Raw genomic sequence first — 57671 nt, 5'->3', positions numbered from 1 at the left:
GATGCCGCCGGCGAGGTTCCCGTGGTGGTGTTGACCGGCAGCGATGATCTGACCCTGGCCGCAAAAGCGGTGGAGGAGGGAGCGGAGGCGTATCTGGTCAAAGGGAAGATCGACGCAAACCGCCTCGCCCGCGCGCTGCGATACGCCATCCAGCGCACCGCGGCGGAACAGGCGGAGTGGCAATCTCCGATGTATCAGCTGGCCAAACAACAGTTCCTCAAGGCCGCACAGATTGTCGGGCTGGACGATAACCTGCGCGAACGGTTGCTATTTCCGCAGCGAACGATGACGGTCACGTTTCCTTTCCGCCGCGACGATTACCAGGAAGTGGAAACGGTGTTTGGCTATCGTGTGCAACACTTGCTGACCATGGGGCCGACCAAAGGGGGCCTGCGGTATCACGAAGACGTCAGCTTGGGCGAGGTTTCCGCGCTGGCGATGTGGATGACCTGGAAGTGCGCTTTGATGAGGCTGCCGTTTGGCGGTGCCAAGGGCGGTGTCCGCATCGATCCGACGATCTTGACGGGGCATGAATTGCAACGACTGACGCGCCGCTTCACCACCGAAATCCTGGACATGATCGGTCCGGACAAAGACATTCCGGCCCCCGACATGGGAACGAGCGAACGCGAGATGGCGTGGATGATGGACACGTACAGTCAGCAAGTCGGCTACACCGTGCCCACCGTCGTCACCGGCAAACCGGTCGTCTTGGGTGGTTCCCAAGGCCGCAGCGAAGCGACCGGGCGCGGGCTCGTGTATCTGATTGTTGCCGCAGCCGATCACCTGGAAATGAATCTCAAAGGCAGCTCGGTCGTCGTACAGGGCTTCGGCAACGTGGGCAGCAACGCCGCGAGATTCCTGGAAGAGTTGGGCGCGCGTGTGATCGCCGTCAGCGATGTCACCGGTGGAATCTACAACCCCAACGGTCTTTCCGTATCGTCGCTGCTGGCCTACACCCGCGAGAACCGTGTGTTGGCCGGTTACCCGGATGGTGAAGCGATCAGTAACCAAGAAATGCTGGAATTGCCCTGTGACATCCTGGCACCGGCGGCGATGCAGAATCAGATCACGCAAGCCAACGCGGATCGCGTCAAGTGCAAGATTCTCGCCGAAGGTGCCAATGGGCCGACAACGTTGGAAGCTGACGAAATCTTGCATGACCGGAATGTCTTTGTGCTCCCGGACATCGTCGGAAACGCGGGCGGCGTCACCGTGTCGTACTTCGAGTGGGTTCAGGGGACGCAGAACTACACGTGGACGCTGGATGAGATCAACAGCCGGTTGCACACAATCCTGGTCGACGCGTTTCGCCGCGCACTCGATCGGTCGGCACGGCAGAACATTGACCTGAGGACGGCCGCATTGATCGAAGGGATCCAGCGTGTCGAGCAAGCCAAATTGGCCCGCGGTTTGTTCCCCTAACGTACCTTCTGGGCTTCAGTTTCGGGTAAGAAGATTTTCGGGGTAAGAAAATTGGGGGAGACATAGGCCTGCCTGAAAATGATTCGCTGCCCCGTATCATTCTGCCTCCCCATCACACGCAATCCTCGCACGGGGCCGCTCGCTGACGCTTCCCGCTGGCATTTTCTCTCATCGTTTTGCCTACCTCCACGGCATCGTCTACTCCCCAGTTGCACGACGCCTGTCCCTGCGGATCTGTCCGGATCTGTCGCAAAGATTCAGCGGGCTCGGCAAACGCGAAGAGGATCGAATATGATGATTCGGCCTGCCACTTAACCTCCCCGCGTTGCCGCCGACTCCACGTCCGGTCGATCGATCCTTCACTACATTCCCTTTAGAATTCGCCCCTTGGAGCCACACCGCCGATGAAAGCCTGGATCTTAACACTCATCACTTTACTGGCCGTCTCACCGACGATGGCCGAACCATTGGTCTATGAAGGCACCGAGGGGATTGGCAAGGGCAAGCACATCGTGTTCATCGCCAATGATCATGAATACCGCAGCGAGCAGACGTGTCCGTTGTTGGCAAAGATCTTGGCCAAACATCACGGATTCCGCTGTACCGTTCTGTTCGGCGTTGATCAGCAGGGCACGATCAAGCCGGGGGCACGCGCCGTGCCCGGCATGGAAGCACTCGCCGACGCCGACATGCTGTTCTTTTTCACGCGGTTCATGAATCTGCCCGACGAACAAGCGGACCGGTTGGTCGACTACTTCGAAAGCGGCGGCCCGGTCGTCGGCGTGCGAACCTCGACGCACTGCTTCAACGGGCAACAAGGAAAATGGGCGAAGCTGAATTTCAATTACTCCGGCGATGACTACCACGGAGGCCTGGGAGAGCAAGTCTTCGGAAACACGTGGGAAAAGGAACGCGGCCAAAGCCATTACGGTTCGAATCATCAAATGGGCAGCCGGATCACAGCGGTTGCCGGTGCCGAGAACCATCCGATCCTGACGGGCGTCGATCAGATTCACGCCTATTCGGGTGCCTACAAGTCGCACCCGCCGGCCGATGCGGTCGAACTGCTGCAGGTCCAGGTGCTCAACACGTTCGGCCCCAGCGAGGACATCAATACCGAGAAGCCCCTGGTCAACGCCGGTTGGACGCGTGACTCGTACACCGCGCCCTCCGGAGAGAAAAAGGACGCGCGGGTTGTCTACACTTCTTTTGGCGCCTCGGAAGACCTACTCAGCGAAGACGGACGTCGATTTCTCGTCAACGCATGTCTGTGGGCGTGCGGATTGGAGGACACGATCAAGCCGAACTTGGACGTCAGCATCGTGGGCGAGTATGCACCGAGCCCCTACACCAACGGCGCGTTTTATTATGAAGGTGTCAAACCACTGGACCTGGCCGGATGGGATTCGCGCGTGATGCCCGACAGTGCGCCGTTGGCTGCAGTAGGCGAGGCGAAGAATGCACGCAAGCAATTGCGAATTTTGGACAATCGTCCGGAGTTGAAGGCGCAGCTTGCCGAACAATACCCCGACCTTTACGGCCCCGACGCCAAGCTTCCGCCGGCACCGCCGAGAAAGAAGAACAGGTAAGTCATGAAACGCTTCAAGACGGTGGATGAGTTCATCGATGGCTGTGAAAGCTGGCACGAGGAATTGAAACGGCTGCGTGAGATCCTGCTGTCGACGGAACTGGAAGAAACCGTCAAGTGGGGCGCGCCTTGTTACACCTACCAGGGTAAGAACCTGGTGGGGATCGGGGCGTTCAAATCCTATTTCGGGCTGTGGTTCTTCCAAGGCGGCTTGCTGTCGGACCCCGAAGGCGTGTTGATCAACGCCCAGGATGGCAAAACCAAAGCCATGCGTCAGTGGCGATTCAATTCGAAGAAGGAGATCAAGAGCCGCACGATCAAGGCGTATGTCAAGGAAGGGATCCGATTACAGATCGAGGGACACGAGATCAAGCCGGAACGCGGCAAGCCGTTGACCGTTCCGCCGGAATTGAAGCAGGCATTGGCCCGAAACAAAACGGCTAGCATCGCCTTCGAGGGACTCAGCCAAGGCAAACAACGCGAGTACGCCGACTACATCACCGATGCCAAACGCGATGCGACGAAAGCGTCACGTATCGAGAAGATTGTTCCGATGATCGCGAACGGCCAAGGGCTGAACGACAAGTATCGCTGAATTCATGTACGACGTCCTTTCCAGGTCGTCGCGGGGGAGTCCTAAGTACGACGGTCCGGAAGTGCTGTCGTGCATGCGAAAAGCGATCGTCTTAAGCTGGACGGCGCCACTTTGTGCAAGAAGCATGGTGAATCGCGGTTCAACCGTAGCTACCTTTGCCAGAAGGTGGGGCCCGTCGTCTCCCACGCTCCGGCGAGCGTCGCTACGTCAAAGTGACGCCATTCAACTAGCCCCCAACACCCAGACTCCTTCCGCCCCAGAACGGATGTCGTACTTCGATCATTGCGACGGCATCAGGGCTCCCAGCAAGTCCTCTCGCCATTGCATTTTGTCCAAATCATAGACACCAAATCCGGCTGCGAATTCCCAGTAGGCCCAACTCATTTGGTGCTTTTCGGCCTGTTCGACAACGGCTCGTGTCCAGCGAACGCGGCTTTCCTGCGGCGCAGCTCCGTAGGCCCCGAACTCGCCCAGGAAGAGGGGCCGCGAATTCGACTTCCCCCACTCGCCGGCTTTCTGGAATTCTTCTTCCAGTGCGGCACGTTCCTGGTCGCTTCCCCACATTCGTCCACGAATCGACCGTACCTCCGGCCCGGCCCAAGAGGCGCCCTGATGCGTGAATTCGTGCGGGTTGTACATGTGCACGGTGACGATCAAGTTGGGATCGTCGGGCAGGTCCAGCTGCGGTAGCTCTGCGATGCGGTTCCACCGAATCGGCCCTACGATCACCGGGCGTGTCGGATTGCTCTGGCGAACAGCAGCCAGACCTTCCCGCAGGATGGCGTTCCAGTGGTCGTTCAGTTGGTCGTGTGGTTCGTTGTGCAATTCGAAGTACAGCCAATCGCCCCGCGACCGATATCGTTCGGCAATTTGCTTCCAGATCGCGGCGAACCGTTCAGCATGCGATTCCGGATCATCATCCAGCCCGTCGTAGTGATGGATATTCAGGACCACATTCAGCTTTTCCTGCTCGGCCCGATCGAGCCAGCGGTCAATCCTCGCGAAAAACGCCGGCTCGATGGTATAGGGGGCTTCGGTCGCGGCGTAGTCGGACCACTTGACCGGCATTCGGATGCTATCGAACCCGGCCTGACGGATCAGCTTCAAATGGGACTCTGCAATATCGACGCCCCAGTTTTGATCACGCGGCACCTCCAGAAAATTGCCAAGGTTGACACCGCGTCCCAAGCGACGGTTGGCGTCAAAAACAACGCTTCGTTCAGTGCTCCCTCCCGGATCGGCGGCAGCCAGGGGGGCTCCGACGAACGTGGCGAACAGGACAGTGAATCGGATCCATGTGCACAGCGTAGTGATCTTCATCTCGACCTCGAAGTTGATCGCAAGAATTTCGCCTGGGCGGCCGGCGTGCCGGCAAGCCTGCGGGCCGTTCTCAGTATAGCCATCGTCCCCACGGTATGATTTACAATCGTGGTCGAGTGCCAATCGCGGATCAAAACGAAGTCGAACGCTGACATCAAAAAGCCAACCTATGAAACGCTGCTCCCCCTGCCTTGCATTGACCGTGATTTCATGCCTGTGGTTCAGCCATGCCGCGACTCGTGCGAAGGCCGATGCACCGCGGCCTAATATCCTGTACTTCTATGTCGACGACATGGGCTGGGGGTCGATCGGACCCAACGGACAATCCGAGCGCCGTGCGAAGAACCTGCCGTCGGTTCGCACGCCGAACCTGGACCGGCTGGCGGCCCAGGGATTGAATTTCACCCGCGGCTATGGATGCCACGTCTGCTCGCCCGCACGGTCGTCACAGCAATCCGGATTCCACCAAGGCCACACGTTTGCCGATCGCAACGACCCCGACAACGCCAAAAAGGCGATGCGGGCCGACGAGATCTTGATGGGTGACGCACTGTCGGCGGCCGGCTATGTGACGGGGTATTGGGGCAAATGGGGATACGGAGGCTCCAAGGACCAGGCGAATCCGGTCATCGACAACGTTCAAACCCTGCCGACGTCGCACGGTTACAAACATGTCCTGGCCGAACTGCACCACGTTCGCGCCCACACGTTCTTTCAGCCGACGTTGTGGAGTGCGCCTGCTGCTGCGGGGGCACTCGGCGGCATCCAGTTGGTCCCCAACACGATGGCTGCTTATCAGCAACGTTCGGAGTATCCCGCGACTCCGGCGCTACAGAATCATGCCGACTACCCCAAGACGGCCTATTGCGACGACCACTATGCCTTTGCCGCATTGGACTTTGTCCGTGACCAGGGGAAAAACTACATCCAAACCGGACAGCCGTTTTTTGGTTTGCTCGCCGTGCAAATCCCCCACGCCCCGTTCGGCGAAATCGAGCGGCTGCCCGAGTGGGACAAAGCCTACGCCGACGATCCGCACTACGCCGGCCTCGCCGACCAGACCCGACAATGGGCAGCGATGGTCACGCGCATCGACGCCCACTTCGGCAACATTCTGGCCGCTTTGGAAGACCCCAACAACGACGGCGACCGTTCCGATTCCATCGCCGACAACACGCTGGTGATCTTCCAGAGCGACAATGGAGGCCCGAAGGGGAAAAACCTGGTCGAGCTGGATGCCAACGGGGGTTTGCGCGGCACGAAGGGCAGTATCCAGGAAGGCGGCATTCGCGTCCCGCTGCTGATGCGCTGGCCGGCGATGATTCACGACGGTTCGGAGCTGAAAGCGGGCACCGATGTCGATCACGTTGTCGACGTGACCGATCTGCTGCCGACCTTTTGTGAACTCGCCGGAGTCGCACCGCCGTTGGGTGTCGACGGCGTCTCGCTGGCACCGACGCTGACCGGTCGCGGTCAACAGCGACGGCGAGAGTTCATCATCCACGAAGCCGGCAACGGCCAATCGATCATCCGCGGCGATTGGAAACTGGTGCGAACGAAAAAAGGCGTCCAGCTCTACGATCTCCACGCCGATCTCGCCGAAGCTGACGAGATCGCCGCGGAGCATCCCGAGCTGGCCGAAGAACTTCAGACGCTGCTGTTGGGCGAACGGGTCGACGAGCCGAAAGGTTTTGCCCACACCTATCACCGTTGGACGGGAGCCGATGGCGCGTCAGTGTCTGATGCGGACAACTGGTCGGATTACCGCTACACCAACGCCGGAATCACTTACCTGACCGATGAGGGCGCACCACAACTGTCATGGATCGCTCATCTGCACAACGACGGTGATCGCTCCAGCACGGCTCACGCCGACGCTGACGTCGAGTTTTTGGGGCTGGAGATCGCAGGGGGAAAAGCGAAGCCTGCGACTCAATCCCTCCAGCTCGGCAAAAACGCGCATCTGATCGGGCGAAACGAAGTCCGGCTTGCGGCCGGCGGTGTGTTGAAACTCAATCAGGCAACCGTGTCGACGCTTCGCTGGGTCGACGTCCAACCCGGCGGCAAGCTGACCGGATCCGGAACGATCGACGGGACACTCTACAACGACGGCACGGTCGATGTGTCCGGAACGGAGCATCCACACTTGAGCATTCGCGCCGACTACCACCAATCGAATCACGGCGCACTCCATGTCGCTGACCTGACGCATGACGCGACGCCGGTTCAGATCCATGGGACCGCAACGTTGGCGGGCGAGTTGGTGGTGACAACCGGCGATGGATTCAAACCGCTTCCAGGACAAACGTACGTGCTAATGGCGGCGAATCGAATTGTCGGAGCGTTCGCAAACCCGGACGACGAAGTCACCTCGCCCGACGGAACACGCTTCACGATCGAGTACGCCAGCGACCACGTCTCGCTGCGCTGTCATTGATCGATTTCCGCAAACGAACACTGGAGTTGACCGACCATGTCCGATGGTTCGATTGAAGACGCGCTACAAATCACCTTGGCCGATTACCGATTGACCCGCGGTGAAAAGCGTGCGCTGGCAAAGGTGATTGAAAAAATTGGCGATGACGACCAGCAATTGGCGTATGCCCGTAACGTCGCATTCAAACTGGTCCGCGAACAACTGGGTGGTCCCAACGATGCGGAGCTGATTGACTGGTTGGAAAACGTTCTGAAAGTGCTGGTGCCGCGGGAGGATCCGGGGAATCGCGAATTTCGCTCCGAAGCATTCTTCAGCCCGAATGACGCCTGTGTCGGCAAGATCAACCGGTTGTTCACGTCATCCCGAAAGTCGGTCGATGTCTGTGTCTTCACGATCACCGATGACCGGATCAAAGACGCGATTCTTGCGGCGCACCGGCGCGGCGTCACGATTCGGATTATTTCCGACAATGACAAATCCAACGACCTGGGATCCGACATCGACCAGTTGGCACGTCTGGGGGTCCCGGTGCGTGTCGACCGATCCGAGTATCACATGCACCACAAGTTTGCGATCTTCGACAGGTCGCAGTTGCTGACCGGCAGCTACAACTGGACCCGCAGTGCGGCCCGGTACAACGAAGAAAACTTTATCGTCACCGGGGACGGGGTTTTGGTGAAATCGTTCCGCGGGGCGTTTGACAAGCTGTGGAAGGATTTGGAGGAGTAGGAGGCAGAATGATACGGGGCAGAATGATGGAGGCAGGGAGATGGGGGCGAGAAGCGGGGCAAAACGATGGGGGCAAAACAATCTAAGAAAACAGGATTCAGACCAATACTGTTTGCCTTCTCATCATTCAGCCTTCCATCATTCTGCCCCGTATCATTCTGCCTTCCATCGTCTTACCCCCCATCGTTTTGCCCCCATCGTTTTGCCCCCATCGTTTTGCCCCCATCGTTTTGCCCCCAGCTTTCCCATCACACCCCGCGTTCACTCCCCTTCATACCCGCGCCACATCCAGACCAACGTATCGGCGAGCGTATGCTCGAATACGCGTCGATCACAGTGTCGTGAGTCACGGCTGAAGACGAAACGATAGTCATAGCCTTTAGCCTTCAGTGCCGCAGCGGTGCGTCGGTTGGCCATCACCCAGTTGTGATAGGTGTCTTCGGGATCGTTGGCACGGTTATCGTTTTCGGCGACGTGGGTAAAGATCCGCAGCGGTTTCTTCTCGCTATTCTCGATCAATTTCATGCCGGAGTGGTATTCCCAAGCGCCCAGCGGATACGCGGCTTCTTCGGCCGCGTCATGGTCTTGCTGGTCGACGAAGGTGCCGGAGTAGGTGATCAGGCGGCGAAACAGGTCGGGGCGAAACCAGCCCATGGTCAGCGCCGCGGCACCACCGCTGCTGCATCCCATCACGGCCTTGCCCCACGGGTTGTCGGTGAAGGCGATGTTCGGATAAGCCGCTTTGATCTCGGGATTCGCCAGCACCGCCGGCAGGACTTCGTCGTTGATAAACCGAGCCAAGCGGTCGGACATTGTGTCGTACTCCAGACCCCGCTGGCTGCCGTAACTGTCGTTGCCACCATTTTGCACGGCGATCGCGATGAAGGCGGGGAGCCGGCGTTCGGGGTCTTCGGAAATCGTCAGGTTGTCCAGGGCATTGCGGACCAGGTCCAGTCGACTGGGGCCGTCATGCGTAACCAGGATCGGTGCCGGCGTGCCGTCTAGATAGGCCGCCGGAACATAAACCCAAATCTTCCGCTCGGTCCGAACCGGTTTCTTCGGATCCAGCGTCTTGTCGTCGCCGCGAAAAATCTTGCTGTCGGCCAGACGAATCGAAAACTCGAACAGCTTGCCCTTGGGATTCCCGCGATCGGTCAAGTCGGGATCGAGGGTGTAGTCGGGACCGATCGTGTAGTCACCGTTGCCCTCGCTGCCCGGCGCTTCGCGATATTCGTCGGCGTTGCCGGCGCCGGGGAAGACGGTTAACGCCAGCAGGAGCCCAAGGAGGGTTGGTAGGGAAGTGGGGCGAATGCTTTTTGTGTCGTTCATGGAGCCGGTTGCTGTTTTTACGAAGTTGGAAAAGGGAAAGGGAAGGCAGAATGATACGGCGAAGAATGATGGGAGTGGGGAGGGGGGAAAGACAATGGGGGCAAGACGATGGGGGCAAAATGATGGAAAATCGCGTCGGGAGCGAGGCACTCGGGCCGACCGTCCGATCAGTGCATCATCATTCTGCCCTGTATCATTCTGCCTTTCCACACAGACCATTGTTTTGCCCCCATCGATTTGCCACCTTCCGCCCCAACTAGCTTGCCGACAGCGGATGTTCGGTGGGGGCAACGATTTCTTGAAAACCGTCCAGCACCACCGGTAGGCTCTGGTGAAAGCACACGACGTTCAGTGAGGCGAGGTTGCCGAAGATGTTTTCGCGATCGCCGAAGAAGTTGTCGTTGCTAAACAATCGGGGGATGTGCCACCAGAGTCGATAGCCCATGTCCATGATCAGCCGAATCAGGGCTTCGGACTGTTCGGTGCGGTCGTTTTCGACGTACAGCACGGGTTTGAACCGATCAATGCTCTCGCGTGCCCCGCGCAAGACTGCGGCCTCCATCCCTTCGACGTCAACCTTGATGAAATTCAATCGAGGATAGCAAAAGACATCATCAAATCGTTTCACGTCCACCGTGGTGCCTTGGCTGTACTGGTCGCTCAGCGAAAAACCTCCGAAGTTGCCTTCCTGTTCGTATCGGATGTTGGGGATCACGGTCGTGGTTATTTGGTCACCGAGTCCGGCGTGCACGGCATCAACATGCGTCAACCCGTTGAGTGCCAGATTCGCACAGAGGTTCTGGAAAACGACCGGTTGCGGCTCAAACGCAACGACGCGCCCCTGTGGCTGAACCTGCTGTGCCAATCCCACGGTGTGTGCGCCGATGTTCGCCCCGATTTCGGCCACAACATCCCCCGGACGGACGATCTGGCGAAACAGCTGCATTTCCCCCCGAGAGAACTCGCCGTATTTGATGAACGACCGGCCGATATACATGTCATTGGCATTGACCAGGAACCAGCCGTCACGGCCTTTGACAAGTCGATTCCAGTGGTCCAACTCTGTCACTCGTTCCATTTTTACCTTCCTCGGGCGGCGGCCATCGAACCGGAGATTGATCTTTTTCGTAATTCCGTCTGTAATACCGGTTCAGGGCGACCGGCCAGGATTCCGGCCGACTTGACCCGTCCAGTTTTCATTGCGGATTTCATTGCGGATTTCATTGCGGAGACCATGAACGCACCCCAAATAGACGAACAGATTGCCAAGTATTCTGAAACATGCAGTCGGCTGACGAATGAAGTGGCCCGATTGCTGGTCGGGCAGGAAACGATGGTTTCGCGTCTATTGATCGGGTTGTTGACCGGAGGGCACGTGTTGCTCGAAGGCGTCCCGGGACTGGCAAAAACGCTGACCGTCAGCAGTTTGGCCCGCGCGATCCGCACCGATTTCTCTCGCATTCAGTTTACCCCGGACATGCTGCCGGCGGATGTGATCGGCACCGAAGTCTTCAACCCCAAAGAAGCGACCTACAGCGTTAAACGCGGGCCGATTTTTTCCAACCTGATTTTGGCCGACGAAATCAACCGCGCCCCGGCCAAGGTGCAGGCGGCGTTGTTGGAGGCGATGCAGGAACGGCAGGTCACGATCGGCACCGAAACCTTCCGTTTTGAACAGCCGTTTTTGGTGATGGCGACGCAAAACCCGATCGAGCAGGAAGGGACGTACCCGTTGCCGGAGGCCCAGGTCGACCGATTCATGTTGAAGGCCCGGATCGATTACCCGTCGCGAGAAGACGAACGAAAGATCGTCGACCGCATGGCCGGCGGAAAAGCGATTCCGGAGATTTCGGCCGTGACGTCGCCGGAGGAGATCCTGGAAGCCCGTGCGGTGGTCGAGAAGATTTGGTGCGACGACAAAGTCCGCGATTACACGATCGACGTTGTCCGGGCGACGCGTGACGCCGCCAGCGCCGCGATCGCGTCACTGGAAAACATGATCGAAATGGGGGCCAGCCCACGGGCGTCGATCTACCTGCTTCAAGCAGGCAAGGCGCACGCCTTTTTAGAAGGCCGCAGCTACGTGACCCCGCACGACATCAAATCGTTGGCTCCCGACGTGTTGCGACACCGCGTCGTGCTGACCTACGAAGCGGAAGCCGAAGGCAAGTCGGTCGACGACGTGATTCGACACATTCTGGACAACGTCCCCGTTCCATAAAACTGGAAACCGACGCCGCCAGCCATGTTGCCTCGCGAAGTCATACGCAGAGTCCGAGAGATCCAAGTCAGAACCGGTCGCCAAGTGGCCGACGTTCTGGCCGGGCAATACGTCTCGGTGTTCAAAGGCCGCGGCATCGAGTTCGACGAAGTTCGCCCCTACATCCCCGGCGATGACGTGCGAACGATCGACTGGAACGTAACCGCACGAATCGGCCAGCCGTTTGTCAAACGCTACGTCGAAGACCGGCAATTGACATTGATGGTCATGGCCGACGTCTCCGCATCCCAGGACTTCGGGTCGGGCCAGCGCAGCAAACGCGACGCGACCGCAGAACTGAGTGCCTTGCTGGCGTTTTCGGCGACATTGAACGATGACAAAATCGGACTGACGCTCTTTCACGGGGGAATCGAACAATACATCCCGGCGCGCAAAGGCCAGCGACATTCGCTGCGCGTCATTCGCGAGGTTCTGGCCCACGGCAATGTGGAAACACGCCCGACGCGAAAGCGACGTCGCTGGTTGCCGATCGGGCGTCGCCGCAGCTGGTGGCGAACCGGACGTCAGGCGACCGACATCGCCGGGGCGATGCAGTTTCTGATGTCGGTGACCACACGCAAAGCGATCTGCTTTGTCATCAGCGATTTTCTGGGCGACGGATTTCTGGAGGCGATGCAAAGCGCCAATCGCAAACACGACGTGATCGCGGTCTTGGTCAGTGATCCCAAGGAACTGGAATTCCCCGGCGTCGGACTGGTCAATCTGGAAGACGCAGAAACCGGCCGCGTGGTCCAGTGCGATGCGGGGTCGGTGGCGTTTCGCGATCATGTCGCCGCGACGGCCGCAGGGCGTGTCGAAGACCTCCGTCGCAGCTTCGGCCGCGCCGGAATCGACTTCATTCACATCGATGCCCAGGGCGATGTCGTCGATCCGCTAGTAAAGTTTTTCCAGATGCGTCAACGGAGGATGCGATGATGGATGTAACCCGAGACTTCGGTGGTGAGCCCCGCGATTCGACCTCCCATCGCCTCGCTCGTCCTTCCTGCCAGACCCACGTGTCTGCACCGCGTCTGCATGTCGGATTTGGTTTGTGCGAATGGTTTCGGCCAGCGGCCGTCGACCCCCATCGCCTTGGGCATCGCCCAAGGTCCGCAATCGTAAACGAGAGGCATTGGCAAGCGGCCATCAACATCTGCCTGCTGCTCGCCATCTTCGCTTTCACCGCCCACACCGCCACCGCCCAGCCGATCGTCCAGCACCGGCAATCCGGCCCGGTTTCGATCGACGTCACACTGGAACCCGAACGCCCGGTCATCGGCGACACGGTGACGCTGTCGATCGAAGTGACGGCGGAAAAGGATGTCGAAGTGTTGATGCCCGATTTCGGTGACGCTTTGGATCGATTCTCCATCGTCGACTTCGCACCGCGAGAGAGGATCGACGATGCCGGACGCACGATCGCCAACCAAACCTATCGGCTGGATCCGCCTTCGTCGGGCCGACACGTGATCCCGCCGATTCTGATCGAGTATGTCGATCGCCGTCCCGGCCGGCGGCAGGCGCCCGAAGGTTTGGACGCCTACGAGGTGTTGACCGATCGGATTCCATTTGAGGTCGCTTCGGTCCTGCCCGAGGGAGCCGCGGTCGATCTGAAACCGCCGATGCAACGCCTGGAACCGATCGAGCCGCCGGCGCCGCCGCGGTGGCCGTGGATCGCCGCGATCGCGGTGGTCGCGATCGTGTCGTTGCCGTTTGTGGCCCGAGCCATCGCGGCGGCGCGACGACGCAAGCGACGCCGATCGGCCTACGACGTCGCCACCGCACGTCTGGCAAAACTGTTGCAGGCGCCACGCAGCTCGGGACCGCAAATCGATGAGTTCTATGTCGGATTGTCGTACATCCTGCGCAAGTACATCGAAGATCGATTCGAAATGCGGGCGCCCGAGCTGACGACCGAAGAGTTTCTGTCATCGATCGGACAGTCACCGGATTTTTCCACGGACCACCAGAGTTTGTTGCGCGAGTTTCTCCGCCAAGCCGACTTGGTGAAATTCGCCCGCGCCCAACCGTCGCGAGATGAAATCGCACGAGCGATCGACCATGTGGAGCGATTCCTGGAAGAGACACGTGAGAACGCGCCGATGGTGGTCGATAAGGCGACGGATTCGGATTCAGCTGTCGAAGTCTCCGTCGAATCGGAATCGGACCGCCAGATCGGGGAGGCTGCCCATGGGTGAGATCGAATTCCGCGATCCCGCGTTCCTGTTGCTCGCGATCCTGGCCCCGCTGGTCTATTGGCTGGCCCGTCGCACTCCCTCGCGGATCCGCTATTCCTCAATCGCGATCGTCCAGGGGGCACCGCGATCGTGGCGTGCCCGGCTGGCGACGGCCCCGGCATGGTTGATGGCCCTAGCAGTGTTGTCGATTTCCGTTGCCTTGGCAGCCCCGCGGACACCCGACGCGGAATCCAAGGTCAGCCGCGAAGGCATCGCGATTATGATGGTGTTGGACCGATCGGGGTCGATGCAAGCGCGTGACTTGGTCCAAGACGACTACAGCGTCGACCGCTTGAGTGTGGTCAAAGATGTGTTCCGCAGCTTTGTCCTGGGTGAAGGTGACACCGCGGGTGAAGGTCGCCCCGATGATACGATCGGATTGGTTGCGTTTGCGGGGTTTGCCGACAGTCTGTGTCCGTTGACGTTGGATCACGGAAACCTGACGACCATGGTGAACGACTTGGAAATCGTTTCGCCCCGCGCAGAAGACGGCACGGCGATCGGAGACGGCCTGGCGTTGGCCGTCGAGCGTTTGCGGCGCAGTGATGCCAAGTCCAAGGTCGCGATTCTGTTGACCGACGGTGTTCACAACAGAGGCGTCATCGATCCCAAACAGGCGGCGGAAGTCGCCGCGGCCAGTGACGTGAAAGTCTATTGCATCGGCGCCGGAACCCAGGGCCGAGCCCCCATTCCCGTTGCCGATCCGTTCACCGGTCGCACGGAGTTGCGGCTTTTTGATGTCGAACTGGACGAAGACACGTTAAAAATGATTGCCGAAACGACGGGCGGTCGCTATTTCCGAGCCACCGACCGTGAATCGCTGAGTCAGGTTTACGCAGACATCGACGCTTTGGAACGCACCAAAGTGACCGAGTATCGCTACCTGCAATACGACGAACACTATCGCCCGTTTCTGCTCGCGGGGCTACTGTTGGTCGGCCTGGCGGCAACCTCCAAAGCCAGCTTGTTCAGGACACTCCCCTAATCACCATGTCGGATTTTCGATTCGCAACACCAGATTGGTCGACGGCCCTGTGGGGTGTGTTGGCGACCGTCGGCGCGCTGCTCTGGTTGGAGCAGCGGCGTGGTGATGCGCTGTCGCGTTTCCTGTCGGCGACCATGCAGCCGCGTCTGGTGTCTCGATCGTCATGGATCCGGCGAACGATCGTGACGCTGCTGCTGGGGCTCGCCGCGGTGTGTTTTGTCATCGCGCTGATGCGACCGCAATTCGGATTGACGTACGTGAAAGCACCCCGTGTCGGCGCACAGATCATGTTTTGTTTGGATGTCAGCAAGTCGATGCTGGCCGAAGACGTCGCGCCGAATCGGCTGGAGCGGGCCAAGGCCGACATCACCGACTTGCTGACGTTTCTCGATGGCGATCAAGTCGGGTTGATCGGATTCGCAGGCCGGGCCAGTGTCTTGTGTCCGCTGACACCCGATTACGGATTCTTCAAACTGGTGCTCGACGGCGCCGGCCCCGACAGCGTGGGCCGCGGCGGCACGCGATTGGAAGAACCGCTGCGCAAAGCACTGGACGGATTTCGATCCGAAAGCGACGTCTCGCGCGTCGTCGTTCTGATCACCGACGGCGAAGACCACGATTCGCACCCGTTGGATGTTGCCCAGGACGCGGTCGAACGCGGGATCAAAGTCGTCGCGGTCGGCTTGGGGGATGAAGCGGGCAGCGAAATTCGCATCACCGATCCCCGAACAGGCGTGCAACAACCGCTGCTCGATGCCGATAACCGCCCCGTCATCAGCCGCCTGGACGGCGAAACACTGCGCGGACTCGCCTTGGCCACCGAAGGTGTTTATATCCCCGCGGGAACGGGCAGTTTGGATCTGAAATCGATCTATGACGTGCACATCAAGCCGTTGGTCCGCGGTGAGCTGTCCACCGAAGGGCGGGCGATCCGGCACGACGCGTTTCAGTGGCTGATCCTTGCCGGGCTGATTTTCTTGATCGCCGCGATCGTCTTGGGGAACCGTCGCAACGCAGACGTGGATTCGATGTGGCAGCAACCGCCGATGGGCGCGAGCACCAAGGCGGCGTTGGTGTTGATGATCACAATGTTGGTCACGCCGCAACCTGCGCCGGCCGAACAACCCGACAGCGTTCAACCCACAAAGCCCCCCGCGGAAACATCACCGACAACTGCGGCTGACAGCGCAAGCGAACCCGGCAGCCGGGAAGTCGACCAACCGATCGACGCCCGCGAGTCGTACAATCGCGGACTGGCCCGATTGGGCGGAGACCTGGACGAAGCGGAACAGTTGCTCAATCAAGCCCGACGCGAAGCCGGAGGTGACGGGGAGGTTCGATTTCGCGCGACCTACAACCTGGGCTGGGTCGAAATCAATCGAGCCGACGCCAGCATCCGTGAGGAACCCGAACGAGCGCTGGAGCATCTTCAACGCGCCGCCGGCTGGTTCCGCGATGCCGTTCGGTTACGCAGCGACGCCGACCAGGCCCGCCATAACCTGGAAGTCGTCTTGCTGCGAATCACACAGCTGCGCGATCAATTGAACCAAAAGGATGACCAAGACCTGGCGACGCAGTTGGACACATTGATCAAGGGGCAACGGCAATCGATCACAGCGCTGCGCGGGCTGGTCGAACAGATCGCTCGCAGCGACGATCCGAACATCGCCGATCAGTATCGGTCCCAGTTCCAGCGGCTGGCCGTTGATCAGCGTGTCGCAGTATCCGATCTGCAGGACATCGTCGATCTGGCCGCCGGAGAGCTGGAGTCGTTGGAGGTGAAAGCGGAGGCGGATCGATCGCCGGAGGAAAACATTCGCATCGCACAACTTTCTGGTGTGTTGAATTACCTGAACCAGAGCAGCCAACGGATCGGACAATCACGCAGCCAGCTCCGCCGTCGCCAGGCAGCTCGCGGGTTTCGTCGTGCTGCGATGGGATTGAACCAGTTGAAACGTGCCCGCGATCAGTTGCGAGATCCGCTGGAAATCTTGGACAGCCTTTCGCGAGACGTCGCCGAGACGGTACAGCAGACGGCGCTGAAAGCACTGGACAGCCAAATCATTGGCGGGCAGGACGTCGGCCGGCAAGACGACCTGCCGCCGATCCCCCACTGGATCGATCAAGAATTCCTGGCCGACAGTCAATCCGACCTGACCGCCCGAGGCGAAGAACTGACCAATCGCTTGGCGGCGGGTTTAGCCGGCGCGACGAAAAACGATGCTGAAGAAGGTGGTCAAACCGAAATGGCGCCCGAGCAACAGGCGTTCGTCGAGAAACTGACCCGCGCGATGCCCCATCTGCATGCGGCCACCGCAGCCATGAAGTCGGCCGGCGAAAAGATTGCTTTGCCCGACTACCGGAGAGCCAACGAAGAACAGGTCAACGCGCTGAAGGAGTTGCAGCTTGCCAGAGAGCAATTCGCAGACCTGCGTACGCTGATCGAATTGGCGTACGCCGGCCAACAAGAGGTCGCTACCGCGCTGGCAGAGGTCAGCGGCAATGAGAATTCGGAAACGCAATCGGAGCCGTCCAGCGAAGACGATCCACCGCCGACGGTCGATCCGGCGTCCGCCGATGTCCGGCAACAAATCGTCGACATCGTCACCACAAACCAAACCCAAAACTTGCAGCGTCTGAAGCGATTGATCGAAGAGATCGACGTTGCGATCCGGCATGCGGAATCTTCCCCATCGGAAGTCGCGCAAGCGGAAAACGCGGACACAGACAGCGCCGAACCGTCGGCGGAATTGCAGCGATTGACCTTTGCCAAGCAATTGGCCGTGCGGGCGGGAGATCAGATGCAGGCCGTCATCGACGCGCTGCCCGATGTGGCAGTCGATATCGATACCGAAAACATCAACGACGTTGCTGATCCGGAGTCGCCGGCGGACACCGAGGAAGCCCCCGTAACGGCGTCCGAGTCTGCCGAGACAGACGTGTCAGCGACCACCACCGACGACACAACCACGCCGCCGTTCGCACGCTCCCAATTCAACGCCGATGCCGCCGTCGAAACGCTCCAGGAACTCCGGCGGTTGTTCTTTTCGATCGTCGAACATTTGCAAGAAACCGCCCAGCGGCAGGCGGACATCAATGATGAAACCGAGCAGACGGCCGCCTTGCAATTGGAATCCGACGAAGAGGCCCAGCGGCAACAGACCGCTGCGGCCGGAATCGCATCGCGGCAAGACGAACTCTCCGAAGTTGCGTCGCAGATCGCCGACGCATTGAAACAGCAGAGCGAATCCGCATCGGATGACGATCAACAAGCGGCCGCCAGCGACCCGCAGCAACAACAGATGATGCAACAAAATGCAGAGCGGGCGAAAAAGGCGGTAAGCCTGGTCACGGAGTCCGCCGAACAAATGACCAAAGCATCCGAACAACTCGGCGCCGAAATGCCTCAGATCGCAGCCGCACGAGAACCACAAGACGTGGCGTTGGAAAAGCTGATCGAGGCATTGCGCGAGTTGCAACCACCCCAGGATGATCCATCGGATCAACAACAAGACCAGCAGCAACAACAACAGCAGCAGCAACAGCAGTCCGGCGAGAACCAACCGCAGGAACAAGAAAAGCAGCAGGACACCCAAATGGATCCCTCGCGCATCTTGCAAGCCGTGCGAGATCGCGAAGCACAACGACGTCGGGACAAAGAGGAACGTCAGCATGCCCGTCAGGTACCGGTGGAAAAGGATTGGTGATGGCAATGAGATCGCATCGATACAACCGTGACGCCGCCGCAACCGTAGCTACGCTCGCCAGAGCGTGGCATGCGCCGGGGATCCACCTTCTGGCGAAGGTAGCTACGGCGATGCTGCTGGCCGCACCGGCCGTCGCCCAAGAGGTGACCGTGCAGGTCGCGACCGAGAATCCACCGCACTACGTCGGCGTCGACGCGATCGTTCAATTGACCGTCAATGGATTGGAAGCCGATCCGGAACCACAGTGCGTCGCCGAGGCATCCTCGTCGGACGTGCGTGTTCGACTGGGCGGTGTCAGCCCGCGGATCGTTCAACGGATGTTTCAATCCGGCGGTCAGATTCGCCGCGTCCAGCAAGTGACCCACACGATCCAGTTCCACGTCACCGCGAACCAACCCGGCGAGTACGAGATCGGTCCCTTCGTGATCACCCAGGGCGGCATCGAAGAACGCGTCGACCCGATCAAGATGACGTTCGCGGAGGTCCCCACGACCGACGACATGCGGATCAAATTGCAGCTGCCCGAATCGGCATATCCCGACCAGCGGGTGCCCGTTCAAATCCAGTGGTGGTTCGCCGGCAATATCGACAATGTCAATCAGCTGAACATCGATGGAACGATTCTGGACGCATTTCAATTCGCCCCCGACCCACCGCCGCCACGGGGCGGATCGCGGTTGCCGATCCAGACCGACGCGGGCACACTGTCATTGGCCGCCACGGCAACGCGTGAAACGGACGACGGAAAAGAGTTCACGGTGGTGACGGCACAGCGGACGTTGATTCCCAACCGACCGGGAACATACGAGATCCCGCCGATGACCGCCACGATCGAATTGGTCACACAGTGGGGCAATCGTCAGGGATCACAACTCGGTGGCTTCGGCTTCGGGGGATCGTTGCTGGAAGAAGCCTTTGGTGGTCGCCGTCGTCCGGCCAAGGTGGAACTGTTCCGTGCTGCGGGCGAGCCGTTGACGTTTGAGGTCAAACCGTTCCCCCGTGAGGGGCGTCCGGAGAGTTTTTCCGGCGCCGTCGGTAGCGGGTTTTCATTGGATGCCAGTGCCGATCGCACCGTCGTGCGTGTGGGGGACCCGATTCGATTGACGCTGCATCTGCGTGGCGACGGGAATATCCAAGGGGCCACGCTGCCGCCGCTGTCGGCCGACGGCGGCTTGGATCCACAGCATTTTCGTTTGCCCGAAGGCGACGTGACCGGTGCCATCGAAGACGATCAGGACGGTAAAAAGTTCTTCGTTTCGGTTCGCGTGCTCGATGAAGGCATCAGCGAAATTCCTGCGATCGCCTACTCCTGGTTCGACGCCGAACAGGAACAGTATCGGACGACGCGTTCCAAGCCGATCGCGCTACGCGTGATGCCGGCCCAAGTCGTCGGAGCGGACGCGGTCGTCAGCAGCCAACCCGGGGATTCCCCCGACGCTTCCTCACGCTCGGCCTACGCCCCGTCGGACCAACCCTCGATGCCCGGCGGCGCCGGCAGTTTGACGCTCAGCGGCGCCGATTTGGCGATCCAGCGAGACCCGCAACGTTTATTGACCGGATCCACCAGCCTGTTGGCCAAGCCGTCCTTTCAAATCGTCAACTACGCCCTGGGATCGGTGTGCCTGATCGTCGCATTGTTGGATCGAAGGCGGCGTCAGGTCGACCCCGCGGTCCGCCAAGCGTTTGCCGTCGTGCGGAATCAACGCGGCCGCATCGCCGCGGCCGGCAAACTGCCCGAGAAGGACGCGGCCAAACAGATCGCCGATGCGCTTCGTGTGGTTCAGCTGGAATTCCCCAACGCTGATCGATCGGCCATCCAACGTCTGCTCGCCGAGTGTGATGCGATTGCTTACCGGCCCGAGGGCAATCCCGATGCGACGATCTCAACGGACCTGGTCGATCGCGCCCTGGCGGCAGTCGACGCGATCAAGTCAAAGGCAGGTGCGGCATGATGCGATGGTCGGCCATGAGGGTTCTGTGGATGTTGCTGGCGTTCGGCCCGGCGTCGATCGTGGTCGCCGACGATGCGGTCACGACCGATCCCACCGCGTATCTGCAGCAAGCAATCCGCACCTACCAGTCCGCGATGGACGAAACAAATCGAGATCGACGGATTGAATTGTTCGCTCGGGCGGAAACCTTGTTCACCCAAGCGATCTCAAGTCAACGCCGGCGAGCCCCCGATCAATCGATCAGTCCGGATCTGTATTTGAATCAGGGTAATGCCGCGTTGGGCGCCGAGCGTCTGGGCGTAGCGGTTTTGGCCTATCGGCGTGCGTTGACCGTTGATCCCAACCACCGACGGGCACGCCAAAATTTGGACTTTGCCAGGACGTTGCTGCCCGACTGGGTGCCAACGCCGGAAGATGATGCGATTTCGTTCGGCTCGATCGTCGACTGGACGGAATCAATCAAGCCCGATCACTGGTTGGGAATCGCCGCCATCGTTTTTTTGCTGACGATGACGCTTGCGGCGTTTTACTTGCGGACCGAGAAACCGGTGGTCCGCAATCTTGTCGTCGTCTTTGCGCTGGTTTGGATCGGGATCGTCGCAAAATCATGGACGGACCAACGTGACACCGAACAACGTGACGCTGTCGTGATGCGGGCCGAGGTGACCGCACGCTCGGCAGATTCGATCAACGCTCCACCCAAATTCCGGCAACCGGTTCCTGCCGGTCTGGAGGTTTCGATCACCGATGATCGTGACGATTGGGTGCGAGTCAGGCTGTCCGACGGGCGCGAAGCTTGGCTCCCCGCCTCGGCGATTGAACCGGTCAGCACGTCCGACAGGGACTGATTCCCCTCACCCCAAACTTGCGATTGCGTCGTTCAGCGTGACGCTGGGCCGCATGGCGGCGGCGGCCTTTTCACTGTCCGGTTCGTAGTAGCCTCCCAAGTCGACCGGTTTGCCTTGGGCGGCTGCCAACTCCTCGACCACTTTGGACTCGCCGTCCCGCAACGCCTTGGCCACGGGAGCGAAGGCCGCGGCCAATTCGGCGTCTTTCGTTTGTCCGGCCAGAACTTCGGCCCAGTAGAGCGCCATGTAGAAGTGGCTGCCCCGGGTGTCGAGTTCCCCGACGCCGCGTTTGGGTGATTTGTCGTTGGCCAGGAACTGATCGGTCGCCGCATCGAGTGTTTCGGCCAACACGGCGACTTTCTCGTTGCCGGACTTATGGGCCAGGTCTTCCAGAGAAACCGCCAACGCGAGGAATTCTCCGAGGGAATCCCATCGCAAGTGGCCTTCGGAAACGAATTGCTGGACGTGCTTCGGGGCCGATCCACCGGCGCCGGTTTCAAACAGGCCTCCGCCGGCCAGCAGCGGAACGATCGACAGCATCTTGGCGCTGGTGCCCAGTTCCAGGATCGGGAATAAATCGGTCAGGTAGTCCCGCAGCACGTTGCCGGTCACGGCGATCGTGTCCTGACCCTCGCGGGCGCGCTGGCAAGCGTGTCGTGTGGCGTCGACGGTGTTCATGATTTGGACATCCAATCCGTCGGTGTCGTGGTCTGCCAGATACTGGTTCACCTTTTTGATCAGGTTGGCATCGTGACCGCGCTGGTCGTCCAGCCAAAAGATCGCGGGCGCGCCGGTCAGCCGTGCCCGTTGGACGCCCAGTCGGACCCAGTCACGGATCGCAACGTCCTTGGTTTGACACATCCGCCAGATGTCGCCGGCCTGGACGGCGTGCTGGAAGATCACGGTTCCGGAGTCGTCCGTCACCTCGACGGTTCCGTCGGAGGGGATTTCGAAGGTCTTGTCGTGCGATCCGTATTCTTCGGCTTTTTTGGCCATCAACCCGACGTTGCTGACCGAGCCCATCTTGGTCACATCAAAAGCGCCGTGCTCTTTGCAGAAATCGATCACCGCTTGATAGACGCCGGCATAGCAGCGATCGGGGATCAGCGCTTTGGTCGGGTGCAGTTTTCCATCCGGCCCCCACATCATTCCCGAGCTGCGAATGGCGGCGGGCATCGACGCGTCGATGATCACATCGCTGGGCACGTGCAGGTTGGTGATACCGCGGTCGGAGTCGACCATGGCCAGCGAGGGGCCGTTCTGGTAGGTCGCTTGCAAGTCCTGGCGAATCGCGTCGGCTTCGGATTCGGGCAGATCGGCAAGCTTCGCCTCCAGGCCTCCGACGCCGTTGTTCGGGTTGACGCCCAGCTTGGCGAACGTGTCGGCGTGCTTGTTAAAGACGTCGGCAAAGTAAACGTTGACGGCGTGTCCGAACAGGATCGGATCGGAAACCTTCATCATCGTCGCTTTCAGGTGCAACGAGAGCAAGATTCCGGATTGACGCGCGTCGGCGATTTGAGCTTCGTAGAACGCCCGCAATTTCTGGACGCTCATCACCGCCGCATCGATGACTTCGCCGTCATCGACGTCGACCGGCGGACGAAGTGCCGTGCGTGATCCGTCGGCGGCGACCAATTCGATCTTCAGCGACCCCGCCTTTTCGATCACCGCGGATTTTTCGCTGCCGTAGAAGTCGCCCTCGGTCATGTGGGCCACGTGCGACGGCGAATCGGCGGTCCACTCGCCCATCGAGTGGGGATGGGCTTTGGCGTAATTCTTCACGGCGGCGGCGACACGCCGATCCGAGTTACCTTCGCGGAGCACGGGGTTGACGGCGCTGCCGAGGACTTTGGCGTAGCGGGCACGGGCTTCTTTTTCGGCGTCCGTTTTCGGATCGCTGGGAAAATCGGGGATGTCGTAGCCGGCGGCCTGCAGTTCGGCGATCGCTGCGGTCAATTGCGGGATCGAGGCACTGATGTTGGGCAGTTTGATGATGTTCGCTTCGGGCGTTTTGGCCAGTTCACCCAGCAACGTCAGTGCGTCTTCGCGTTTTTGGGTGTCGCTCAGCGATTCGGGAAAGTTTGCCAGGATTCGGCCGGCCAGCGAGATGTCTTTGGTGGGGACCGAAACGCCCGCCTTGCCGGCAAACGCTCGAACGATCGGCAGCCAGGACAAGGTCGCAAGCGCGGGAGCTTCGTCGGTGTACGTGTAAACGATGCTCGGTGCAGAATCACTCATGGTCGTATTGATTGGCAGTGGTAGGCGGATCGGCGGGCAAAAATTGCGGCGGATGCGACCAAAAAACTAACAAGCGCAGACGAAATTGTCACCGGTGCATCAATTCGCCGCGTCGGCGGGGGGGCGGCAGAAAGTGAGCCGACGGCGCTAGCCGCGGGCCTTGAATTGCCCTTCGAGACTTGTAAGGCCCGAGGCTAGCGCCTACGGCTCAGTTTATGATTGAAAGCCCGAGGCTAGCGCCTACGGCTCAGCTTATGATTGAAAGTACGTGTGGCGGGAGCCACACCGGCATTGCGTTCCCAGGCGGAGCCTGGGAACGAGGCAGGGAACGAACGGCGAAGCACTAGCGCGAGGCGAAAGCGAGCGGCTCTGCTGCGTCGGTCTCAGCCCAGATCGATCAGACTTTCACCGGTCATTTCGGCGGGCTTTTCCAGTCCCATCAGGGCCAGCACGGTCGGGGCGATGTCGGCCAGACGACCTCCGCTGCGCAGCGTCTTGCCGTCCAAGTCCGGCTCGACCACGATCAGCGGGACGTCGTAGGTGGTGTGCGCGGTGTGCGGGCCACCGGTTTCGGGATTGATCATCTGTTCGCAGTTGCCGTGATCGGCGGTGATCACCAACGATCCCCCGGCGGCCAAGGTCGCGTCGACGATCTTGCCGACACAGGCGTCCACGGTTTCGACGGCTTTGACCGCCGCCTGCAACACACCGGTGTGGCCGACCATGTCGCCGTTGGCAAAGTTGACGATGATCATTTCGCTGCGACCGGACTGGATTTCCTTGAGCACGTACTCGGTCACTTCCGCAGCCGACATCTCGGGTTTTTGGTCATAGGTCGAAACGTCGCGCGGCGATTGAGCCATTTCCTGATTCTGGCCGGGGAACGGATCGTCGCGGTAATCGTTGAAGAAGAACGTGACGTGCGGGTACTTTTCGGTTTCCGCACAGCGGAACTGATGCAGCCCCAGGTCGCTAACGTATTGGCCCAGGATGTTCGGCATCTTGGCGGGCTTTTCGAAGATGACTTTGACCGGCAATCCGGTCTCATAGCCGGTCATCGTGGCGTAGTACAGGTTGTCGATTTTCGCCCCCCGATCGAAGCCGCCGCCGGGAATGTCTGCCCAAGTCGGGTCGTCGTAAACGAACGCTTTGGTGATTTCACGCGTGCGGTCGCCGCGGTAATTGATGAACACCACCGCGTCCCCCTCGCCGATCGTCGTCGCGGCGCCGCCCGGGGGCACGATCGACGTCGCTTCGATGAATTCGTCGCCGCTGCGGCTCGGTTCGGTCGGATTGTCATAGTACGACTGAATCGCCTCGGCAGCCGAAGCCGCCGTCCGCTCGGCCCCCTTGGTCAAGGCGTCATAGGCGGTTTGAACCCGTTCCCAGCGGAGGTCGCGGTCCATCGCGTAGAAGCGCCCGACGACCGTTCCGATCCGGCCCACCCCGGACTGATCCAGTTTGTCTTGGACTTGTTGCACATAGCCCAAGCCTCCCGTCGGCGAGGTGTCGCGCCCGTCGGTGATCGCGTGAACGACCAACCGGTCCGCCGGTAATCCGCTGTCCTTGTACATGTCGACGACGGCCAACGCGTGCTCCAAGTCGCTGTGAACGCGGCCATCGGACATCAATCCCAAAATGTGCAGTTTGCCGCCGGTCTGGCGAACGTGCTCCAGCGTCCCCAACAAGACCTCGTTCTTAAAGAATGCTCCTTCGCGGATCGAACGCGTGATTCGCATCACTTCTTGATCCACGATCCGACCGGCGCCGATGTTCTGGTGACCGACCTCGCTGTTGCCCATCACGCCGGCGGGCAACCCGACGTCTTCGCCCGAGGTTTTGATCAGCACGTTGGGGTACTGCTGCATCAGGGCATCGGAGACCGGGATCTTGGCTTGGACAACTGCGTTGGCCTTGTCCCACTCCGGAAAAGGGTTCTCGCCCCAGCCATCACGGACAATCAAAACGACAGGTTTGCGGCGAACTTCGGTCATGATTCTGGGAGCGATTGGATTCTGGAGGCGACGGGGCGTGTGAATAAAAGGCGGCCGCCGTGCGGCGGACGCGGGCAAAATGTCCTTCGGTTTGAAGACAGAATGTTAGCCCAGACCAGGCGTCCTCCAAAGTGGGCCACTTCCCGGTGGGCGTGGCTTTGGTTGGCGTCTAGGATTCCGTCTCGTCTTCATCCTGGGGTAAGCCGTAGTGGACGACGCGAGGAGTCCTTGCAGTTCGCTAGACGAATGGACTCGTCGCCTCGTCCACTACCCGAAAACCAAGCTGCGACAGAGGATTAGGCTATCGCCGATCCTTGAATTCCTCGATTGCCGACTTCCGTCATCTTTTGCTTCAGAACCCCGAATGCCGTTGATCCGCCTGGAATGTTCCGAAACCTCCCTGCCCGAGGAATTGCCGGCGTCGCTCGAATCGGCGCGTGATGTCTTCGTCGACGCCAACGCGGTGGATTTCGAGTTGGAAGCGAATTTGTGTCCGCGGCTGGCGGCGGATCTGCCGTTCTTTGCCCTGCCCGAACAGCAGTTGCTGGCGTACGAGAAACACCGCGAGACGAGTGAATTGGGGCATATCTTTCGCATCGCCAACGGCTTGCATGACCACATCGACGCGGTGGTGATGACCGGATCCGGCGGAGGATTTCTGGGGGCTCGCGCGATCGCCGCAGCCTGTTGCGACCCGTTTCACAACGAAACCACTCGTGCCGCACGTGGCAGCAAACCCCGGATTTATTTTGCCGGCGATGATTTGGACAACGACCAGTTGCAATCCTTGATCGGCCGCTTATCCGCCGGCGGGTACGGTGACGGGGTTGCCGATCGGACTTGGGCGATCATCGCGGCCGATGCCGCGGGGCGTTCTGATTCGCCACGTTACGTGTTGAATCATTTGGTCGAAACACTGATATCAAACACGCCGTCGATCGCTCCCGAGCTTCGCGCACGGCTGGTCACCGCGATCGGCCCGGTCCATTCCCTTTCAGGTGGCCCGATCGCCCAGCGACTTGCCTCGCACGGGTTCGACCAGTCCTTACGCGTGCCCGATTCCATCGAGAATCGCTCCAGCGTTTTCACTCCGCTGGGCCTGCTCTCCTCCGCGTTCCTAGGCCTGGACTGCATTCAATTGCTGGTCGGGGCTGCGGCGATCAACGAAAATTTTCGCAAGGAGCCGTTTGAACGAAATCTGGTGCTGCGGTTTGTGGCGGCCAACCGGGCGGCGGCGACGGGCGACGACCGATCGGCGGAGTGCAAGCGTCTGTCCGCTTGGTGGGCCCGCAGCCTAACCGGTTTTCAAGACTGGCTGCAGTGTCTGCATCCCCACCACTGGCCGATCGACGTGGCGACCGAGTTCGGCAGGTCGGTGTTGAACGAGCAGCTGGAATCGGGGTGCCTTCGCGGCGAGCCATTGGTCTGTAACCACGTCGATGTGGCGGCGATCCGCACCGACCCGCTGCCGGTCACGCCAGAAAACCCGCTGCGGCGCGGCGATGATTCGCAATCGGTTCGGCAAACACAACAACACATTGCCGCGACGATCGACCAGCAGCTCGCAGATGTAGGGATCCGGCAAAACCGAATCACATTGCCGGTGCTGGACACCCATTCGCTGGGCCAGTGGATGCAACTGATGATGCTGGCCGCGGCGATCGAGTCCAGGCTGAATACAGACGCTCCCAGCCACGACACCAAGTCAATCCCCACGGATGGCAGCGCGAACCCACGGATGTGATGCGGTCAGGGATCCGTGGGTTCGCGCTGCCATCCGTGGGCTCGTTCGATTCCCCCTAACCCCACCCTTGTTCCCGGGCTCCGCCTTGGAACACCCTGTCTATGAGGCTCCGCCTCACGCCCGCATCCAGTACCTCGTTCCACGCGCTGGCGAGCGTAGCGACGGCCCGGCACTCCAATTCCTGGGGGTCTAAACGAAGCCCCTGGTTTGGAGTACGCTTTCGCGTTCCCATTGCCGCCTCCCCTTTTCCCATCAAAACGGTTGACGCCAGCCCATGTCTGCCATCGACGATTTGTTTGCCCGATTGAAGTCTGAACAGCGCAAGGCGTTGATGCCGTTCATCACCGCGGGCGATCCGAATATCGAGGCGACGGGCGTGATTCTGGAGCGGTTGGCCGCTGCGGGGGCGGATCTGGCTGAAATCGGCATCCCCTACAGCGACCCGGTTGCCGACGGCCCGGTGATTCAAGCCTCCTATCAACGCGCGCTCGACCACGGATTTCGGCTTCAACAGGCGTTCCAGCTGGGACAGGACAAGGCCGCGGGGCTGGGAATGCCGCTGGTGACGATGGTCAGCTATGCGATCATCTATCGGGTCGGGCTGCAGGAATACGTCCGGCGGGCCAAGGCGGCCGGATACGCCGGGGCGATCGTGCCGGACCTGTTGGTCGAAGAGGCTGACGAGTTGTCCAAGATCTGTCGCGACGAAGATTTCAGCCTGATCCAACTGGTCACCCCCACCACGCCTCGCGAGCGGCAGGTCCAGATCGCGAATTCGTCCTCGGGGTTTCTGTACTACGTCTCGGTGACCGGCATCACGGGTGAGCGCAACGAATTGCCCGCCGATCTGCTGGAGAGTGTCCGTTGGTTGCGGGGACAGACGGAATTGCCGATTTGCATCGGGTTCGGAATCAGCGGCGCGGACATCGCCGCCAAATTGGCGCCGGTGGCCGACGGGCTGATCGTCGGATCGGCGGTCGTGCGGCGGATTGCCGAACATCCCGAAGCGGTGGATGCGGCCGACGCGGTGGCCAAATTCGTGGCCGAATTGCGAGCGGCGATCGATTCGGTGGCCTCTGCGGCAAGCTAGGTAATCTTTACGGCTTCGCACGCTTGATTCGACGGCAAAATCCGAAAAAACCTACCTGCTAGCAGGTGGATGCGCCGAAATCTACAGCAACACCGGTCCGACACGGATTTTCCGTAGGCGTTGTGCCACCCGTGATGGAGAGTCCCGCGAACGTCGCGGGCGGCTCTTGAGAACGTCACCGGCCGGAGCGATTTGGAACTGTAGGAGGCATTTCCCATGCGACGAAAGTATCTCGGATTGGCGATCGCTGCGATCACCGCGTTGGGCCCAGGTTCGGCCTTTGGCGGCGACAGAGAGATCGCCGAAGAAATCATGACCCGTTTGAAAGGCAACCGTGACTCCGGTGCCCTCAAAGACTTTACGCTTGACATGAAAGTGGATCAGGGCGTCGTCCTGTTCCGCGGCAGTGTCAGCGAGAACGAACAAAAACAGCTTGTCCTTGCAGCGGCCGAAGGCGTTGAAGGAATCACCAAGGTCGTCGACGAAGTCGCGGTCAAGGCGGATTCCACGCCCGAAGTCGCCGCAGCGTCACAGCCCGCCGAGCCGGCGGTCGCCGACAGCGACCAGTCGCTCCGCAACATGCTGACGACCGACCTGCTGCAGACCGATGAACTGACCGCCAAAGCTCCCCAGCGCGTCGCCGCGTTGGAGATCGCTCCGGGCCAAGTTCAACCGACCGCTGCAGTTGAATTGGCAGCCCCCGCCGGATTGAGCGACCAACAAGTCGTCGCCGGCGTCGTGCAAGCTCTCGGTGCAGCCCAAAAAGATGGCCGACTGAAAGGATTTGGCGTCGACGTCAAATGCCTGGACGGGATCGTCTCGATCGAAGGCCGCGCCCGTTCGGCCGAACAACGCCAGCGGATCATCAGCATTGCTGAATCCGCCCCCGGCGTTCAAGGGATTGACCAAGCGATCACCGTGATCGGCCAGCCCGCACCGGCACTCAGCCAAAACACCGGCATCCCGGCCCAATTGGCCAGCAACCGGATGGCACCGGTCAACGGGAACCAAGTTCCCGCCATGGCCGCACCGTACCAGACGAACCAACCGGTTCCGATGGCACAAACCTCGGCACCCGTGATGGGCGCCCCCGCCATGGGCATGCCGATGCAAGGCACCCCGGTCGCCATGAATCACGGCATGGGTGTCGGAGCACCTCGCTACGACGCTCCCAACCTGCCCAACTACGCTTGGCCAGGCTACGCATCTTACCCGAACTACGCTGCGTTGACTTACCCTCAACAGTACAGCCCTTCGGCATGGCCTTACATCGGCCCCTTCTATCCCTACCCGCAAGTCCCGCTGGGATGGCGTAAGGTGTCACTGGAATGGGACGATGGATGGTGGTTCCTGGACTTCACCGATCGCTAAGGCGAAATCGGTCGATGGACAGAGACTCCAGCCACAGTTCTGGAAATCGCTGCCGCGGGGAACAAGACAGTTCCTCGCGGCTTTTTTTATGGTTTATCGAACATGCTGCAGTGGGATGGGCTTCCAGCCTGCCATCGCTCTTGGAACGAGATCAAATGCAGCCGTGACGCGTCAAGTGAAGGAGACGCCCTCTCATGCAGGAAGGTTTTTCTTTGCGGTCACGCATTTTGGGGTGGAGGTCTGAGGGAATCGAGAAAGCCCACGGATGGCAGCGCGAACCCACGGATGGGATGCGGTCGGGGATCCGTGGGTTCGCCCTGCCATCCGTGGGTTTTGACCTCCTGTGGTTCCGGGCGGCCGGGAAAAACAATGGAAACCGTTGACGATCAACGACCTAATAACCGCATTCCCTCTGCCAGGGAGGGTTTTGTGAAAGCTTGGCGGCCGCTGGCCGTGCAACATTGCGTCCGTGAAACTGCACGCCGGCCACGGAATCGGTAAAACTCCTGATTTACCCGCAAGATCCGCATAAGTTCACACGATAACTGTCTGTACAAGCGGAACCCAATCGCGCTAGAACGCGCGGTCTCGTTATCGAACACCAGGGAAGGTTGCTCGGATGACCAACACGACGGACAGTCAATCAAACAACGCCGCCCAGGCAGAGCGTCTGGATTCGGCCATGAAAGGTGCGAGTGCCCTTTCGTCTCTCGCACGCAAAGTCAGCTTCGTGACGATGGCCTGCGTTGCCATCGGAACGACCGGATGCTGGGGCGTCGGCACGAACTACAACCTGGGATTCCTAGGATTCCCGATCCCCGTCAGCCCGTACTACCAGCACAAGGCTGAAGAGGATTTCTGGAAGAAAGAACGCTACGACCGAGTTCCGATCCTGGGCCCGACCACCTCCGGTGGCGCCCCGGTCGCTTTGGATCCGCCCAGCGACGACGAAGTGATGCACGCCCTCGAAAGCGCTCGCCCCGTCCAAGGCGGTATCCCGCTGTTGTACGAAAAGCAACGCAACGACGTGCGGATCATCAAAGAGAAGATCGCCGACTACGTCGATCCGCCGCGGTTCTATCCGCTGATCGGACCGGCCCAACTGCACCACGCACACTACAAGTGCACGATCTACTTCGAAGAGAAGACCACGATCGGCTATCCCGTGCCGCACACCCTGCACGATCGCGAAGCCGTCGAAGTCGTCTACATCGACCACAACCACTTCCACATGGTGGGCGACGTCGAACCGTACACCACACCGGCACTGTAGCCTGATTCACCAAGGGTTCCGCTTCAATCGACAACGCCGGCTTTGCGATTCAAACGCAAAGCCGGCTTTTTTTGTTTGCGAAACGAGGGCAGGAACCCACAGGAAATGAACTGACCGATCAAGCATCAAGTGGTCGGCGGAAGGGGGGGTACGACGTCCTTTCTAGGTCGTCGCACCGAGCCCCACGGGCGACGGCCCGGAAGGGCCATCGTACGCGGCGCAGCGACGCACTCCAGCGCACGTTGGTGTCTAGCCTTTAGGCGATTCCCCCTCGCTGCATCGCAGCGAGAGACGACGGCCCGGAAGGGCCATCGTACACTCGAAACGCGATGGTCCTACGCTAGACAGCTACTTGCCCTCCGACCGCAACAAGGCGATCAGGTCGGCAACGTCTTGCGGTGATAGCTCCTTTTCCAATCCATCGGGCATCAACGATTTCCCCGACGCCCGCAGTTCCTCGATCTCCGACCGCAGCACCGTTTCCCGTTTCCCTTCGTTGGATAGCAGCGTGATACTGCTGCCGGTCTCCGTCCCCAACAACCCGTTGCGGACGCGACCGTCTTCGGTCAACACGATGTACGTCAAATAGCGTGCCTCGACCGCGGCACTCGGGTCCAGGATGTTCGCCAACAGCACATGCGGTCGTTTGTCGGTAATCGATGCCAGGTTGGGGCCGACGTCATGCCCGACTTGCCCCAGCCGGTGACAGGCCGCGCAGCTCTTGGCGAACAGCTTTCGGCCCCGGTCGGCATCGCCGGTCAGCGTCAACGCAGATTGGTAGTCTTCGATCACTTGCTTGCGATCCGGAGTCGTCGACGAAGCAAACATTTCGGTCCAACTCGCTCGCAGGGCTTTGTCTTTGGTCGCCAACAGCCGTTCACGAATCGCCGGATCGATTTCCCCCGCGGAGATTTGTTGCGAACGCACCTCCGCCAACAACGCCGTACTCCACACCTCGCGACCAGCCAGGACATCAAGCACACGGGAGCGGACCGCCGGGCCAAACGACGACCAACCGCCCAGCAATGCGTCCGCAACCTTTGACAAGCGGTCATTTGACTGTCGTTCGACGTCCTTCTCAGACCCTTCATCTACGTCGTACACACGGGGCGGACTTGCCAATTGATCGACCACTGCAAGCTGCAACTCGACGGTCGATTGTGGAATCAACAAATCGGAAAGACGTTGCAAATCATCGTCGAAAGATTCCTGCTGTCGCAACAACAGCCGCAACGACGCGGCGGCCGAAGGAGTCAAACTTTGCGGGCCATCGGAGAGCACACGCCGCGCCTGCCGGATCGTTTGATCAATGGCATGTTGATGCTGATCAGAGAGCTGCGCGATCGGAAAACGACGCTTGCCCAGTCCGTCCAGCAGATCCGCCAGACCCGAGATTTGCCACGGCGTGAGCGATTCATCCGTGCCATCGCACAGTCTGGCCGTGACCAGACCGATCGCCCGGGCATCCCCCAACGCAGCGACCTGCGCGAACAAGATGGGCTGCAGCGTACGTTCCGCGGTCGACGGGGCGGCAGCAAATTCCGTCCGCGTCAGAAACTCACCGAGCACGTCGGCGATGTTCCGCTGGCTCAATGAACCCATCACGTTGGCAATCAGGTACGATTCCGCTGCGGGATGGCTTGCCAGAGCAACCAGTGCCGCGGCCGCCCGGGGATCATCGTATTCTCCAAGCGTCGCCGCTAGCTGTAGTCGCACCTTGGCGTCTTTGTCGTCAACAAGGGAGACGAGCGGGGCGACATCAATGCGATGCTGTGCTGCCAGCCGCACGGCTTGGCGGCGGACGCCCGCGTGCGGATCGCGCAGAGCCGACTGCAAGACGTCTGCGTTCAGTTGCTGCAGTCCGTTCAATGTGCACAGGGCCTGTAGCCGCGTTCGTGGGCTTGGATCCATGGTTGCCATCGATTCCAAAATGGAAACCGCCGCCCGGTTCCCGCTGCGAACCAATTCACGCTGCGCCGCGTCTCGCTGCCAACCGTTGGGGCTGGTCATGGCGGTCAGCAGTCGCTCGGTCGTCTCTTCGATCCTCGGCAGTTTCGGATTCTCACCGGCCGGAACCACCCGATAGATTCGCCCAAAATTTTCGCCCAGCCGATAATACGGGCGCAGTTCATCTTTGCCGTTTTGCGGCAGCCATTGGGGATGTTCGATCATGTAGCGGTACATATCGACAACCCACAACGCGCCGTCGGGGCCGGTACGCACCATCACCGGCCGACACCAGCGGTCTTCACTGGCAAAAAAATCTACGACATCTTCGGCCGGATCACGGCGGAAACCAAAGCTGACCCCATCGTCGAAAATGATGTTGTGTTGGACCAGGTTGTGAAACGGTTCACAGGTAAATGCGTGTTGTTCGTCGTCGCGAATGGAAAACAACAAGTCATCCCGATAAACCATCGCCGAACAGGCCGACGTAAATCTGCCGGATTGGTTGAAGCTGTGAAACCGTTTCTGCAGTTGCGCTGCGGGGAACACCGGCGGATTGACCGGCGTGACGACTTGATGTTTCGGATCCGGCGGCGCGAAGTGCGGATTGCGGCGGATGTCTTCGTCGGCCAAGACATAGTGCCAAAGCGGACGACTGTTCTGCACACCGAACCAATTGCCCCAGTCGTCTCGGTTGCGTCCATACTGTGACGGCCCGCTCTGTGGATCGACTTCCCCGGTGTCGGGGCGAAAGCGGAAATCGCGGCTTCCGACTTGATAACTTTTGCCCGTCATCGCCGACGTGATCTGGTTGCCTTTGCCGTACCCCGAATGATGGCTGCCGCTGGCGCAGTGAACCCAGTTGTCCAGCCCCCAACGCAAACCGTTCACTCGCAATTGTTGGTTGCCTTCCAAGAACCCATTCAACAGCGGACGGCGAACGTCGGCTTTGCCATCTCCGTTGCTATCTTCCAAATAAAGAATCTGGGGCGCGGCCGTCACCAATACGCCGTCGCCCCAGACCAGGATTCCGTTAGGAAAACTCAGCCCGTCGGCAAACAACGTGGATGTTTCGTAGCGTCCATCGGCATCGCGATCTTCCAACATGCGAATCCGACCGCCCGGCTTGCCTTGACCGTCCATGCCCAGCGGATAGTCGGCCATTTCCACCACCCACAGTTTTCCATCGAGCCCCCAATCGATCGCAACGGGGTCATTCAATTGCGGCTCGCTGGCGACCAATTGAACCTCGTATCCTTCGCGAACATGAATGCGTTCCAGCGAATCGTCTGCGTCGGTTGGCGTCGGTTCCGCCGCCGCTTGGTCGGGTATCGAGGCAGCCACAGCGGTGGTCGGTTTGACGCCGGCGGTGACGAAATGCGAGTGGGCTTCTTCACGCGAGAGCGGCCGATCGTAGACCGCCACTTCCTCGATCATGCCTTGAAAGTTGGCAAAATTGTCGTTGCGGCCACCGATTTGAAATTCGGCACAGCCCGGCGGATAGGTCTTCGGCAATTGGCCGTCGATTTCTAGTTCTCCGTTCAGGAAGACCCTCACCTTTTCCCCATCACGTGACAAGACCACATGGTTCCAACTGCCGGGGACCAGCAACGTCCGTCCGCTGACAAGTTCGCTGCGTTCATTTCCGTTGAAGACCAACAAGCGGCCGGTCGCAGAATAGGTCCCGCCGATACCAAGGTTGTCACCGGGAGCACCGCCCGCTCCGTCGACACCGCGGGTCAGCAGATATCCGGTGACCGGTCGGCTGGTGATGGGCATCTCGTTGCGGAACCAGAATTCGACGCTGTATTGATCGTCCAGTTTCGAAACGCCCGCCAACACACGGCCGCCGGAAAAGTTAGGCGTGGCGGAACCTGGCTGACGCGGTCCGGCGTTGGGTTCATAGCGGCCATGGTTTCCACCCACCAAGTCGTGGGCCGCGTCGCGGTTGTCATCGTGCAGCCGCCAATACGCCAGCGGGTTCGCAGCACGCACCTGGTCGGCATAACGTTTCAGCGAATCGGCATCGGATGGTTTTTCTCCTTGCACGACCGGTCGCCGGGGACGCTGCGGCGGTTGCATGTTCGACGTGCGATACAGTTCGCTTGATTCGTCGGCCGACAGCGGACGCGCGAACACCGCGACGTCATCCAGCTTGCCATCGAATTGTCCGAAGACCAGTTCCGCCTTCGTCGTCCCCGTCAGCACCGACGACTCGACTTCCAGCTCAGGTTTCCCCTTGCCGTCCAAGTAAACCCTCACCGTATCCCCGTCACGGACCAGCGTGACATGATGCCAGGCTTTGGTGGCAAGCGGAGTCGACGCGACGTGTTGCTCGGCCCCCGCGACGAACGCCAGCACGGACATTCCATGTTCATCATTGACGATCGACAAAACGTCCTGGGGAGCATCACTTCCGCGCGACACGAGCGTCCCCGGCGGTTGCCCCTGCCCACCGGTCAATCCGTTCCAGAACCATAACGAAACGCTGTATTCGTCCGGTAGCGAATCGATGTTCGCGTGCAGCGATCCGCCGGCAAAATAAACGCTGCGGTTGGTCGCGGCGCCGATTCCACTCGCATCAGGCCCTGGCAGGTACAACGCCACGCCACCTTGGTAGGTCGCGTGATGGCTGCCCATTGCGTCGGTTGCCCGATCGACCACGATATCCCCCAGCCGCCAATACGCGGTCGGCCGGGTCTGAACCACCGCGCGAGAATACGCGTTGGGCGGATCGATCGTGGGGCGGCGTTTCTTTCCCGAGACCGATTCCAGAAGCGACAACACGCCCTCGACGATCTTGGGTTCTGCCTCAACCTCCAATCCCGCCGTCCGCGCCGGCCAAGTCGTGTATCCGCCCAATCGAAGCTGCTCCGGCGGCGGGATGTAACCTTCGGCTCCGTTGGCGAGTTCCAAGTTAAAGGTGCTGGAGAGCGGACTTTGCTGCTTCAGTTTCAGCCCCGTGATGCCGTAGACTTCGTTCGGCAGCGCCGTGATCCCCAACTCACCGATCCGCACGGCTTGCAGAACGACCTCGGTTTCCCGGTTCTGGTCAACCCACTCGGCCTGCTGGGCATAAACCTCCTGACGATCTTTCGGCGGACGATCACCACGTTTCTCATTGAATGTTCTGGCCCATGCCAGACGCTCCGCATCGGGGACGCGACGACGAAGTTTCATCCGGGTTTCATCCATCGCGATCGTCAAGTCGGATCGATACTGGATGTCGAGGTATGCCGCCATGACTTTTTCAGCGATCGATTTCGCATAGTCCGCCCGGTTGATCGGTCGATGGGGCTGGGCATAGTCCATCCAGTGAAGGTCGCCGCTGGTTCCTTGCGACATGATGCCGACGAAGAGACGCTCCGCGTCGGCCGGTGAACTGAGTTTTTCCTCCAGCGAGCGCGCCACTTCGCCAAAGTAGTCCGCCGAAAAACCCGAACTGCTGCCGAAGTAGTGCATCGAATAGTTGGCCATCAGACAGATCGGCGAGTCGTTGTCGGTCGCCACGACGCTCAGCACCGACAACTGTGGATCGATCGGACCGGCGGGGCTGACGTAGTCGGGATTCAGATAGCCCGGATGCATCATCGCCCGCACCGTCGATGCGCCGAACGGATCGTTTCGGATGCGATCGCTACGCGTGATCCAGCGTCGGCAATTCGTGTGCTCGGCCGCATCGACCGACGTCCACCCGATTTTGGCCGGTCGCATGTTCTGGTGCGCCTTCACGATGGCCTGGGCGACCTGCGGCACAAAAAAATCGATGTACGCTTCATCGCGACTGGTGCCCAAACAGTACGACATCACCGACGGAGCCGAATGGGTGTGGGTGGCACTGATCAAGATGCGATTCTTCGCCAGACCAATCCTTTCGGCCACCTTCGCTTTGATGGCGTCGCAGATGTCGGTGGGGATCATGCAGGAATCGACGATCGCGATCGCGACGGTCTCGTTGCCGTCTCGCAGCACCAAACATCGGGCGTGAAGCGGATCGTCAACACGATTCCAAACCGCCTGCAAAAACCCGCCGTTACGAATCGCCGGCAATGTCCGCGGTGAGATGTCCACTGATGCGGCACCGGCCGACAGCCCTTGGGATCGCGCGGCATCGTCGGCGCCTGCCAGCATCGGCGAAACGATAAAAAACAACAAAAACGCACCGGGCAAGGTTTTCATAAAAATCCAATCGATTGATCTGACATGGAGACCTGGAACGAAACGCCATCCACGTGGGGTGTTCCTTCAGCCGGGGAGTCGTGAGTCAGGGGCGTGAAAGACCGCCGGAGCGGTTCGTGCTGCACCAAGGTGGGGATGAAAACGAGCAGCGAGATCGGGAGGGGACCATTGACGCCTGGTTGCGTCGATTCAGTATTGTACACACTGCGCCGTCCAGCGCACGTTGGTGTTTAGCCTTTAGGCGACTCCCCCGCCGCTGCTTCGCAGCGAGACTGTGCGGCTAAAACCTGAACACCAGCGGTTGCCGTATCCCCTATAACTTCTCCCATTCCATTCATCGCTCCCACGTTCCCCCTCACGATCCTCTCTCGATGAATCAGCATCATTCCCCCATTTTATTTCCTGTCCTCGCGGCAAGCCTGTGGCTCGGCTGCGTCTTGACTGATTCAACGTTTGCGCAAGAACAGAGTGATCCGCCGCCGAACATCGTGATGATCATCGCCGATGACCTGGGCTATGGTGACCTCGGTTGCTACGGCCAAAAACTGATCGCCACGCCAAACATCGACCGTTTGGCCGAACAAGGGACCCGTTTCACCCAGGCCTACGCAGGTGGCCCGGTGTGCACCTCATCCCGCAGTGTGTTGATGACCGGATTGCACGGCGGTCACACCCCGGCTCGCGACAACGTTCCGCACTACCCGACCTACTTGGACGATCACGACCAAACCGTTGCCGAAGTCCTCCGGGGCGCCGGCTATCGTTGCGGCGGTGTCGGCAAATGGTCGCTCGGTGATGCCGGAACCGCCGGCGCCGCCACTCGGCAGGGATTTGATCAGTGGGTCGGTTACCTGAACCAGGACCACGCGCATTATTACTACACCGAATACCTGGACCGGGGTGAAGGTCGGATCGAATTGCCCGGCAATCCGATCGCGCGACACACTTACAGCCACGACGTCTTGACCGATCACGCGTTGAGCTTCATGACGGATGCGAGGCAACAACCATTTTTTCTGTACGTCGCATACACGCTGCCGCACTTTTCTTCTAAAACCGAAGATCGCGACGGCTTGGCCGTGCCGTCGACCGCCCCCTATTCGGATCGCGATTGGCCGGACAAGGCAAAAAAATACGCCGCGATGGTTCACCGGCTGGACGAAGGCGTCGGTCAAATTGCTGATCGAATCGACGAGCTTGGGATCGCAGAGAATACCTTGCTGATCTTCAGCAGCGACAACGGCGGCCATGCGACGGTTTGGGACCGATTTGACACCAACGGCCCGCTGCGCGGATACAAACGCGATCTCACCGAAGGCGGCATACGGGTTCCGTTCATCGCGCGTTGGCCCGGTAAAATCCCCGCTGCAACGGTCAGCGACGAAGTCATCGCGTTTGCAGACATGATGCCGACCTTTGCCAAGATCGCTGATCAAAAAACGCCGGCGGATCTTGACGGTGTCTCTGTGCTGGACGTCATGCTTGGCCAACAACGTACGGCCAAACGAGACCACCTGTATTGGGACTATGGCCATTGCCGACGCTTTTATGACCAGGCCGTTCGCCAGGGCGATTGGAAAGCGATCCGGCTGGGAAAGGAAAAGGGTGCCATCCAGTTGTACAACCTCAAGAACGACGTCGGCGAGTCCGAAGACGTGGCCGCCGATCATCCCGAAATCGTCGCGGCACTGGCCCGCATCATGGACAACGCGACAACGCCCCATCCCCGCTACCCGGTCGGCCAACGGTATCAAGGCGGACCGATCTGGCGCGCCGAAAACCAACACGCTTCACTGGTCGACTTGCCATCGGTTTCTCGGCCGGGACAAGGAGCTCATCTGCAAAGCGAGTTTGTTTTCCATCCCGACAACCGTCCGACACCACAATGCCATTCGTCCACCTTGGTCGAAACCCCCTCCGGCCTGGTAGCCGCTTGGTTCGGAGGCACGAATGAACCGGCGCTTGACAACGTGATCTGGGTAGCTCGTCAAGTCGACGGGCGATGGCAAGAACCGCTCCAAGTCGCCGACGGCAGCGAAGGCGAATCGGAAGAGCACCGTGTCGGCAATCCCGTGCTGTTCCAAACCAACGAAGGACCGCTGCTGTTGTTTTACAAGGTCGTCGATCCGAAAGTTGGGCGAGCGTCACATTGGTGGGGCATGCTGATGACGTCCGACGACCATGGCGCGACTTGGTCAAAACCACGTCGGATCGGCATCGATGAAAAACTGGGCCCGGGCAACCCCAACCTGATCGGACCGGTCAAAAACAAACCCGTTCAACTTGCCGATGGCACGATCGTCTGTCCCTCCAGCACCGAACACGACGGCTGGCGCGTGCACTTTGAAATCAGTCGCGACCTTGGAAAGACCTGGACGGTCATCGGCCCGATCAACGACGCGGCCAATTTCAACGCGATCCAGCCGAGCCTGCTCGTGCACCCCGAGAACCAACTGCAGGTGCTTTGCCGGTCAAAGGAAGGTGTGATCGCCCAAAGCTGGTCGCAAGACGGAGGAAAAACCTGGGCACCGATCACGGCGACGACGCTGCCCAACCCCAACTCCGGCACCGACGCGGTGACACTGGCCGATGGCCGGCAATTGCTGGTTTACAACCACACGATCAAACGCGGTCCGTTTCCCGCCGCGCGGACGATGTTGAACGTCGCGCTGTCCGATGACGGAAAGAAGTGGGAACCGGTGCTGACCTTGGAACGCGAGCGCGGGAGCGAGTTTTCTTACCCGGCTGTCATCCAAACATCTGACGGCAACATCCACCTGACCTACACCTGGAAACGCCAAAGCATTCGGCACGTGGTGTTGGATCCGGAACGATTGTGATTTTGGCGTAGCTACGCTCGCCAGAGCGGGGTACTCACGATGGGATCCACCTTCTGGCGAAGGTAGCTACGTTTAATCGACCATTCACCTCGTTCTGTGCGTAATGTGGAGCCGCCCGGCTATCGATCGAAACGCACCTTCGCCCGATAGATACTGGTCTTGCCTTCGTGTGACGAGTAGTAGCTGATCCATAGCATCTGGTCGTGCCAGACCAAGCCGGCATAGCTGGTGTCGCCGCCCGATGGCAGTTTCAGCGCTTCGGTGAGCGTTCCGTCTTCCGGATCGAGCCAGCACACCGAGGTTCGAACGGAGGAATCGTACAAACGGACGACCGCGACGAACCGTCCGTCGGGCAATTGGATCATGTCAGGCCCACCCAATCGCACGTTCAAGGGTTTCCAATCCCAATGCGTGTACGGCGGCCGGGACACGCCAAGGTTGCCCGCTTTGGGCTCGCCGTCGTGACGCAGCAAGCAGTACGCGGTGTCATCGGGAAGAAACACGACGGAGGTTTCGTTGGGATAGGTGCCCGGGACCTCGACGTCTTCGATCAAGGTTTCAAACTTCTTGCCGTCAGAACTTTTGAACAGCCGCAGCCCGCGATCGCCCTTTCCACAGCCGTAACCGAATCCGTAGGCCTCCCCTTTGTGCCAAGTGATGCGCCACAGCCAATTGTCCTGGTCGCCGACGGGCGTTGGGGCACTCCAGTTGACGCCGTCGTCGGAAAACCAGACCAGTGACTGATGATTTCGGCCTTGGGGAGTGTCAGCCGCACCGGCGCCGGCCAGCATCAACCGATCGTCGGGCGTGACAGTGATTTTGGCATCGCGCAGATCGTACTCGTCCGAAGTGACGAGCGCAGCCGATTCCCAATTCTCTCCATCGGCCGATGTCAGCACCCGCAGCGCCCCATCAGGCGACACGTGTTTCTGCCCTTCGCGAAAAACGCAGTACCATCGGTCACGGAAACGGACCAGATCGGTAAACGCGTTGTGCGGAGCCGCGTCCCAAATCCGCTGCACATCGACCAGCACCGGCTTGGGCAATTCATCCGCCGCCAGCAAGGCGACAGGCAAGAAGAACGAAAGAACAGCGAAGAAGCCACGATTCATGATGCGGATCCTGGGTGGGGGAAGGAGGGGGTGGGAGCGGAGCATTCTAACGCAATGGCAAAACGATGGGGGCAAAACGATTCAAAAGACATGCCAGCGGGAAGCGTAAGCGAGCGGCCGTTGAGTTTACCTACGGTAAGCAACAGGCAGAATGATTCGGGGCAGAATAATGTTTGAACCGAATGCTGACGCACCCGGCTAACCATTCACGCCACACTTCTTCTTCCTTTTTCAAGCCTCGACTCTCCCCCCATCGTCTTGCCCCCATCGTCTTGCCCCCATCATTCTGCCTCCCATCATTCTGCCTCCCATCATTCTGCCTCCCATCATTCTGCCTCCCATCGTCTTGCCCCCAATCCCCCTGTAACAGTGTCACCACGTTTTCGCTTGGACAAGGACAGACCGCCCCCTTTCCCAACCCCCGAACAACGAGCCGTGACCATGAAACCCGTTTTCTCATTGTCGATCGCATTCATCCTGGCCGTTCTCGGCACCATCGCCCACGCCGAAGCCCCGCGGAATGGTTCTCGCCAGCCGATCACGACCGTCAAACCCGATGTGATCGCCGCGAGCCCCACCATCTCGCGATCCGCGTTCCAAGACATGCTGTACGACTACGAAGTCTATTCCGCACCGGACGTCTCCGGGCAAACGGAGTTCGTGATCATCGGCCGCGACGCTGAAACCGGCAGCTGGGATTTCGTGCATCGATTCAAGTGGACCGGCAGCGTCGACCACGGTTCCTGGTCCGACAGGGGCGTTTGGAAATTCTCGTCGTGGTGGAGTGCCCGCAACGCCGCAGAAAACCAGGTCGATGACGGTAAAATCACCGACTATGAAATCATCGAACAACCCGTCCAGCCGCAATGGACCTACGAAACGACCTTGCCCACGCGGGCGCAAGCGGAAGACTATGCCGACGAAATCGAGTACTGGTCCAACGAATTCAATGTGCCCCACGTCACCAAGATCGTTCCGGTCTTGATGCTTTCCTACTCCACCGTGGGAACGCTAAAATAATTCTCTCACGTAGCTACCTTCGCCAGAAGGTGGATCCGCTGGATTTCCATCGCTCTGGCGCGCGTCGCGACGTCAAGGCGATCACGCAAAGCAACGCTTGGGGGAAGATCGGTCATGTCGCCATTATCGAAGACGCTTCCCCTGATCACGCTGTTGACGTGCCTGCTCGCGGCACCTGGTCCCGCGGCCGACTTGGAATGGGTCAAAATCTCCGCAGACGGCAAAGGATTCTCGCTCGCGGAATCCGGCAAGCCGTTCATCCCGTGGGGATTCAATTACGATCACGAAGGCGACGGCAAGCTGCTGGAAGACTACTGGGACGAGCAGTGGCCGACCGTCGAATCGGCCTTTGAAGAGATGAAGGAACTGGGGGCCAATTTCGTCCGAATCCATTTACAGTTCGGGCGGTTCATGGAAAGTCCGACCGATCCGCGGCAAGATTCGTTGGATCAATTGGCTCGATTGGTCAAGCTTGCCGAGCGGACGGGTCTCTACTTGGATCTCACCGGATTGGGCTGTTATCACAAGCAAGACGTCCCGCCGTGGTACGACGAGCTTAGCGAAGAAGACCGCTGGAGTGCGCAAGCCGTCTTTTGGGAAGCCGTTGCGAAGACCTGCGCCAATAGCCCCGCCATCTTCTGCTATGACCTGATGAACGAACCGGTCGTTCCCGGTGGAGACAAAAAGCGTGATGATTGGCTGGGTCCGGGGTTCGGCGACAAGCACTTCGTCCAGTTCATCGGGTTGGAGCGTCGCGGCCGCGACCGCAGTGACGTTGCTCGCGATTGGATTCGCAACCTGGTCCAAGCGATCCGCAAGCACGACCAGCGACACCTGATCACCGTCGGACTGGTGCCGTGGAGTCTGGATCGCCCCGGGATGACGTCTGGGTTTGTCCCTGAAAGAATCGCCGACGATCTGGACTTCATCGCCATGCACATCTATCCCGAGAAAGCCAAGGTGGACGAAGCGATCGAGACCGTGAAGGGGTTCGCGGCGGTCGGAAAACCGGTCGTCATCGAAGAGACCTTTGTGCTCAAGTGCGGCGCGGACGAGTTGGAAGAGTTCATCGACCGGTCACGGCCTTGGGCCAGCGGCTGGATCGGATTCTATTGGGGCAAGACGCCCGAAGAGATTCGTCCCGCGAAAACAATCCCCGAGGCAATGACGTTGAGCTGGCTGGAATTGTTTCAAAGGAAGACCGAACGGATTCTTCGAACCAGCGACGAATAGATCCCCACGGATCCCAGACCGCCTTCGGAGAGTCGCCTTGTTCTCCGAACTCGGCGGATCGCAAAGCGAAGCGTTGCCTGGCGCCGACCTCGGAGAGGGCGGCGACTGTCCTCCGCGATCGAAAACCAAACCGCGGTAGACTGCCAGTGGTGGCGTGTGCGCTCCGCGATGCCGCGTGACCAGCTTGCGATCCGCTAGTCAATGCAATAGGCTGGCGACACACGTTCATGACCCGAGGAGTTGTGCTGGCAGATGTCGGATTCTGATTCACCACAAAACGCCCAGGCGATTCCCAGCGCAGACGGCTCGATCCCTGTTCGCCATGGGCCGTACCCCGAGTTCACTTGGACCGCCGTGTTGGTCGGTTGGGTCATCGGCGCGTTGATCGCCGTCTCGATCGGCTACGCCGCGTTGATTCTCGGCTTTGCGATCGAAGGCTCCGAGCTGGCTGCCATCTTGGGCTGGGGCGTCTTGCGGGGCGTGATGCGGCGCACCAGCATCGTCGAAAACAACATCAACCAAACGATCGCGTCGGCGGTCAACGGTGCGTCCTCGGGTATCATGTTTTCTGTGCCCGCGCTGTTCATTCTCAGCCGCAGCGAAGGCTTCGAATCGGTGGCAAATTTCAACACGCCGCTGATGATCCTGGCCTGCATCACCGGATGCGTCTTGGGATTGGCCTTCGTGATTCCGCTGCGTAAACAGATGATCGATTTCGATCGCCTGGCCTATCCGGGCGGCATCGCCGTCGCCACGATCTTGAAATCGCCCGGCGCGGGGGTTCGCAAAGCCGTCTTGCTACTCGGCGGGGCGTTGATTTCGGGGATCGCCCACGTCTTGGTCTTGTCCTTGATGGGGGAAGACCACGACTGGCATGCGGGCAGCCAATTCGGATTGCCGGCGATGCTGAATCTCAGTCTGTACTTGTCCGTGATGACGATCGGCGTCGGATACCTGTCCGGGAAAGGCGGCTTTTGGTTCGGATGCGGCGGGTTCATTTGCTACTTCCTGCTGTCACCACTGTTGAGTCAGTTCGGTGGCGAAGGCGTCGCGGCGATGGTATCTTCGCCCAACGAGATGCGCGGCGTGCTTTACAAGCCACTCGGGATCGGCATGCTGGTCGGTGCAGCGGTCGGAGGCATCGTTGCCGCGTTTCCGCTGATCGCCAGTGCGTTCAAGTCGATGCACGCCGCGGGGCAGCAAAAGGACTCCGGGGTCAACGCCTACAATGACGAGATGCCGATCCGGTTTTTGTATGCCGCCATCGGGATCGGGCTGCTGGTGATGGTCATGATCGCGTTCAAGTCGGTGCCCGAGATGACGCTGGGCCGCGCCGTCACGATGGCCGTGTTGGGAACACTTTGGGTCTGGGTCGCCGGCGTCGTGGTCGCCGAATGCATCGGACGGACCAATTGGTCGCCGTTGTCAGGCATGACGTTGATCGCGGTGACCATCCTGATCTTGGTCGCCAAGGGAGGCCTTGATTCGGCCGCGACGATCACCAGTTCGATGGTCGTCGGTGCGGCCATTTGCCTGGCGATCTCCCAGGCCAGCGACATGATGTTGGACCTGAAAAGCGGCTACCTGGTCGGGGCGATTCCACGGCGTCAGCAATGGGCACAATTCATCGGTGCCTGGCTGGGTCCGGTGATCGTGATCTCGTTGATGTTCCTGCTGAACAACCAGTACCAAATCGGATCGGACAAGCTGCCCGCGCCCCAGGCCCAAGCGTTGGCTTCGGTGACAGAAGGGATCTTGAACGACAACGTCCCCGCATACCGCTACACCGCCGGCGCGGGACTGGGACTCTTGCTGGCGATGAGCGGTTTGGGAGGCATCGGCGTGTTGATCGCACTGGGATTCTACATGCCGTTTCAGATCGCCTTGACGTACACCATCGGCAACGTGCTGCGAATCGTCTCCGACAAATCACTCGGCACCAAATTCGGCCACGAGGTCGGGATCCCGATCGCGGCGGGGCTGATCGTCGGTGAAGCTTTGGTGGGAGTCGGCAACGCGCTCTACCAAGTCTTTTTCGCAGCCCCCGAAACCGCGGAAACAGCGATGCTCGGTTGCCAACAACTTTCCAGGTGGATGTGATTGCGATGCGTGCACTCGGACAAATACTGATGTGGTTGGGCTTTCTGGCTGGCTCGTTCGCTTCGGTGTCACAGCTGGAAGTCCAGGACGATAAATGGTCGACGGTCCCGTGGCTGTGGTACGCGGTGTCGCTGGCGGTCGGGATTGTTGGGATCGTCCTGCTGCGGCGTGCCAAACACGATGACCACCGCGATGAAGACAAGACCGAGGCGGAATACTCGGTCATCACCAGCAGCCTGGCCGAGCTGTCGACCGCCGTGGAAACGCTCTGTCAGCACTCCCGGTGTCCCCCTGCCGACGCCTTAAAATTCATCGACGACCGCTGCGCCGAACCACTTTCCGATTTCGCCGATTCGCGTCAAGCTCTCGTCAAGCGATTCGGAATGGCCGTCTATGCCGACGTGATGACCGAGTTCGCGTCAGCCGAACGCTACGTCAACCGCAGCTGGTCAGCCGCAGCCGATGGTTACATGGACGAAGTGGACGCCAGCATCCGCCGTGCCCAACAACACCTCGCCAACGCCAGGAACCTGATCGCGGCGGCAGAGCAAGCCGTCTGAGACGCGATTCGGTGAAAAGGTGACTGCGGCGACTGGTCTGCTACAATCCGGTAGCAGATCGAATCCGATTCCCCGCTATCGATAATTCTCGATGTCAACCGCTCGCCGCTACCTACCGCACTACACGGTCGCGGACTACCAGAACTGGGAAGGAGATTGGGAACTGTGGCAGGGGATCGCGGTTTCAATGACGCCTAGTCCGTTTGGTGCTCATCAACGAATCGCACGCAACCTCGTCGTCGACCTTGATGTCAAGATCCGGGAAGCAGGTTGCCAAGCAAACGTGCTGTTCGAGATCGATTGGATCGTTTCTCGCGACACGGTGGTTCGCCCCGATGTGATCGTGGTTTGTGGCGACACGCCAGAGAAACACGTCGAGACCCCGCCTGGTCTGGTTGCTGAGATTCAGTCTGCGGCGACTGCCGTGCGGGACCGGGAAGCGAAACGGGACCTGTACAAAGAACAGGGCGTGGGGATCTACCTGCTGGTCGATCCAGAGCAAGAAACGTTCGAGGTCTATCGCCGATCCGAAACGCAGGACTGGGTCCACGAATCCATCGCCGGCTCGATCGAATTCTCGATCTGTGGCGACTGTCGCCTTCAACTTTCAAAGGATTCCCTGTTTCGTTGAAGCGGTTTGCGCACTGACAGGATTCCAAGGTTCACATCAACCCGCAGTCGCCGGAAACGCTCTGGTTCGTGTTGTGCGGCAAAGCTCGAAAAAGGGACGGGGGTACTTAACGACTTGCTGGCCCTCGAACCAGCGGAAACAACCCGATTGCCCCACCAATCGTCAATGAGATCGTCAGGTACGTCAAATCCGATCGGTCCGATGAATCGCTCGCGTTCGTCCACGACAAAAAAATGATCAGCCCGCACAGACAGACAGACCAAGCAACGGTAGCAATCCTGGTCGATTGCGAGTACGGGCGTCTCGCCAACATGATAGCGGCGGCGCCGAACATAAGATGAACAATACCTACCACCAAGACGTGGAAACCGACGAAAGCACCAGCAAGAAACACCATTGATCCGAAAACAAGGCCATAGCCTCCGGCCAGATATAGCAATGGCTTCGCGGGATTCCTGCTCGAAAAACGGGGCGTTTCGATCGCACCATCGTTCGGAGGAGAATAGGGATTCACGATTTGTCTCGCATAACGACCGACGTTGCCGGAGACGGCGGGATGTCTTTCATTTCCAAACGCCCCGTGCCGCCCTTCGGTGGACATCATGGTTAGTTGGCAGTTTCGCGGCGGGTTCAAGCAGAGCTTTGGAGGTATCCCCTGAATCGATTCCAGCTGCGGCATCCGGTTCGAGATCTGAGTGCGACAGTACTTCTCGCGCTGACCAGGCAAAGCTAAGCAAAAACGTTGCAGCGCTTACCGCGATTGCGATCCACGATAGCCAAACATCGTGTGATTGCATGGACCACGCCAAGCGGTAGTTGTGCTGCCCGAGTGCATACGCCAGTGGAGGAAGAGCCACGAGAATCGCGGCACTGATACAGTTGCCAATGACGATCCAGCGGAAGTTGATTGACACGCCAGTCGCCCAACGCAAGTAGTAAAGTTCAACAAAACAAGAAATGGAAAACGCGACAAGGCACCAGATCGGTCCGATCGTGTAGAGCGCTGGGTAGCCGACGGGGATCAAGGCAAGCCCAACGATCGTAGTCAGGAAGTTTGCTTGTAGTGATGCCGCGAGGGGACGCCTGCGGACACCACCTCGACGGAAAAACGGTTCCTCGACAAACCCCGCCAATAGGCTCGAGGGAAAGGCATAGACGATCGTGATTGAGATGACGCCGGGCCAGAAGTACACAAATGGCGAAATGACATCGGCATGTGCAACTTGCGGTATTGTTAGAGTTGCGACAAGCGTGCAGACGCCGGTGAGCCAAGGTCGTCGGATCATGCGATGCAATCGGCCCCTACCGGATAACGAATTGCGATCTATCCGCGCACGCGGAGCAGCGGGGATCGATCTTGCGTCAGAAGTTGGTCGGCCTTCGTGTGCGATGACCGATCGCAGGACTGGATTAGAACGGATCCTTGCCAACAGTGCCAGTTTCCCGGTCCCAGGTGAACTCAAGTTGCGTACCGGCAGGCCAGTCCGATTCAGCGTCAAGTAATGTCACAGCCCAAAATCGCGGAAACAGATCATCACGTGGGACTCGTCGCCAGTCATGACGTTCCGCTGACGACGACAGTCGATCTTCGTCCGGGTTTCCGTAATCATCCATCGACTGTGCGGCATAGATGTCGCGTCCAGCACCAAGTGAAACACCCGCGAAGCATGACTCGATATAGTTTTCTAACCACTGCTCTTGTGTCATTGTCCAAGGACCAATTGATTGACTCTTGGCAGTCCCACCGAGTTAAAAAACTTAAAGTCCTATTTGTTTGCCCCAATCATTTTTTGACCAGCTGATTTTTTGACCCTCAGTCGGTGACGCTACGGGGTCGCGAACGATGGTAACCTTTCTCGGAAAACGCTTGGCTGTCCAAGGATTCCCCCAGGCCATCCCATTCGGGACTCGGTTGCACATAATCCGGCGATTGGCCGGCTGCGTCGTCAACGACCACGGTCTCATTGGTGACGACTTTACCGCGCGCCGTCTTGCGGTGGACCGCCGGGCAGGAAGAGACCAGGCAATCGTTGAGAGTCACGGGTTCTCTCGCCTTATCGTCCGTCTGCACGGCAGCTTTTCTCAGCTCATGAAACGTCGACCGCTGGACCGTGATCGGACCTCCGTTGCACCAAAGTCCGCAGGACGCCCAGCCAGAAAAGCAGTTTTCCAGCGTGGCGGTCTTCCAGATCCGAATGTTTCGCGAGTTGCCAAGGGCCACGCAATCGATCAGTTCGACGTCTGCCACTTTCAAGTCGTACCCGCCATCCTGGTTGCGAATGGCCCGACAACGGACGAAACGCACGTCCGACGTATTCCCCTCGACCACAAATCCATCGCCGTTTTTGTAGCTCGCCTTCTGAAGCGGCATCCTGTTGTTGCGCGCGAGGCAGTCTTCAAACACAAACCCCGAGTTGGGAGTGCCACCGTTGTTGACCAGAAAGCCGAATGGAAACAGCTCCGTCTTCGTCTCCCACTCGGTGTCCCCCTCGGAGCAGTCGGCGGTGCATTGCCGCACCGTCACACGATTACATCCCTGCTCAAAGCGAAAGGCGTGCTTGGTGTACCTGCGCAGATCACAGCCTTCCAGCACCAGATCGTCGCAATCGGACAGGTAGAACCCGTGCCGAAATCTTTTCATGTCGACGTCGTTGAAGACCAATTGCGGACAATTCGATCCACCCTTTCCCATCGGCACGAGAACACCGATTTCGTAATCCTCGATCCGCAATCCCTCCAAGATCACGTGTCCCGTTCCGGGTTCGATGCGCACCAAGGTCGCTCCCTTGTCCGGATATTTCTCCGACCATGTTGAAACGAAGACCGGCAGTCCGTCGCCGCGATCCACCCCCGAGATCGTCTTGGGAAATCCCTCCACTCCCCCTTGGAAAATCGACAACCGAACGTCGACGAAGCGGCCTCCACCGATCAGCAACCGATCACCGGGCTGCATCGTCTCATTCACGACGTCGGAGAGGGACTGCTGGCCGAATGAATGCTCCCAACTTGTACCGTCTTTGCGTCCGCCACCTTGCGGAGTGAGATAGAAATCTGCGGCATTGGCAAGACACGGCAGGCTGATGAGTGCGATCAGAATCCAGATCGTTCGCACAATCATTTTACTCTCCATTGTTGACCGACACGCCATAGCCGAACGGCAAGGTTCACTTCGCACGCGGGCCTCGACGACGTGGGAGGCATCAGGTTCGGTGAGTTCGTTCGCTGGTATCGCGCTGGTAAGGTTCAACTGATTGATACGGCGATCGCGCCGACGGCAATCCGAGCGATGAAACCACCGAGTATCAACATGAACGGGATCTTCAGTTCTTGATAATTGAGCAATCCATACACAAGGCACAACGGTGAGATGATCAAGCAACCGATTCCCCAAAGCGGCTCGCCCTCGCCAAACGCCATGACGACAATCCAAAGCCATCCAATGATGCTAATTCCTATTGCAGCGATTGCGATCAGACCGAGCAGTAATTCCATCAGTATCTTCCTGGGTGTTGAATTTCGCTTGTGTGTCAAAGCCAATACAGATTCGCCGGTGGACGAGATTGAGTTTTCGATGGACACCGACGCCGTGCCAGCGTGTGCGGGCGGATGCTCGCGCGTCCGGCTACGACGACCGATTGAGCCATCGATGGCGGTGGCCAATGTAATCGAACTCGACGGGCAGGGGGGCTCGGCCCCTGAACTCTGCGGTCGGAGTTTAGCTGCACTTTGGACGCACCACTCACAAGAGTGAGGTCAGGCGATGGACCAGGATGTGCACAGTGGTGAGGAGATAGGTCCACGAATCACTCGAATGACACGAATCGTTTCCCACGGCCGATGGGGTTCTGATATCGTAGTGGACTCCTCTTAGAAGTTGCTGAGGCTTTCTTTCGAAAGGGTGGAGTATGAGCCGACTGTTGATTGCAATGATTTTGCTTTTCGTGTCAACGCCTGTCCGTGGTGACGGCGGCGTCGAAGCATACGTGGCGGAGACGCTGAAAAAATACCAATCCGCCCACGAAGACCTGGTGCGCAACGGCTATGCCTGCATGGCGACGGGCTTGCTATCCCAGCCACCTCACAACGGCGACGATGGTCGCATCATTCCTTCGCTTCAATTGACCTGTGAGCGTGCTGACTTCACGACGTACGTTTCCTCCAATAAGACGACCGCAACATTTCAATCCGTCGGCGGCCAGGCTCCGTTTACACGGCCCCATACGCGGTGGGCCTGGGAGACGTTCAATGGCAAACGGGTGAAAGTCAAGCCAAGTCCGCAGGGGCCGGCAACGGAAATGCCACGGACACGGTATACCAAACGAAACAATCCATTTCCGTCCCTGGTCATCAAACATGATCCATTCGTCGATTGGCTCTGGCCTTCCGCGATGAACTTCACGTTCTTGCCAAGGAAGACGATTTCACAGTTGCGAAGTGAACTTCAATTTGTCTCCGCACGAGAACTTGGATCGGGACAAACCGAAGCGGTCCTACGGACGCAGCAGAAACAAACGATCCACCAGTTCAAGATCGTCTTCAGCAAGGCGCACAACGATATGCCGATCGATGTGCAGATCACCGTCCCGGAAAGCAATCTTCCGCTGGCATCAGAGATCTTGGTCCGCGGTCGTTACGAATGGAAGCTCCAGAAAGGACTTTGGTTGCCACGGCGAATCGAGTTTGCCTACACATCATTTGCCGGACGGGAAGTCGTTTTCCACGAGGGCGACTATTATTTAGCATGGAAGCTTGGCAAGGAGATCCCCAAACATTGCTTCGATTTTGACGCGCCCGACCCGATCGAGCCTTTGGCAACATTGTTCCAATTGAATTACCAAGACTATTCCGGAAAAAGGGTCCGCGAGACGGTCGAGAGCGAATGGGAGTTGCCAAGCGAGTTGCAAGCTTTCGCGGAACCGACGCAACAAGAATAATCCCCATCATCCAGGTCATGGGCGCTGCGATGGATGGTCGACTCACCGCAGCCATCGGACGACGAAACACGAGTGGCATCAGCCGAATCGCGCCAGCGCTCGGGCACCAGCGACTATGGGGCCCCAGCGCCGATCGAAGCCCGTAGGCTGGCGTCAAACGGCTGATCCCCAATAACACGGGGATTTTTGACGATAATGGGCGTTGAGGGACTCGAATGCTATCGAGAAACACCGTCTTTTCCCGCACGAACTGACGCGGAAATCGGCTTAGGTGCGCTTCAGGTGCGCCTGGTCATTTTGCGACCTCAGCGCCCAAATTCTGGGCGCTCGCGTCCACGGGGTTTTCGGCTTCTATCGTTCTGGCCGTGCGGTTGATGCTTCCAACAAACCAAACCAGCCCGTCGCAGGGCCTTATCGACATCGACCGCACATCGATGGCAATCCTGCGGCGGGCTTTTTCTTTCAACAAAACATGAGTGCAAGTATGACCACCTTCTTCACCGCCATGCTCTGGGGCGCTGGCGTCTCCACGGGGATGACGCTCGGCGTCGTCGGCTGGTTTGTCACCATCGAGCTGTGCAAGTGGCTCCGCGGCGACACGAAAGCCAAGCGTCAAACTGACGATCACAACGAGCGAGCGTTGGCCGAATTGAAACGGCGAAACGAGATCGGCGAGGCGCAATTGGAGTGCATGGAATCGATCGCGGATCACGTGGACGCGTACACCCGCATTAAGGCGGGAGGGTGATGCGGTGAGCAAACGACGCACATGCAATTGGTGTGGCAGGGGGCCGGTTCAATGCTTGGAACACGGCTGCATCGGCCCTCACGTCAAGGCTGATCTGGTCCGCTACATCGAAGCCAATGGTCAACGATGGCGATCAAAGCTGCGGGATGAATGGACACGAGGAGCTGACACGCTCCGCCAGATCCGCAACTCGGTTGGCCCAAGCCGCCTTGCCAATGTTCGCCCAAACACGCGATCGGAAGAAGCCAAGGATCTGGTCGAGCGGTACCGGTAATGCGTCCAGGATCAGCGGAACGAATTGAACACTACCGCAAGCTGGCCGATCAGGGCGAGCCGCTTTTTGCACCCTACGACGAAAACCCTATTCCCATGTTGCCCGGCGAGGACAACGCACTGCGGAGAATCCAAACGATGGAAGCATCAAACCTTGACCGTGCTATCGATGTGCTGACCGATCCCGACTCGATGAAGCGGATCGATGAGCAAATCGAACAGCTGGAAGCAAAGTCGGCCAAGCTCAAGAAACTACGGAAAGTGTTGGGCGGTGGCGGGTCGGCGAAGGTCAACTTCAAGATCGATGAAGCGATCGAAAAGAGAGTCGTCGCTTACATCAAGCGAAATGGCCCAAGCTTGCCGGGTGAGATCGCCAAGTACATCAAGCAGGCACCGATCAACATCGGCCGGCTGGTGTCTGCCAGTGAACTGCTGGCCAAGCAAGGGCAAAACGTTGTGTTGGTGGAGTCTGACCAGTGACCCTCACCGCATTCCTGACCCTGTCAACCATTTGTGTTGCAGTGATGGTTGCCATCCTCGTCTCGTTCGCGGTGGTGAGCGTCTGCAGCGAGATCCCTCGAAGTACGGAACAACGACTGATGATCACTTTTGTAGCTGGGTTTGTCGGAGCGACATTGCTCTGGGGAATCGTGTTTTTCGCTTGGGCACGCGACGTATTCAAAGACCTTTGGAAGCACAGCTAAATCACCCGCGTCGATCACGACGATCGGCGGCAATGAGTGCATAGGAGCGAGACGGAGCAAGCTGCTCAGGGATGAGCGTTTTTCGATCGTTGGTAGCGATCGACGCCGGTGACCGTGACGGGCTCATAACCCAACCCACGGCGCCGGCACTCGGACGGGTAGCTCAATGGTAGAGCACTGCTTTTCACCTTGGCAGGTCATGTCGGTTCAATTCCGGCCCCGTTCGCTGGTTTTCAATTTCACGCCAAGGAACAAAGGAGTTCGGCAATGTTGGTTTTGAGCAGACACAAGGACGAAACGATCCGAATTGGTGACGACGTCGCGATCACGATCGTTGACATTCGCGGTGACAAGGTGCGACTCGGGATCGAGGCTCCGCAATGCATCCCAGTCCATCGACAGGAAGTCTACGACGCGATCCAACGTGATCGCGACCGTGGTAAAGGCAACAACGGACCCACCGCAAAGTAGCGGTGGCACACCAGCGCCGCGGCGGTTTAAGAAGGCCGTCGCGGCGTGTTTTTCCAGCGGGTGAAACTATGAATCGCATCAAGAACATCAATCAGTACATCGCCAGGGCGGGCCATTTACGCGACCAGCTGGGCGAGCTAGCCAAGGATTTCGCGAGGCTGCACAACGAACCGTTGGGTAGTGATGAGGCGGATGAGCTGATGCACGTGATCCTTGACGGCGAGGACTATCAAACGGCGATGGAACGCGTCATTGAAATGAAGAAACACCGGTCATAGTGACCGCACGCTGCGGGTGGCGTTCATCCGCGCAGCCGCTACACCCGGCCTTTAACGGAGAGTCAGAATGCAAATCGTATTAACCTCATCAGAAATCGCGGAAGCCCCAGGCCCAGTGCGCAAATGGATCGCGGACAAGATCGGCCTACCCGCTTTGGGAACGGAACCAAAAACCACCCCGAAAGCGAACGGCAAACGCAAGCGCGAAGAACCAGCTGATCCGGAGCCGGAGGAAATCAACCCTCCAACAATGGATGAATTGCTGGAAGCTGCGTCTTCATTACTTGAGCAAAAGGGGACGCCAACACTCAAGAAGGTGCTGGCAAAAGTCGGTATTGAACGGGTCAAGGAATGCCCCGAGGACAAGTACGCGGAGCTGTTAGCGGAGATCGCAGTCTATGCCTGAGATACACAGCAAATTTTCCGCGTCAGGAACGGACCGATGGCTAGCTTGTCCAGCGAGTGTGGAAGAGCCATCGGTGGAATCGAAATCAAGCGAGTATGCCGCAGAAGGGACTGTCGCGCATGCCTTGGCCGAACACTGTTGGATGCTGGGAGTACCACCAAGTGAATTCATCGGCCAGCCTCGCTCCTGTGATGGCTACACCATCACCATTGATACCGAGATGGCCGAGGCGGTGCAGATCTATCTGGACGTGCTAGAGGACGCCACCGAAAGTGCGACAGGTGTGGTGGAGACTCGGATCGAGCATTCGAAGCTAGCAGGCTTTGGGGGAACGCTTGACTTTGGGGTCCCTGCGCAACAACACATCATCGACTTCAAATATGGGGCAGGCGTTACGGTCGAAGCAGAGGGCAACGCACAGCTCTCATCCTATGCGTTGCTGTTCTGCGATTACTTCCAAAACGGCCGCATCTTGGATACTGAGATCACGATCGTTCAACCGCGAACAAATCACCCAGATGGTCCAATCCGTTCGTGGAAAGCCGATCGGGAGTACTTGGCCGATTTTTACGAACGGGTTTCCAAGGTCATTAACGGCGTTCGCGCAGAGGAACTACACGCCGGGGATCACTGCCGATGGTGCCCTCGCGCCGTCAACTGCCCCGAACTCTCCGAACTGACATTACGCATGGCCAAATCTGATTTCGATGCAGATCAGATGACACCTGATAAAGCGGCGGAAGTATTGGCCATGCGTAAAGCGGTCAAGACGTACATCGAAGGGGTAGAGGCATGGGTTAAGGGTCGCCTGGAACTCGGCGATTCAATCCCCGGCTACAAGCTCGTCGACACGTACCACAACCGCAAATACGCGATCGACGAAAACGAGATCGTCCGACGCTGCCGGAACAAGAAGTTCGGCAAGAAACAAATCTACGAAACCCGCCTGATGAGCCCCGCACAACTCGAAAAAGTTGTCGGTAAAGAACTCGTCACTGGCATGGTTGAACGTCCTCACAAGGGAACCACGGTGGTTCCTGAGTCCGATCGTCGCAAAGCGGTGGAACGCAAACCGGCATCGGAAGAGTTTGAAAGCTGCGAGTCCGAGTGAATATTGGAGTAACTGAAATGCAGTGTGTTGTTAAAGGCCGATTCATTGGCGGCGCGATTTACAAACCCAAAGATACCCAAAGCGGAATGAAATACTCCGCCTGCGTGGTGTTGGAACCGGGTGAGGAGGACAAGATCCGTGAGGTCCGTGCCGAAGCGATGGCTGATGAGTTTGGTTCGAAAACCCCAAAAGGGATGAAGGACTGGACGCTTCGCAAAGGCGATGACGAAGAGTTCGAGCACAGCTACGAAAAGCTGTTTATCAACCCCAAAGCAGGTGAGGAGAAGAAGCCCGCCCTCTTGCGCCGCGTTCAGGGCAAGTTGGAGCCGACCGAGGACATCTACCCCGGTTGCTATGTCCACGTCAGCGTGAACGCATTTGCGTACAGCGGTGATTCAAAGAAGGGCATCGACCCAGGCGTCACGCTGGGGCTTCGCGGCTTGATGTTCTGGAAAGATGGCGAACCGCTGGGCGGTGGATTCCGCGAAAGCGAATTCGAGGGTTTTGAATCCGAAGTGGACGCCGACGCCTTTGGGGAAGAGGCGGAATCTCTTTTGTAAGAAAGTTCTAGGAGTCACCTGCCCTTTTTTGGTCAGTAGTGGTGAGTCTGGCAGGCTGCTGCCTCTTTCTACCCCGCCTTGAGCACACGGACGAATGATCACAATCGATTTTGAAACCCGCTCAAGGGCAGACATTCGTAAGAGTGGGGCGAGCGTTTACGCACGAGACGAGTCCACCTTGGTGCTCTGTTTGGCCTACTCGCTTGGCGGTGAACCGTTTCTATGGAAGCCAGGAAATGTTTTGCCCCAAGGATTGTTCAAGTTGATCCGAGACGGGCAATTGATCGAGGCCCACAACGTCGGCTTTGAACGCCTGATTTGGCGTCATGTTTGTCACGAGCGAATGGGCTGGCCTGATGTTCCATTTGCTCAATGGCGTTGCTCTCTCGCTGCTTGCTGCCGGTTAACGCTGCCGCGTGCTTTGGACGCTGCCGGTAGTGCCCTGGGTTTACCCGTGCAAAAAGATGAGGGTGGCAAACGCATCATGATGCGTTTGTGCAAACCCAAAAAGCCTAGCAAGAAAGACCCAAGTGAATGGGATAACGATCCAGAGAAGTTGCAGCGTCTTTACCTTTACTGCAAACAAGACGTGCGTAGTGAAATGGCCATCAGTGCGGCGATCCCGCCATTGACGCCCTCCGAGCTCAAGGTTTGGCAACTCGACCAGCGAATCAACCTCCGGGGCTTAGCCATTGACAGACCCGCGATCGAGAACGCCTTGGCCATTGTCGATCAAACATACAAGCGTTGCTGTGATGCACTGAGCGAAATCACCAAAGGCAAAGTCAGCACGCCGAAACAAGTCCAGGCGATGCGCGATTTCATCGAATCCGCAGCTGACGAGCCCATCCCGAACTTGGCGAAAGAAACGGTATCCGAATGGCTCGATCGGGAAGAACTACCCAAAGTCGTGCGTGAAGTGTTGCTGATTCGTCAAGAGGCGTCAAAGGCATCCACGGCGAAGCTTAAAGCGATGCTGGAGCGATGTGATACCGACGGGCGAGTACGCGGCAACCTGGTTTACCATGGAGCCTCTACAGGCAGATGGGCAGGCAGCGGGATTCAAATCCAGAACTACCCGCGCGGTGTGTTGTCCTCGTCAGAAATCGAAATCATCCACCGGTTCTTACCAGCCCAGGATGAAAGCCTGCTAGATTTGCTGCTAGCCCCTCCGATCGATTGCATCAGCAGCTCGCTGCGGTCAATGGTAGTCTCAGAACCAGGTCACCGTCTAATGGTCTGTGACTTCGCATCGATCGAAGCACGGGTGCTGGCCTGGGTCGCAGGTCAAACGGATCTACTCACGCAATTCGCTGAGGGCGCAGACGTTTACGTTTCGATGGCTTCGAAGATCTATGAGGTCGAAGAATCCGAAGTCATCAAGACACAAAGGCACGTGGGCAAAACCGCTATCCTCGGTCTGGGATATGGCATGGGGCACC

At 59.1% G+C, this 57671-nt stretch carries 44 protein-coding genes and 1 tRNA gene (2 of these 45 only partly in view); 33 read left to right on the top strand and 12 right to left on the bottom strand.

The annotated features are described in order from the left end of the window. The 3 genes from Mal15_RS10840 to Mal15_RS10830 all read left to right on the top strand — a co-directional run. A protein-coding gene (locus Mal15_RS10840) for a Glu/Leu/Phe/Val dehydrogenase dimerization domain-containing protein (RefSeq protein ID WP_147867777.1) crosses the window boundary here: on the top strand, window positions 1–1425 show its 3' portion. Its footprint begins 219 nt before the window's first position; the window shows 1425 of its 1644 coding nt (coding positions 220–1644); the start codon falls outside the window, past its left edge; it ends in the stop codon at window positions 1423–1425. Window positions 1426–1829: 404 nt separating this feature from the next. Then, entirely contained in the window at window positions 1830–3014 is a 1185-nt protein-coding gene (locus Mal15_RS10835) for a ThuA domain-containing protein (protein WP_147867776.1), read from the top strand. A gap of 3 nt (window positions 3015–3017) precedes the next feature. Beyond that, window positions 3018–3608, top strand: coding sequence for a YdeI/OmpD-associated family protein (locus Mal15_RS10830; protein WP_147867775.1), 591 nt, complete (start codon window positions 3018–3020; stop codon window positions 3606–3608). Window positions 3609–3887: 279 nt separating this feature from the next. Here Mal15_RS10830 and Mal15_RS10825 read toward each other — a convergent pair whose 3' ends face one another. Further along, window positions 3888–4928 carry a glycoside hydrolase family 5 protein gene (locus Mal15_RS10825; protein WP_147867774.1) on the bottom strand — a complete coding sequence of 347 codons (1041 nt, stop codon included), beginning with the start codon at window positions 4926–4928 and terminating at the stop codon, window positions 3888–3890. 169 nt (window positions 4929–5097) lie between these two features. Here Mal15_RS10825 and Mal15_RS10820 point away from each other — a divergent pair, with 169 nt between their 5' ends. Then, window positions 5098–7365, top strand: coding sequence for a sulfatase-like hydrolase/transferase (locus Mal15_RS10820; RefSeq protein WP_147867773.1), 2268 nt, complete (start codon window positions 5098–5100; stop codon window positions 7363–7365). Window positions 7366–7401: 36 nt separating this feature from the next. Beyond that, window positions 7402–8094 carry a phospholipase D-like domain-containing protein gene (locus Mal15_RS10815; protein ID WP_147867772.1) on the top strand — a complete coding sequence of 231 codons (693 nt, stop codon included), beginning with the start codon at window positions 7402–7404 and terminating at the stop codon, window positions 8092–8094. A 261-nt stretch (window positions 8095–8355) separates the two neighbouring features. Here the strand turns inward: Mal15_RS10815 and Mal15_RS10810 are convergent, their stop codons facing one another. Beyond that, complete coding sequence (locus Mal15_RS10810) at window positions 8356–9423, bottom strand: alpha/beta hydrolase (protein ID WP_147867771.1); 1068 nt, start codon at window positions 9421–9423, stop codon at window positions 8356–8358. Window positions 9424–9679: 256 nt separating this feature from the next. Next, entirely contained in the window at window positions 9680–10501 is an 822-nt protein-coding gene (locus Mal15_RS10805) for an FkbM family methyltransferase (protein WP_147867770.1), read from the bottom strand. Window positions 10502–10657: 156 nt separating this feature from the next. On the opposite strand from Mal15_RS10805, the gene Mal15_RS10800 reads away from it, so the two are divergent. Genes Mal15_RS10800 through Mal15_RS10770 form a run of 7 tightly spaced genes read left to right on the top strand, consistent with a single transcriptional unit; the run spans window position 10658 to window position 21412 of the window. Then, entirely contained in the window at window positions 10658–11644 is a 987-nt protein-coding gene (locus Mal15_RS10800) for an AAA family ATPase (protein ID WP_147867769.1), read from the top strand. A gap of 24 nt (window positions 11645–11668) precedes the next feature. Then, window positions 11669–12619, top strand: coding sequence for a DUF58 domain-containing protein (locus Mal15_RS10795; protein WP_147867768.1), 951 nt, complete (start codon window positions 11669–11671; stop codon window positions 12617–12619). Next, complete coding sequence (locus tag Mal15_RS10790) at window positions 12619–13881, top strand: DUF4381 family protein (RefSeq protein WP_167546727.1); 1263 nt, start codon at window positions 12619–12621, stop codon at window positions 13879–13881. The genes Mal15_RS10795 and Mal15_RS10790 overlap by 1 nt, the downstream gene beginning before the upstream one ends. Continuing rightward, the gene (locus Mal15_RS10785) at window positions 13874–14905 is read left to right on the top strand and encodes a vWA domain-containing protein (RefSeq protein WP_167546726.1); all 1032 of its coding nucleotides are present in this window, start codon (window positions 13874–13876) and stop codon (window positions 14903–14905) included. Before Mal15_RS10790 ends, Mal15_RS10785 begins: the two co-directional genes overlap by 8 nt. 5 nt (window positions 14906–14910) lie before the next feature. Then, on the top strand, window positions 14911–18612 hold the full coding sequence (locus Mal15_RS10780) for a VWA domain-containing protein (RefSeq protein WP_147867765.1): 3702 nt from the start codon (window positions 14911–14913) through the stop codon (window positions 18610–18612). After that, on the top strand, window positions 18612–20564 hold the full coding sequence (locus tag Mal15_RS10775; protein WP_147867764.1) for a BatD family protein: 1953 nt from the start codon (window positions 18612–18614) through the stop codon (window positions 20562–20564). Before Mal15_RS10780 ends, Mal15_RS10775 begins: the two co-directional genes overlap by 1 nt. A gap of 14 nt (window positions 20565–20578) precedes the next feature. Next, a complete protein-coding gene (locus Mal15_RS10770) occupies window positions 20579–21412 on the top strand; it encodes an SH3 domain-containing protein (RefSeq protein WP_147867763.1) in 834 nt (277 codons plus the stop codon). Window positions 21413–21418: 6 nt separating this feature from the next. Here Mal15_RS10770 and Mal15_RS10765 read toward each other — a convergent pair whose 3' ends face one another. Both Mal15_RS10765 and gpmI read right to left on the bottom strand, forming a co-directional pair. Then, entirely contained in the window at window positions 21419–23650 is a 2232-nt protein-coding gene (locus Mal15_RS10765; RefSeq protein ID WP_147867762.1) for an NADP-dependent isocitrate dehydrogenase, read from the bottom strand. A gap of 383 nt (window positions 23651–24033) precedes the next feature. Further along, window positions 24034–25644, bottom strand: coding sequence for a 2,3-bisphosphoglycerate-independent phosphoglycerate mutase (gene gpmI / locus Mal15_RS10760; protein ID WP_147867761.1), 1611 nt, complete (start codon window positions 25642–25644; stop codon window positions 24034–24036). 364 nt (window positions 25645–26008) lie between these two features. Between gpmI and Mal15_RS10755 the strand changes: the two genes are divergently transcribed. The 4 genes from Mal15_RS10755 to Mal15_RS10740 all read left to right on the top strand — a co-directional run bounded on the left by Mal15_RS10755 (window position 26009) and on the right by Mal15_RS10740 (window position 31122). Continuing rightward, complete coding sequence (locus tag Mal15_RS10755; RefSeq protein WP_147867760.1) at window positions 26009–27388, top strand: glucose-6-phosphate isomerase; 1380 nt, start codon at window positions 26009–26011, stop codon at window positions 27386–27388. 274 nt (window positions 27389–27662) lie between these two features. Continuing rightward, window positions 27663–28478: a tryptophan synthase subunit alpha gene (gene trpA / locus Mal15_RS10750; RefSeq protein WP_147867759.1), complete on the top strand. Its 816-nt coding sequence runs from the start codon at window positions 27663–27665 to the stop codon at window positions 28476–28478. Window positions 28479–28694: 216 nt separating this feature from the next. Further along, window positions 28695–29849: a BON domain-containing protein gene (locus Mal15_RS10745; protein WP_147867758.1), complete on the top strand. Its 1155-nt coding sequence runs from the start codon at window positions 28695–28697 to the stop codon at window positions 29847–29849. A 736-nt stretch (window positions 29850–30585) separates the two neighbouring features. Further along, window positions 30586–31122: a hypothetical protein gene (locus Mal15_RS10740; RefSeq protein ID WP_147871948.1), complete on the top strand. Its 537-nt coding sequence runs from the start codon at window positions 30586–30588 to the stop codon at window positions 31120–31122. Between the two features lie 348 nt (window positions 31123–31470). On the opposite strand, the gene Mal15_RS10735 is transcribed toward Mal15_RS10740, so the two are convergent. After that, the gene (locus Mal15_RS10735; RefSeq protein ID WP_147867757.1) at window positions 31471–37248 is read right to left on the bottom strand and encodes a neutral/alkaline non-lysosomal ceramidase N-terminal domain-containing protein; all 5778 of its coding nucleotides are present in this window, start codon (window positions 37246–37248) and stop codon (window positions 31471–31473) included. Between the two features lie 437 nt (window positions 37249–37685). Between Mal15_RS10735 and Mal15_RS34635 the strand changes: the two genes are divergently transcribed. Beyond that, window positions 37686–40088, top strand: a complete 2403-nt coding sequence (locus Mal15_RS34635) for an exo-alpha-sialidase (protein ID WP_233903396.1) — start codon at window positions 37686–37688, stop codon at window positions 40086–40088. 119 nt (window positions 40089–40207) lie between these two features. On the opposite strand, the gene Mal15_RS10725 is transcribed toward Mal15_RS34635, so the two are convergent. After that, window positions 40208–41200, bottom strand: a complete 993-nt coding sequence (locus Mal15_RS10725; protein WP_147867756.1) for a sialidase family protein — start codon at window positions 41198–41200, stop codon at window positions 40208–40210. A 441-nt stretch (window positions 41201–41641) separates the two neighbouring features. Here Mal15_RS10725 and Mal15_RS10720 point away from each other — a divergent pair, with 441 nt between their 5' ends. The 5 genes from Mal15_RS10720 (at window position 41642) to Mal15_RS10700 (ending at window position 46744) form a co-directional block, all read left to right on the top strand. Continuing rightward, window positions 41642–42220: a hypothetical protein gene (locus tag Mal15_RS10720; RefSeq protein WP_147867755.1), complete on the top strand. Its 579-nt coding sequence runs from the start codon at window positions 41642–41644 to the stop codon at window positions 42218–42220. Window positions 42221–42334: 114 nt separating this feature from the next. Further along, window positions 42335–43453 (top strand): cellulase family glycosylhydrolase, encoded by a 1119-nt coding sequence (locus Mal15_RS10715; RefSeq protein ID WP_147867754.1) that lies wholly within the window; start codon window positions 42335–42337, stop codon window positions 43451–43453. Window positions 43454–43705: 252 nt separating this feature from the next. Then, window positions 43706–45553: an OPT family oligopeptide transporter gene (locus Mal15_RS10710; protein WP_147867753.1), complete on the top strand. Its 1848-nt coding sequence runs from the start codon at window positions 43706–43708 to the stop codon at window positions 45551–45553. A 5-nt stretch (window positions 45554–45558) separates the two neighbouring features. Beyond that, the gene (locus Mal15_RS10705) at window positions 45559–46113 is read left to right on the top strand and encodes a hypothetical protein (RefSeq protein ID WP_147867752.1); all 555 of its coding nucleotides are present in this window, start codon (window positions 45559–45561) and stop codon (window positions 46111–46113) included. 91 nt (window positions 46114–46204) lie between these two features. Beyond that, on the top strand, window positions 46205–46744 hold the full coding sequence (locus Mal15_RS10700; protein ID WP_147867751.1) for a Uma2 family endonuclease: 540 nt from the start codon (window positions 46205–46207) through the stop codon (window positions 46742–46744). Between the two features lie 106 nt (window positions 46745–46850). Here Mal15_RS10700 and Mal15_RS10695 read toward each other — a convergent pair whose 3' ends face one another. The 5 genes from Mal15_RS10695 to Mal15_RS10675 form a co-directional block, all read right to left on the bottom strand. After that, window positions 46851–47348 carry a hypothetical protein gene (locus tag Mal15_RS10695; protein ID WP_147867750.1) on the bottom strand — a complete coding sequence of 166 codons (498 nt, stop codon included), beginning with the start codon at window positions 47346–47348 and terminating at the stop codon, window positions 46851–46853. Then, a complete protein-coding gene (locus Mal15_RS10690) occupies window positions 47308–48030 on the bottom strand; it encodes a hypothetical protein (protein ID WP_147867749.1) in 723 nt (240 codons plus the stop codon). The genes Mal15_RS10695 and Mal15_RS10690 overlap by 41 nt, the downstream gene beginning before the upstream one ends. 124 nt (window positions 48031–48154) lie before the next feature. Next, complete coding sequence (locus Mal15_RS10685; protein WP_147867748.1) at window positions 48155–48451, bottom strand: DUF6714 family protein; 297 nt, start codon at window positions 48449–48451, stop codon at window positions 48155–48157. 106 nt (window positions 48452–48557) lie between these two features. After that, window positions 48558–49862: a right-handed parallel beta-helix repeat-containing protein gene (locus Mal15_RS10680; RefSeq protein ID WP_199773842.1), complete on the bottom strand. Its 1305-nt coding sequence runs from the start codon at window positions 49860–49862 to the stop codon at window positions 48558–48560. A 125-nt stretch (window positions 49863–49987) separates the two neighbouring features. Next, the gene (locus tag Mal15_RS10675) at window positions 49988–50236 is read right to left on the bottom strand and encodes a hypothetical protein (RefSeq protein WP_147867747.1); all 249 of its coding nucleotides are present in this window, start codon (window positions 50234–50236) and stop codon (window positions 49988–49990) included. A gap of 449 nt (window positions 50237–50685) precedes the next feature. On the opposite strand from Mal15_RS10675, the gene Mal15_RS10670 reads away from it, so the two are divergent. The 11 genes from Mal15_RS10670 to Mal15_RS10620 all read left to right on the top strand — a co-directional run. Beyond that, window positions 50686–51678, top strand: a complete 993-nt coding sequence (locus Mal15_RS10670) for a hypothetical protein (RefSeq protein WP_147867746.1) — start codon at window positions 50686–50688, stop codon at window positions 51676–51678. Between the two features lie 472 nt (window positions 51679–52150). Continuing rightward, window positions 52151–52426 carry a hypothetical protein gene (locus Mal15_RS10665; protein WP_167546725.1) on the top strand — a complete coding sequence of 92 codons (276 nt, stop codon included), beginning with the start codon at window positions 52151–52153 and terminating at the stop codon, window positions 52424–52426. A 411-nt stretch (window positions 52427–52837) separates the two neighbouring features. Next, window positions 52838–53179, top strand: a complete 342-nt coding sequence (locus Mal15_RS10660; protein WP_167546724.1) for a hypothetical protein — start codon at window positions 52838–52840, stop codon at window positions 53177–53179. Then, the gene (locus Mal15_RS10655; RefSeq protein ID WP_147867743.1) at window positions 53176–53403 is read left to right on the top strand and encodes a hypothetical protein; all 228 of its coding nucleotides are present in this window, start codon (window positions 53176–53178) and stop codon (window positions 53401–53403) included. Before Mal15_RS10660 ends, Mal15_RS10655 begins: the two co-directional genes overlap by 4 nt. 152 nt (window positions 53404–53555) lie before the next feature. Continuing rightward, a tRNA-OTHER gene (locus Mal15_RS10650) sits at window positions 53556–53629 on the top strand. A gap of 41 nt (window positions 53630–53670) precedes the next feature. Continuing rightward, window positions 53671–53874 carry a carbon storage regulator CsrA gene (gene csrA, locus Mal15_RS10645; RefSeq protein ID WP_147867742.1) on the top strand — a complete coding sequence of 68 codons (204 nt, stop codon included), beginning with the start codon at window positions 53671–53673 and terminating at the stop codon, window positions 53872–53874. A gap of 68 nt (window positions 53875–53942) precedes the next feature. Beyond that, window positions 53943–54152, top strand: a complete 210-nt coding sequence (locus Mal15_RS10640; RefSeq protein ID WP_147867741.1) for a hypothetical protein — start codon at window positions 53943–53945, stop codon at window positions 54150–54152. A gap of 67 nt (window positions 54153–54219) precedes the next feature. Continuing rightward, on the top strand, window positions 54220–54558 hold the full coding sequence (locus tag Mal15_RS10635) for a hypothetical protein (protein WP_147867740.1): 339 nt from the start codon (window positions 54220–54222) through the stop codon (window positions 54556–54558). Then, window positions 54551–55669: a DUF2800 domain-containing protein gene (locus Mal15_RS10630; RefSeq protein WP_147867739.1), complete on the top strand. Its 1119-nt coding sequence runs from the start codon at window positions 54551–54553 to the stop codon at window positions 55667–55669. The genes Mal15_RS10635 and Mal15_RS10630 overlap by 8 nt, the downstream gene beginning before the upstream one ends. Window positions 55670–55686: 17 nt before the next feature. Further along, window positions 55687–56229, top strand: coding sequence for an ssDNA-binding protein (locus Mal15_RS10625; RefSeq protein ID WP_147867738.1), 543 nt, complete (start codon window positions 55687–55689; stop codon window positions 56227–56229). 94 nt (window positions 56230–56323) lie between these two features. Then, window positions 56324–57671, top strand: partial view of a DNA polymerase gene (locus tag Mal15_RS10620; RefSeq protein ID WP_147867737.1) — the 5' portion only. It continues 776 nt past the right edge of the window; 1348 of the gene's 2124 nt are visible here — the first part of the coding sequence; its start codon is at window positions 56324–56326; the stop codon falls past the right edge of the window.

The organism is Stieleria maiorica (assembly GCF_008035925.1).
GTDB classification, from domain to species: Bacteria; Planctomycetota; Planctomycetia; order Pirellulales; family Pirellulaceae; genus Stieleria; species Stieleria maiorica.
Note: the sequence above shows the minus strand (reverse complement) of the source record. Positions and strands in the feature narration are given on the sequence as shown.

What these genes read in the sequence shown, in the direction of transcription:
- Mal15_RS10835 (WP_147867776.1), top strand. Translation starts at nt 1,830, where the DNA reads ATGAAAGCCTGGATCTTAACACTCATCACTTTACTGGCCGTCTCACCG.
- Mal15_RS10830 (WP_147867775.1), top strand. Translation starts at nt 3,018, where the DNA reads ATGAAACGCTTCAAGACGGTGGATGAGTTCATCGATGGCTGTGAAAGC.
- Mal15_RS10825 (WP_147867774.1), bottom strand. Translation starts at nt 4,928, where the DNA reads ATGAAGATCACTACGCTGTGCACATGGATCCGATTCACTGTCCTGTTC.
- Mal15_RS10820 (WP_147867773.1), top strand. Translation starts at nt 5,098, where the DNA reads ATGAAACGCTGCTCCCCCTGCCTTGCATTGACCGTGATTTCATGCCTG.
- Mal15_RS10815 (WP_147867772.1), top strand. Translation starts at nt 7,402, where the DNA reads ATGTCCGATGGTTCGATTGAAGACGCGCTACAAATCACCTTGGCCGAT.
- Mal15_RS10810 (WP_147867771.1), bottom strand. Translation starts at nt 9,423, where the DNA reads ATGAACGACACAAAAAGCATTCGCCCCACTTCCCTACCAACCCTCCTT.
- Mal15_RS10805 (WP_147867770.1), bottom strand. Translation starts at nt 10,501, where the DNA reads ATGGAACGAGTGACAGAGTTGGACCACTGGAATCGACTTGTCAAAGGC.
- Mal15_RS10800 (WP_147867769.1), top strand. Translation starts at nt 10,658, where the DNA reads ATGAACGCACCCCAAATAGACGAACAGATTGCCAAGTATTCTGAAACA.
- Mal15_RS10795 (WP_147867768.1), top strand. Translation starts at nt 11,669, where the DNA reads ATGTTGCCTCGCGAAGTCATACGCAGAGTCCGAGAGATCCAAGTCAGA.
- Mal15_RS10790 (WP_167546727.1), top strand. Translation starts at nt 12,619, where the DNA reads ATGGATGTAACCCGAGACTTCGGTGGTGAGCCCCGCGATTCGACCTCC.
- Mal15_RS10785 (WP_167546726.1), top strand. Translation starts at nt 13,874, where the DNA reads ATGGGTGAGATCGAATTCCGCGATCCCGCGTTCCTGTTGCTCGCGATC.
- Mal15_RS10780 (WP_147867765.1), top strand. Translation starts at nt 14,911, where the DNA reads ATGTCGGATTTTCGATTCGCAACACCAGATTGGTCGACGGCCCTGTGG.
- Mal15_RS10775 (WP_147867764.1), top strand. Translation starts at nt 18,612, where the DNA reads ATGGCAATGAGATCGCATCGATACAACCGTGACGCCGCCGCAACCGTA.
- Mal15_RS10770 (WP_147867763.1), top strand. Translation starts at nt 20,579, where the DNA reads ATGAGGGTTCTGTGGATGTTGCTGGCGTTCGGCCCGGCGTCGATCGTG.
- Mal15_RS10765 (WP_147867762.1), bottom strand. Translation starts at nt 23,650, where the DNA reads ATGAGTGATTCTGCACCGAGCATCGTTTACACGTACACCGACGAAGCT.
- gpmI (WP_147867761.1), bottom strand. Translation starts at nt 25,644, where the DNA reads ATGACCGAAGTTCGCCGCAAACCTGTCGTTTTGATTGTCCGTGATGGC.
- Mal15_RS10755 (WP_147867760.1), top strand. Translation starts at nt 26,009, where the DNA reads ATGCCGTTGATCCGCCTGGAATGTTCCGAAACCTCCCTGCCCGAGGAA.
- trpA (WP_147867759.1), top strand. Translation starts at nt 27,663, where the DNA reads ATGTCTGCCATCGACGATTTGTTTGCCCGATTGAAGTCTGAACAGCGC.
- Mal15_RS10745 (WP_147867758.1), top strand. Translation starts at nt 28,695, where the DNA reads ATGCGACGAAAGTATCTCGGATTGGCGATCGCTGCGATCACCGCGTTG.
- Mal15_RS10740 (WP_147871948.1), top strand. Translation starts at nt 30,586, where the DNA reads ATGGCCTGCGTTGCCATCGGAACGACCGGATGCTGGGGCGTCGGCACG.
- Mal15_RS10735 (WP_147867757.1), bottom strand. Translation starts at nt 37,248, where the DNA reads ATGAAAACCTTGCCCGGTGCGTTTTTGTTGTTTTTTATCGTTTCGCCG.
- Mal15_RS10725 (WP_147867756.1), bottom strand. Translation starts at nt 41,200, where the DNA reads ATGAATCGTGGCTTCTTCGCTGTTCTTTCGTTCTTCTTGCCTGTCGCC.
- Mal15_RS10720 (WP_147867755.1), top strand. Translation starts at nt 41,642, where the DNA reads ATGAAACCCGTTTTCTCATTGTCGATCGCATTCATCCTGGCCGTTCTC.
- Mal15_RS10715 (WP_147867754.1), top strand. Translation starts at nt 42,335, where the DNA reads ATGTCGCCATTATCGAAGACGCTTCCCCTGATCACGCTGTTGACGTGC.
- Mal15_RS10710 (WP_147867753.1), top strand. Translation starts at nt 43,706, where the DNA reads ATGTCGGATTCTGATTCACCACAAAACGCCCAGGCGATTCCCAGCGCA.
- Mal15_RS10705 (WP_147867752.1), top strand. Translation starts at nt 45,559, where the DNA reads ATGCGTGCACTCGGACAAATACTGATGTGGTTGGGCTTTCTGGCTGGC.
- Mal15_RS10700 (WP_147867751.1), top strand. Translation starts at nt 46,205, where the DNA reads ATGTCAACCGCTCGCCGCTACCTACCGCACTACACGGTCGCGGACTAC.
- Mal15_RS10695 (WP_147867750.1), bottom strand. Translation starts at nt 47,348, where the DNA reads ATGATGTCCACCGAAGGGCGGCACGGGGCGTTTGGAAATGAAAGACAT.
- Mal15_RS10690 (WP_147867749.1), bottom strand. Translation starts at nt 48,030, where the DNA reads ATGATCCGACGACCTTGGCTCACCGGCGTCTGCACGCTTGTCGCAACT.
- Mal15_RS10685 (WP_147867748.1), bottom strand. Translation starts at nt 48,451, where the DNA reads ATGACACAAGAGCAGTGGTTAGAAAACTATATCGAGTCATGCTTCGCG.
- Mal15_RS10680 (WP_199773842.1), bottom strand. Translation starts at nt 49,862, where the DNA reads ATGATTGTGCGAACGATCTGGATTCTGATCGCACTCATCAGCCTGCCG.
- Mal15_RS10675 (WP_147867747.1), bottom strand. Translation starts at nt 50,236, where the DNA reads ATGGAATTACTGCTCGGTCTGATCGCAATCGCTGCAATAGGAATTAGC.
- Mal15_RS10665 (WP_167546725.1), top strand. Translation starts at nt 52,151, where the DNA reads ATGAGTGCAAGTATGACCACCTTCTTCACCGCCATGCTCTGGGGCGCT.
- Mal15_RS10660 (WP_167546724.1), top strand. Translation starts at nt 52,838, where the DNA reads ATGGAAGCATCAAACCTTGACCGTGCTATCGATGTGCTGACCGATCCC.
- csrA (WP_147867742.1), top strand. Translation starts at nt 53,671, where the DNA reads ATGTTGGTTTTGAGCAGACACAAGGACGAAACGATCCGAATTGGTGAC.
- Mal15_RS10640 (WP_147867741.1), top strand. Translation starts at nt 53,943, where the DNA reads ATGAATCGCATCAAGAACATCAATCAGTACATCGCCAGGGCGGGCCAT.
- Mal15_RS10635 (WP_147867740.1), top strand. Translation starts at nt 54,220, where the DNA reads ATGCAAATCGTATTAACCTCATCAGAAATCGCGGAAGCCCCAGGCCCA.
- Mal15_RS10630 (WP_147867739.1), top strand. Translation starts at nt 54,551, where the DNA reads ATGCCTGAGATACACAGCAAATTTTCCGCGTCAGGAACGGACCGATGG.
- Mal15_RS10625 (WP_147867738.1), top strand. Translation starts at nt 55,687, where the DNA reads ATGCAGTGTGTTGTTAAAGGCCGATTCATTGGCGGCGCGATTTACAAA.